This is a genomic window from Nostoc sp. (assembly GCF_036917235.1).
GTDB lineage: Bacteria > Cyanobacteriota > Cyanobacteriia > Cyanobacteriales > Nostocaceae > Nostoc.
The window spans coordinates 1-57,671 of sequence record NZ_JBALDU010000016.1 but is presented as its reverse complement, the minus strand read 5'-3'; the positions used below and the strand labels follow the sequence as shown (position 1 = coordinate 57,671).

General features: G+C 40.5%; 40 protein-coding genes (1 of these 40 running past the window's edge). 25 read left to right on the top strand and 15 right to left on the bottom strand.

The features are described from left to right. A protein-coding gene (locus V7K44_RS05475; RefSeq protein ID WP_334929400.1) for a hypothetical protein crosses the window boundary here: on the bottom strand, nt 1–677 show its 5' end (the start). The gene continues 1,333 nt to the left of window position 1, outside the view; 677 of the gene's 2,010 nt are visible here — the first part of the coding sequence; the start codon lies at nt 675–677; the stop codon falls past the left edge of the window. 679 nt (nt 678–1,356) lie between these two features. Between V7K44_RS05475 and V7K44_RS05470 the strand changes: the two genes are divergently transcribed. The 7 genes from V7K44_RS05470 to V7K44_RS05440 all read left to right on the top strand — a co-directional run bounded on the left by V7K44_RS05470 (nt 1,357) and on the right by V7K44_RS05440 (nt 9,365). Next, nucleotides 1,357–2,751 carry an NADH:flavin oxidoreductase gene (locus V7K44_RS05470; RefSeq protein ID WP_334929398.1) on the top strand — a complete coding sequence of 465 codons (1,395 nt, stop codon included), beginning with the start codon at nt 1,357–1,359 and terminating at the stop codon, nt 2,749–2,751. A gap of 66 nt (nt 2,752–2,817) precedes the next feature. Continuing rightward, nucleotides 2,818–4,284, top strand: coding sequence for a c-type cytochrome (locus V7K44_RS05465; RefSeq protein ID WP_334929396.1), 1,467 nt, complete (start codon nt 2,818–2,820; stop codon nt 4,282–4,284). A gap of 12 nt (nt 4,285–4,296) precedes the next feature. Then, nucleotides 4,297–4,707 (top strand): hypothetical protein, encoded by a 411-nt coding sequence (locus V7K44_RS05460; protein ID WP_334929394.1) that lies wholly within the window; start codon nt 4,297–4,299, stop codon nt 4,705–4,707. Nucleotides 4,708–4,795: 88 nt separating this feature from the next. Further along, the gene (locus V7K44_RS05455) at nt 4,796–6,229 is read left to right on the top strand and encodes a cytochrome c (protein ID WP_334929392.1); all 1,434 of its coding nucleotides are present in this window, start codon (nt 4,796–4,798) and stop codon (nt 6,227–6,229) included. A gap of 92 nt (nt 6,230–6,321) precedes the next feature. Then, nucleotides 6,322–7,962, top strand: a complete 1,641-nt coding sequence (locus V7K44_RS05450; RefSeq protein WP_334929390.1) for a lipoxygenase family protein — start codon at nt 6,322–6,324, stop codon at nt 7,960–7,962. A 29-nt stretch (nt 7,963–7,991) separates the two neighbouring features. Continuing rightward, nucleotides 7,992–8,300, top strand: a complete 309-nt coding sequence (locus V7K44_RS05445) for a putative quinol monooxygenase (protein WP_094352971.1) — start codon at nt 7,992–7,994, stop codon at nt 8,298–8,300. A gap of 12 nt (nt 8,301–8,312) precedes the next feature. After that, nucleotides 8,313–9,365, top strand: coding sequence for a saccharopine dehydrogenase family protein (locus tag V7K44_RS05440; protein WP_334929387.1), 1,053 nt, complete (start codon nt 8,313–8,315; stop codon nt 9,363–9,365). A 234-nt stretch (nt 9,366–9,599) separates the two neighbouring features. On the opposite strand, the gene V7K44_RS05435 is transcribed toward V7K44_RS05440, so the two are convergent. Continuing rightward, nucleotides 9,600–13,850, bottom strand: a complete 4,251-nt coding sequence (locus tag V7K44_RS05435; RefSeq protein WP_334929385.1) for a S8 family serine peptidase — start codon at nt 13,848–13,850, stop codon at nt 9,600–9,602. A 358-nt stretch (nt 13,851–14,208) separates the two neighbouring features. On the opposite strand from V7K44_RS05435, the gene V7K44_RS05430 reads away from it, so the two are divergent. The 4 genes from V7K44_RS05430 (at nt 14,209) to V7K44_RS05415 (ending at nt 18,985) form a co-directional block, all read left to right on the top strand. Beyond that, on the top strand, nt 14,209–15,660 hold the full coding sequence (locus V7K44_RS05430; protein ID WP_334929383.1) for a M50 family metallopeptidase: 1,452 nt from the start codon (nt 14,209–14,211) through the stop codon (nt 15,658–15,660). Nucleotides 15,661–15,711: 51 nt separating this feature from the next. After that, a complete protein-coding gene (locus V7K44_RS05425; protein ID WP_334929380.1) occupies nt 15,712–17,133 on the top strand; it encodes an HlyD family secretion protein in 1,422 nt (473 codons plus the stop codon). A 95-nt stretch (nt 17,134–17,228) separates the two neighbouring features. Continuing rightward, nucleotides 17,229–17,384, top strand: a complete 156-nt coding sequence (locus tag V7K44_RS33105) for a DUF389 domain-containing protein (RefSeq protein ID WP_442940662.1) — start codon at nt 17,229–17,231, stop codon at nt 17,382–17,384. 47 nt (nt 17,385–17,431) lie between these two features. Continuing rightward, nucleotides 17,432–18,985: a cation:proton antiporter gene (locus V7K44_RS05415; protein WP_334929429.1), complete on the top strand. Its 1,554-nt coding sequence runs from the start codon at nt 17,432–17,434 to the stop codon at nt 18,983–18,985. 327 nt (nt 18,986–19,312) lie between these two features. On the opposite strand, the gene V7K44_RS05410 is transcribed toward V7K44_RS05415, so the two are convergent. The 7 genes from V7K44_RS05410 to ruvC form a co-directional block, all read right to left on the bottom strand. Further along, the gene (locus V7K44_RS05410) at nt 19,313–20,947 is read right to left on the bottom strand and encodes an alpha-D-glucose phosphate-specific phosphoglucomutase (RefSeq protein WP_334929378.1); all 1,635 of its coding nucleotides are present in this window, start codon (nt 20,945–20,947) and stop codon (nt 19,313–19,315) included. Between the two features lie 203 nt (nt 20,948–21,150). Further along, entirely contained in the window at nt 21,151–21,705 is a 555-nt protein-coding gene (locus V7K44_RS05405; protein WP_334929376.1) for a DUF3124 domain-containing protein, read from the bottom strand. A gap of 68 nt (nt 21,706–21,773) precedes the next feature. Beyond that, nucleotides 21,774–22,451 carry a potassium channel family protein gene (locus tag V7K44_RS05400; protein WP_334929374.1) on the bottom strand — a complete coding sequence of 226 codons (678 nt, stop codon included), beginning with the start codon at nt 22,449–22,451 and terminating at the stop codon, nt 21,774–21,776. Nucleotides 22,452–22,698: 247 nt separating this feature from the next. After that, a complete protein-coding gene (locus tag V7K44_RS05395) occupies nt 22,699–22,827 on the bottom strand; it encodes a hypothetical protein (RefSeq protein ID WP_334929372.1) in 129 nt (42 codons plus the stop codon). Beyond that, complete coding sequence (locus V7K44_RS05390; protein ID WP_334929370.1) at nt 22,824–25,829, bottom strand: MFS transporter; 3,006 nt, start codon at nt 25,827–25,829, stop codon at nt 22,824–22,826. Before V7K44_RS05390 ends, V7K44_RS05395 begins: the two co-directional genes overlap by 4 nt. A 409-nt stretch (nt 25,830–26,238) precedes the next feature. Further along, nucleotides 26,239–26,772, bottom strand: a complete 534-nt coding sequence (gene infC / locus V7K44_RS05385) for a translation initiation factor IF-3 (RefSeq protein ID WP_104908867.1) — start codon at nt 26,770–26,772, stop codon at nt 26,239–26,241. A 531-nt stretch (nt 26,773–27,303) separates the two neighbouring features. Then, nucleotides 27,304–27,795 carry a crossover junction endodeoxyribonuclease RuvC gene (gene ruvC / locus V7K44_RS05380; RefSeq protein WP_292735399.1) on the bottom strand — a complete coding sequence of 164 codons (492 nt, stop codon included), beginning with the start codon at nt 27,793–27,795 and terminating at the stop codon, nt 27,304–27,306. 175 nt (nt 27,796–27,970) lie between these two features. On the opposite strand from ruvC, the gene V7K44_RS05375 reads away from it, so the two are divergent. From V7K44_RS05375 to V7K44_RS05365, 3 genes are all read left to right on the top strand, one after another. Further along, a complete protein-coding gene (locus V7K44_RS05375) occupies nt 27,971–29,359 on the top strand; it encodes a gluconeogenesis factor YvcK family protein (RefSeq protein WP_334929368.1) in 1,389 nt (462 codons plus the stop codon). Nucleotides 29,360–29,491: 132 nt separating this feature from the next. Continuing rightward, nucleotides 29,492–29,947, top strand: a complete 456-nt coding sequence (gene tsaE / locus V7K44_RS05370) for a tRNA (adenosine(37)-N6)-threonylcarbamoyltransferase complex ATPase subunit type 1 TsaE (protein WP_334929366.1) — start codon at nt 29,492–29,494, stop codon at nt 29,945–29,947. 1,033 nt (nt 29,948–30,980) lie between these two features. Next, nucleotides 30,981–31,619 (top strand): PadR family transcriptional regulator, encoded by a 639-nt coding sequence (locus tag V7K44_RS05365; RefSeq protein WP_334929364.1) that lies wholly within the window; start codon nt 30,981–30,983, stop codon nt 31,617–31,619. A 476-nt stretch (nt 31,620–32,095) separates the two neighbouring features. Here the strand turns inward: V7K44_RS05365 and V7K44_RS05360 are convergent, their stop codons facing one another. After that, nucleotides 32,096–32,815 (bottom strand): SDR family oxidoreductase, encoded by a 720-nt coding sequence (locus V7K44_RS05360; protein WP_334929362.1) that lies wholly within the window; start codon nt 32,813–32,815, stop codon nt 32,096–32,098. Nucleotides 32,816–33,023: 208 nt separating this feature from the next. Here V7K44_RS05360 and V7K44_RS05355 point away from each other — a divergent pair, with 208 nt between their 5' ends. Continuing rightward, a complete protein-coding gene (locus tag V7K44_RS05355; RefSeq protein WP_334929360.1) occupies nt 33,024–33,938 on the top strand; it encodes an AraC family transcriptional regulator in 915 nt (304 codons plus the stop codon). 147 nt (nt 33,939–34,085) lie between these two features. On the opposite strand, the gene V7K44_RS05350 is transcribed toward V7K44_RS05355, so the two are convergent. After that, nucleotides 34,086–34,772 carry an HAD family hydrolase gene (locus tag V7K44_RS05350; RefSeq protein ID WP_334929358.1) on the bottom strand — a complete coding sequence of 229 codons (687 nt, stop codon included), beginning with the start codon at nt 34,770–34,772 and terminating at the stop codon, nt 34,086–34,088. Nucleotides 34,773–35,008: 236 nt separating this feature from the next. On the opposite strand from V7K44_RS05350, the gene V7K44_RS05345 reads away from it, so the two are divergent. Continuing rightward, nucleotides 35,009–35,782, top strand: coding sequence for a glucosamine-6-phosphate deaminase (locus V7K44_RS05345; RefSeq protein ID WP_334929356.1), 774 nt, complete (start codon nt 35,009–35,011; stop codon nt 35,780–35,782). Between the two features lie 313 nt (nt 35,783–36,095). On the opposite strand, the gene V7K44_RS05340 is transcribed toward V7K44_RS05345, so the two are convergent. Next, on the bottom strand, nt 36,096–36,587 hold the full coding sequence (locus V7K44_RS05340) for an orange carotenoid protein N-terminal domain-containing protein (RefSeq protein WP_334929354.1): 492 nt from the start codon (nt 36,585–36,587) through the stop codon (nt 36,096–36,098). Nucleotides 36,588–37,722: 1,135 nt separating this feature from the next. On the opposite strand from V7K44_RS05340, the gene V7K44_RS05335 reads away from it, so the two are divergent. Then, the gene (locus tag V7K44_RS05335; protein ID WP_334929352.1) at nt 37,723–38,100 is read left to right on the top strand and encodes a hypothetical protein; all 378 of its coding nucleotides are present in this window, start codon (nt 37,723–37,725) and stop codon (nt 38,098–38,100) included. A gap of 119 nt (nt 38,101–38,219) precedes the next feature. Here V7K44_RS05335 and V7K44_RS05330 read toward each other — a convergent pair whose 3' ends face one another. Beyond that, nucleotides 38,220–39,668, bottom strand: a complete 1,449-nt coding sequence (locus tag V7K44_RS05330) for an AAA-like domain-containing protein (protein ID WP_334929350.1) — start codon at nt 39,666–39,668, stop codon at nt 38,220–38,222. Between the two features lie 758 nt (nt 39,669–40,426). Then, nucleotides 40,427–40,810: a hypothetical protein gene (locus V7K44_RS05325; RefSeq protein ID WP_334929348.1), complete on the bottom strand. Its 384-nt coding sequence runs from the start codon at nt 40,808–40,810 to the stop codon at nt 40,427–40,429. 989 nt (nt 40,811–41,799) lie between these two features. Here V7K44_RS05325 and V7K44_RS05320 point away from each other — a divergent pair. Beyond that, nucleotides 41,800–44,550, top strand: coding sequence for a zinc-dependent metalloprotease (locus V7K44_RS05320; RefSeq protein ID WP_334929346.1), 2,751 nt, complete (start codon nt 41,800–41,802; stop codon nt 44,548–44,550). Between the two features lie 89 nt (nt 44,551–44,639). Here the strand turns inward: V7K44_RS05320 and V7K44_RS05315 are convergent, their stop codons facing one another. After that, entirely contained in the window at nt 44,640–44,969 is a 330-nt protein-coding gene (locus V7K44_RS05315; protein ID WP_334929344.1) for a hypothetical protein, read from the bottom strand. 151 nt (nt 44,970–45,120) lie between these two features. On the opposite strand from V7K44_RS05315, the gene V7K44_RS05310 reads away from it, so the two are divergent. The 7 genes from V7K44_RS05310 (at nt 45,121) to V7K44_RS05280 (ending at nt 57,473) form a co-directional block, all read left to right on the top strand. Beyond that, nucleotides 45,121–45,906: a hypothetical protein gene (locus V7K44_RS05310; RefSeq protein WP_334929341.1), complete on the top strand. Its 786-nt coding sequence runs from the start codon at nt 45,121–45,123 to the stop codon at nt 45,904–45,906. 5 nt (nt 45,907–45,911) lie between these two features. Beyond that, nucleotides 45,912–46,862: a DUF1822 family protein gene (locus V7K44_RS05305; RefSeq protein WP_334929339.1), complete on the top strand. Its 951-nt coding sequence runs from the start codon at nt 45,912–45,914 to the stop codon at nt 46,860–46,862. 20 nt (nt 46,863–46,882) lie between these two features. Then, on the top strand, nt 46,883–49,231 hold the full coding sequence (locus V7K44_RS05300) for a CHASE2 domain-containing protein (protein ID WP_334929337.1): 2,349 nt from the start codon (nt 46,883–46,885) through the stop codon (nt 49,229–49,231). A gap of 13 nt (nt 49,232–49,244) precedes the next feature. Further along, nucleotides 49,245–50,054 carry a DUF928 domain-containing protein gene (locus V7K44_RS05295; RefSeq protein WP_334929335.1) on the top strand — a complete coding sequence of 270 codons (810 nt, stop codon included), beginning with the start codon at nt 49,245–49,247 and terminating at the stop codon, nt 50,052–50,054. Between the two features lie 59 nt (nt 50,055–50,113). Continuing rightward, the gene (locus tag V7K44_RS05290) at nt 50,114–52,816 is read left to right on the top strand and encodes a two-partner secretion domain-containing protein (RefSeq protein ID WP_334929333.1); all 2,703 of its coding nucleotides are present in this window, start codon (nt 50,114–50,116) and stop codon (nt 52,814–52,816) included. A 34-nt stretch (nt 52,817–52,850) separates the two neighbouring features. Continuing rightward, complete coding sequence (locus V7K44_RS05285; RefSeq protein WP_334929331.1) at nt 52,851–54,587, top strand: ShlB/FhaC/HecB family hemolysin secretion/activation protein; 1,737 nt, start codon at nt 52,851–52,853, stop codon at nt 54,585–54,587. Nucleotides 54,588–54,815: 228 nt separating this feature from the next. Beyond that, nucleotides 54,816–57,473, top strand: coding sequence for a CHAT domain-containing protein (locus V7K44_RS05280; protein WP_334929329.1), 2,658 nt, complete (start codon nt 54,816–54,818; stop codon nt 57,471–57,473). Nucleotides 57,474–57,671 lie beyond the last annotated feature (198 nt).

Here is a 57,671-nt window from a genome sequence, read left to right as displayed (position 1 = left end):
ATGTACTGATTACCCAATGCTGGTACCAGGTTTTCCCATCTTGGATGTTCCTTGTCTTTGGGTGGATTGAGGGGATCTAATGCTACGTGACAGATGGCGCAGGACTGCCCGATCACGTAGGGAGGCTCAACTTGTGAGTTTTTGGCATATTCAACAGGGTTCCATTTAGCCGAGTCGAAGTTCGGGTTGGGGAACTTACGCAACCCAATCACGCCAGTTGAGAGCGGATCTTTACATTTATCTAGCAGCAATCCGTATTCATCCGGTGCTGTCGCCTTTTCACATCCAGGATCGTTAATTGCGCCATAACGTTGCAATCGCTCGTCATGCATACGCGAGTCAATCAGCTTTAACAAGTCAACACCGCCACGCGTTCGCTTCGCTAAATCGCGATAGTACTTAGAATTACCGCCAGTCCATAAGTACCAAGTGCAACGACCCCGTTTCTCGGCATCTGTCAAATTCTCCTTTGTGTACTCTGGGAGATAACCGATACCCTCGCAGTTATCAGGGTATTCAGATACACCCGTATCCAAATACTCGGTACTTATGGATGTAGGTATTTCACTATACTCATCAGCTAGAGCTGTAGGCGTTCCATAAAAGCCGCAGACTATAAACACAGTCACGAATAGGAGGAGCAGACAGCCCTTAAAAATTAGACTTGTCTTTTTCATAAAACTCTCTGGTTGTAACACCTAAACCTTTCCCACTGCACCTCATGTTTGCAGAGGTACACTAATGCTTCATCACTAATTTCCCATTTTCCAGATTTAGTCTTGGGATATTTTGATGATTTAGAATGTACCTTACTGAGGTTCGTTATATATGAAGTTACTACACAACTTTGTAAAACGTCATCAATAAACTTTTATACATTTCTAAATCATAAATTTAAAAATTTGTAAATTTACAATGGTCTTCAATAACCAATTTGCTATGGTTATATCGATTCTCTACGTACTTGGTTAAGGTTGTAACAAATTGTTAGCAGCTACTTTTAGCTACTTTTAAGGTTGCCTTAACCTTTTAAGAGAAATAAAAGACGGAAATCTTTCACTTTTTTTAAGAATTGCTCTGTAAATCCCGTAGCTTTACAAATTGCAAAAGTCTTTATATAACTGTAAAAACCAATAAGGATAAATATCCATGCTGAAACTGGTTAAGTAAATTTAAGTAACAAAAACTTAATACTTAGCGATCGCATCCGAAAACCTCCACTGTAGATTTGTAGACATAAAAAATTGCTCTCCTAGAGACACTAGAAATAATAGTGCTCTGGCGAGACTGTTAGTGCTACGAAGAATTTTGACGCCTAATTTTATTGCCGAAATAATATAAAAGACAGAGGAACACATGGAAAACGATATTATCTTTGAACCATTGAGATTCCGTAATCTCACAGTAAAAAACCGAATATTTCGCTCTAGTATTTCTGGCAGATGGGATAACTATGATGGTTCAGGTACTCAAGCCCGAATCAACTGGGAAGAAAAGTTTGCTCGTGGTGGTGTAGGGGCTATTATTACTTCCTTTGTCCCAGTCGCCATCCGGGGACGAATTATGCCCAATTACGCCACCATTAACTGCGATGAGCGCATTCCTTTTTGGCGAAAAGTAGGAGAAAGAGTCCACGAATATGACTGTAAATTTATTTTGCAATTAAGTCATTCGGGGCGACAGCAAGATATTGGTGGCGTAGAAAACTTAGGAAAAAAAGCGTTAAGTTCCACCAGCAAAACTGAGCCATTCCACGGTTTTTTGTGTCAAGCAATGACACTAGCAGAAATTAAAGAAACAATCCAATACTTTGCCGATGGTGCTAGACGTGCTCGTGAAGCAGGTTTGGATGGAGTGGAATTGCACAGTGCTAATGGATATCTTTTTAATCAATTTCTCAGTTCTGGAATTAACGACCGTCAAGATGAATACGGTGGTTCATTAGAGAATCGAGCGCGGTTTTTGTTAGATGTAATTAGAGCAATCCGCAAAGAAGTAGGCAACGACTTTCATCTGCAATTCAAAATTAGTGCCGTTGACTATAACAACGCCGTCACCTTTTGGGAAAAACCAGGTAATACCATAGAAGATTCTATCCAAGTTTGTAAATGGGCAGAAGAAGCTGGGGCTGATGCCGTCCATGTGTCAACTGGTAGCTTATTTCCTCACCCACTCAATCCCATTGGTGATTTCAATTTTGATGTCATTACTAAAACCTATGATGCCATGTTGTCAAGCGGTGTCGAAACCACACGCAACTACATTTTATTTCGCAAAGCATTTTTGCATCCACTTTTCAATTTTTTATGGAATCGTGTGAAAAAGCAATTGCCTCCTCAAGCATTTAGTGGTGATGATGTAAAAGACCCGAACATCAGACAGCTACTAATAGAGAACCAAGGCAGAAACTTACTAGATTCCAGAGAAATTAAAAAGCACGTTAATATTCCTGTATTATGTACAGGTGGTTTACAGCAAGCTTCTTATATTCGTCAGGCAATTAGTGAGCATTATTGTGATGGCGTGACAATGGCTCGTACCCTAATTGCTAATAATGACCTAGTTAAATCTTTTCAAGCAGGTAAAGACTTGGCAGATAAACCCTGTACCTATTGCAATAAATGTCTGCTGAATGTAATTGAAAATCCCTTGGGTTGTTACGAGCAGGATCGCTTCAATAGTTATGAAGAGATGATGGAAGAAGTAATGTCAGTCTTTCATGAAACTCAGTTTGCAAATTTATCTAGATAAAAAAGCGATGCGGATCGCATCGACAATTTCGCTTACAAATAATCTCGACAAAATGGGGAGTGTTTCATGACTGAACAAACAAACCCGACCCTACTTCCAACCTCAATCAAGGGAATATTCCAGCGGATTTGGGTTGTAATTGTAGGTATTGTAGCAGTAGCAGTATTTTTCCTTTGGCCTGTTTTATCTAACTCCCCAGTGGATTATGCTGATATTGAAAACCACTTTAAATATGGTTCAATCGGTAGCGAACCCGTCAATGGCATCCCTTACTGGATTTGGAAAGTTTTACCAGAATTATTCTCAGATAAATTACCTGGAAAAGGTTACACTTCTCTAGGATTTATCAAAGAACCTGAGAAAGATTTACCTATAGGTTTTTCGCAACGGCGAGTCTTTATCGATAGAGTTAGCTTGAATTGTGCTGTATGTCATACAGGAACGCTGCGAAATACCCCTAATAGCGAACATCAAGTCATCACGGCAATGCCTGCTAATGTAGTTAATTTGCAGGGATATATCAAATTCTTATCAGCAGTTGGCGTAGATGAGCGCTTTACTGCTAACCGAATGTTGCCAGAAATTGAAAAAATCAGTGGTGGTCTTAATCCCATTGAAAAATTACTTTATCGCTTCATTGCAATTCCTCAAACCAGAGATGCACTAATTAATCAGGCATCTCGACTTAAGTTTGTTGAAAAACAACCAGATTGGGGGCCAGGAAGAGTAGATACTTTTAATCCTTATAAAGCAATTCAATTCCATTTCCCAATGGATAAATTGCGTGAGGATGAATTGATTGGTACTTCTGATTTTCCCTCAGTTTGGAATCAAAAACCCCGTGAGGGATTGCAGTTACATTGGGATGGTAATAATACTTCCGTTGATGAACGAAATAAGAGTGCAGCTTTAGGTGCTGGAGTCACACCCACAACGATTGATTTGCCTCGAATTCAGAGAGTTGCCGATTGGCTTTGGGAACTACCACCACCAAAATATCCCTACGAAGTTAACGAAACTATAGCAGCGAAGGGAGAACAGCTTTTTCAAAATAATTGTGCTAGTTGTCACGCTTTTGGTGGTGCATATACAGGCAAAGTTGTGCCAATTCAAGAAATTGGTACAGACCCTCATCGTCTTGACTCATATACCTACAAAACGATGTCTAACCAAAATACTCTGTATACAGGCTATCCGTGGCGCTTTAAGAATTTCCGTAAGACTAATGGCTATGCAAATATGCCCCTTGATGGTGTTTGGTTACGTGGCCCTTATCTGCACAATGGCTCAGTCCCCAGCTTACGGGATTTACTAGAAACACCAAAAAATAGACCTAAAGAATTCTATCGTGGCTACGATGTGATTGACAGAGCAAAAGTTGGCTTTGTATCTGATGTCGGTGTAGAAAACGGTAAGCAATACTTTAAGTTCAATACCACAAAACCTGGGAATAGTAACAGTGGTCATTTATATGGAACCGATCTTCCTACAGAAGATAAAAATGCCCTAGTTGAGTACATGAAAAAACTTTAAAAGGAGAAAAAAATGAATAATTACGCTAAATGGTTTAGTCGCGTTACTTGGGTTGGTATTATTGTTAATATGCTTTTTGTCATTCCTTCTTGCTTCTTTCCAGAATTAATGCTGACGTTCCTTAAAATGCATATACCAGAGCCAATTATCTGGGTTCGTGCCACGGGAATGCTGTTATTTATTATTAGTACATTTTATGTTCCTGGGGCACTTGACCCGTACCGATATCAGGCAACTGCCTGGATATCAATATTTCCTTCAAGAGCTTTCGGATCAACATTTTTCATTTGTGCAGTACTTTTCTTTGGGCAAGATAAAGGATTTTTATCCATTGCCTTTGTAGACCTGTTTTTTGGATTAGCGGAACTAATTCTTCTGACCTTAGCAATGCGTAGCAAAATGCAATCGCTGCAATTCCAGTGAAGCAATTATCCTAATTTTATCCCTAGTTTAGTGTAGGTATATTCCTGCACTACAAACAGATTCTTCTGCAAAGGAGCAAAAGAGTGCCATGACAATACTCAAAGACAAAATAAGTAGGGTAATCACAAGCATTGTTTTAATTGTGATCCTTTTAGGTGGTGTAGTTGGGTATGTGGGATGGTACAACCTTTTTCGAGAGGTTCCCACATATTATGAATCGCCTGAAGAACACTTTAAATATGGTTCTATTGGCACAGAAGAAGCGCAAGGTGTTCCCTATTGGATTTGGCTGGTACTACCACGAATATTCCCTGATAAATTACCAAGCCCAGGTGGTTATACTTCCTTGGGAATCACATGGGAAGAGGGTAAAGAAATGCCAGTTGGGTTTACGAAAAAAACCATTGGCTTCCCTCGCGTCGGTATAACTTGCGCTGTTTGCCATACTGCTACCTATAGAAAAACAGAGAAAGATAAACCCACAATTGTGGCCGCTGCTCCTGCTAATAAGTTTGATTCGCAAGGCTATTTACGATTTTTGAGTGCAACTGCTGGTGATGCCAGATTTACAGCAGATTATATCCTTGACGAAATCAAATATAATTACAACCTTTCCTGGTTAGAAAACTTACTTTATCGCTATGTGCTAATTCCTCAAACTAAGAAAGCGCTGCTGCAACAAAAAGAAGACTATAGTTGGACAGATTCTCGCCCTAACTGGGGGCCTGGTCGAATTGATCCTTTTAATCCGGTTAAATTCAATACTTTAAAGTTGCCCAAAGATAACACTATTGGCAACTCTGATATGATGCCTCTTTGGAATCAAAAGATGCACAAAGGCTTTGCACTCCATTGGGATGGGTTAGAAACTTCACTAACAGAAACTGTTCAAACTGGAGCAATTGGCGATGGTGCTACCAAAAAATCACTTCCTGTAGCCGATTTACAACGATTAGAAGATTTTATTCAAGAACTACCACCTCCTAAATATCCATTTGCTATTGATGAGCAAGTGGCTACAAAAGGAAGTCAAATTTTTGCTAATACTTGTGCATCTTGTCACGCTTTTGGTGGGGAAAGAACGGGTACTGTTATCCCCGTGGAAGAAGTGGGAACTGACCGCCATCGGTTAGATATGTGGACGCAAGAAGGAGCGGATACTTACAATCATTTTGGTGATGGCTACCCTTGGGACTTTAAAAACTTACGTAAAACCAATGGGTATGTATCTGTTTCCCTAGATGGGTTATGGTTAAGAGCGCCATATTTACATAATGGTTCAGTCCCATCTCTACAAGATTTGTTCGAGAAACCAGAGAATCGTCCTCAAGTTTTCTATCGGGGATATGATGTTTACGACCCGAAAAAAGTTGGTTTTATTACTGAGGGAGATGAAGCCAAAGCTATAGGTTTTAAATACGATACCACGGTAACTGCTAATTCAAATCAGGGACATATTTATGGCACTGATTTATCTGATGACAATAAAAAAGCTTTGATTGAATATCTGAAAACTCTGTAATGAAATTTGTTTGCTGAATCCTGATGTGATTTAGTAACTTTCTGACGTTAATCATTTACTACAGACGCTAAAAAACCGAATTGGAGATAATCGTGAAACCATATTTACCACAAAAAGATTCTGATGTTAATGTCCGAATCAATTGGCTAGATAGAAATCGAGAAGAGTACAAATTTAATTACGATTATTTAGCTCCTCTACCAGTCATTGATAAAGTTCCTCATAAGGAAATATTCTCGGCGGAATATACTGCTAAACGTTTGGCAAGTATGGCAACTCTTGCACCAAATATGCTAGCTGCCAAAGCCAGAAATTTCTTAGATCCATTAGATGAATTGGAAGAATATGAAGAACTTTTGTCACTCCTACCCAAACCCGATGTCATAAAAAATTACAAAACAGACTCTTGTTTTGCAGAACAACGACTCTCTGGAGCAAACCCATTAGCTATCCAAAAAATTGATGTATTACCTGATAATTTTGCTGTCACAGATGCACATTTTCAGAAGGTTGCAGGTACAGGATTTACTTTGGAAAAGGCACTTAAGGAAGGCAAGCTGTATTTCTTAGATTATCCTCTGTTATCTGATATTAAAGGTGGTGTCTATGAGAATGTTAAAAAGTACCTTCCCAAGCCACAAGCTCTATTTTATTGGCAAAGTAATGATAGTTATAATGGTGGTTCTCTAGTACCTGTTGCCATTCAGATTAATCATGACTCTGGTGGAAAAAGCGTGATTTATACACCAGATGATCCTCATTTAGATTGGTTTTTGGCAAAAACCTGCGTTCAAATTGCTGATGGCAACCATCAAGAATTGGGTAGTCATTTTGCCTATACCCATGCAGTTATGGCTCCGTTTGCAATTGTAACTGCGCGGCAACTAGCAGAAAATCATCCCATCGCTTTACTGTTAAAACCCCACTTCCGTTTCATGCTATTTGATAACGATTTGGGACGCACTCAGTTTTTACAACCTGGAGGCCCGGTTGATGAGTTTATGGCAGGTTCCTTGGCGGAGTCTCTTGGATTTGTAGCAAAAGTTTATGGAGAATGGAGTGTAGAAAAATTTACCTTCCCTCGGTTAATAAAAAGTCGCCGAACGGATGACCCAGAAATTTTACCGCACTTTCCTTTCCGGGACGATGGCATATTAATTTGGAATGCTGTCGAAAAGTTTGTGGCTGAATACTTGCAACTCTATTACAAAACCTCACAGGATATCAGTGACGACTATGAGTTGCAAAATTGGGCTAGAGAATTAGTAGCCCAAGATGGTGGTAGAGTCAAGGGAATGCCAGCCAAGATTGAGACTCTAGAACAACTGATTGAAATCATCAGTGTGGTAGTATTCACTTGCGCTCCTCTACACTCTGCTTTGAATTTTTCTCAGTACGAATATATGGCTTTTGTACCCAATATGCCCTATGCAGCCTACCACCCAATTCCAGAAACTAAGGGCGTGGACTTGGAAACTATCATGAAGATACTTCCTCCCTTTAAACAAGCTGCCGATCAGGTGATGTGGACTGAGATTTTAACATCTTACCACTATGACAAATTGGGTTTTTATGATGAGGAGTTTGCCGATCCATTGGCGCAAGAAATTGTGGTGCAATTTCAACAGAATTTGCATGAAATAGAACGGCAAATAGACATTAGAAATCAAACTCGTCCCATACCTTACAACTACTTCAAGCCTTCGCAAATTATTAATAGCATTAATACTTGAATTAGTTTTAGTAAAAAAGAGGAATCACAATGTCAAATCAGCAAGTAACCGTCACCGCTCGACTAAAAGTCAAGCCAGGTTTGGAAGATAATTTCAAGCAGGAATTTCAACCTGTAATAGCTCTCACTCTTACAGAAGAAGGTTGTATTAATTACGATTTGCACCAATCTGTTGACGACCCATCTTTGTTTCTATTACATGAAAACTGGGTCAGCCAGGAAATTTTAGCTCAACACCTAGAGCAGCCCTATATTAAAGCTTTAGGGGAAAAATCAGGACAATTTTTAGTTGAACCACCTGAAGTCAGGTTATGGCAGCAGATTGCGAACAACTCCTAGCTGGTGATAATAATGACATCAAGGGTGTTATTGTATGGTGCAACTGGCTATGCTGGAAAACTCATTGCTGAATCTGCTAAAAATAACGGACTGGAATTAATTTTAGCTGGACGCAATCAAAGTTCACTAGCAGCAGTAGCCAAGGAATTAAGTTTGGACTTTCGGGTTTTTGGCTTAGATGATCGGCAAGCGATCGCTCGCTCTCTTGAGGATATAATTGCTGTCATCAATTGCTCTGGGCCTTTCTCTAAAACCTCAAAGCCACTTGTCGATGCTTGCCTCCAAACTAAAACTCACTATTTAGACATAGCTGGCGAAATACCTGAATTTCAGACGCTACAGGCACGAGATACTGAGGCTAAAAGTGCAGGGATAATGCTTCTCCCTGGTGTGGGATTTGGGGTTGTCCCTACTGATTGTGTAGCTGCTTACCTCAAACAGAAGTTAGCAGCTGCAACACGACTGATTTTAATCTATGAAACAATGGGCGGTGTATCTCAGGGAACTGCAAATACAGTACTGCCAACTTTACATCATATCGGGGTAGTCCGAGAAGCAGGTAAGCTCATGCCATCTCGCCCAGCATCGAAAAGGCGTAAAGTTGATTTTGGTTATGGCCCGGTGACAGCAGTAACAAACCCTTGGCGTGCTGATATTATCACTGCGTTCCTAACTACGGGTATTCCCAATATTGAGGTTTATACCGTATTTCCTAATCCTGTGCGCTTCTTGATGGAGTCGAGCCAGTATTTGGGATGGTTATTTAACTCGTCTTTATTCCAAAGTGCTTTAGCAAGTCTAATTAAAACTCTACCCACTGGGCCAACGGCAGCAGAACGCGCCAAGGGGGAAGTTAGAGTAATTGGTATTGCTGAGGATGAAACTGGTCAACAAGTAACTGCAAAGCTCTTAGGGCCGGAAGCATACGATTTTACGGCGTTAGCGGCTGTAGCAGTGAGCAAACGGGTGATTCAAGGCAAAGTTAAGGTAGGATTCCAGACTCCTGCATCTGTATATGGCGCAGATTTTGTTCTTGAAATTCCGGGAGTTACCGGGTTCGAGTAAGAATATAGCAGAAAGCTGGGTTTTTTAGCCTTGATAGCGAAAAAACCCAGCTTTTTTTGTATCTATACTTAGGGCTTGCTGACTTTGTGCATTTATTTTAAGCCGTTTTGTTTACAAGGTTAAAAGAGATGTGATCGCGTGATATCAAACTTGGTTGGAGAGGAGTTGCGATGCTTTACTATTTAAGGTAACAAAAAGCTGATTTTTCCTCTCCTGAGTTATACTAACTGTTTGTTAAGCTATGCCAAGTCGTGCAGTCACAAACTTTACTAGAGCATTTATTGCTGCAATCCAAAGCACTTCATCTCCTGGGATTAGAGCGCCAAACATAATCGCAGCAGCAGCTAATACAATACCTACCACAGCTAATGCAATAGCTGCTCCATTAACAAAAATGCCAATATTTTTGGCAATACCACCGATCCAATCCTCAACATCTGGGTTTTTCTCAAGGAAAATACGATAAGCCTCTTCTTGGTTCTCACCAGATGCAACAATTATTTTTATAAATTCAGCAACTTTTTCTTGTGCTGAAGATCTTTCTATTTTCCTGTGATACCTTCCGTCAAAACTATGTTTCACAGTAATTTGCAGGCTTAAATCATCATTAAACGGATACTTAATAATGGTTTGCTCAACACCTAAATCAATCTTACCTTGATAGTATCCGGGATTTATGGAGAAATCTGCGGCAATTGAGTCATTACCAATTTGAAAACTTACCCTACCATCTTTATCAATCTTAACCCCGAACTGGTTAGCAATATTAGTAAAAAAGTTTTGAATTTTTAAAATATCTTGATTCCCTAAAACAATAGGAGCGTTGTCATTGTATATAACATGCGCTCTACCTTGCATATTATATTCTCCCTCCACTAAATATAGTCCATTCAGAAGGTAGATAGAGGTCAACAAAGGTCGAGACGGAATAGATATAGGAAAATCAAGATCATTCCCTATTGGTAGATCAATTTTATTGTCTTTATCATTATCACCACCAGAAGTTCCAGAATTCTTGCCCAACGCACTCAAAGGATCTACCTTAGTTTTCCCATCTGGTAAAGTTACATGAACATGAGTATGCCGACCTGTAGCCTTACCGGTACTACCTTCATTACCAATATAATCTCCAGCTTTAATTTGTTGTCCTACTTTTAAAGTAGGATTGAAGCCAGCAAAATGGACGTAGTAAAAATATCTCTGTAGCTCTGGATTCCATATTTGGACATAGTTACCACCGTACTGATCCTTACCAATATATTTAACAACTCCACTTGTTAAAGCATAAACTTTGTAAGGATATTGACCCTGATTAACAGAATCAATTGCATTATGAGCAGAACTAGGGTACGAAGTAATTACACCATTACCACCATACAAACGTTTTAAGTAGTCAGCATAACTAGTAATTGGTTGATTATTATTAGTACCGGAACCGCTGCTACCAGGGGTTTCATTTCCAGGTAATCCTTCTGGATATCCGTAAATGTAGGCACTAGGAACCCAGTAATTTGTTCCCTTAACCCTAAACCAACGATTATCAGGAGTTCCTACCTTATAATCCTTAACTGTATCCCCATACGTCCAAGCATCGAATTCTAGCCATTTCCCATAGGGTTCAGCCTTACCACTTTTATCATTGAGGTGAGGACTGTTACGCAGAGCTACACCAATCCCTGGCATTACCCAACCCCTAAAATTCTTCAGCTTGATATTATTATCTGGTTTGGGAGTAGGTACAGGTTGAGATGGTGTACCACTGCCATTACGATAAGCCGTCGCTCTGCTACCATTCCAAATAATGTAGCCGTTAGCGAAATACTGAATGACAACTCCGTTACCTTGCCCAATTTCTGCACTCTTTGGCGCACCTAGCCAACCATTTAACCCACTTGTATTTAAGTAAGTCTGACGAATACCTCCGTAAATGGGGTATGTTCCATACTGACTGCTAACAATCGAGCCGCGTTCAAATAACTGATAGGTTACGCCATTGGAATAATTAATTACTCCTGAAATAGGGTTGCCAAGTGTGCCTCGGTAATTGGTGTAAACAGGGTAAAAATTGCCATCAACTCTGTAACCATTAATGGTAGTAGAAGTTGTTGGTGGTGCAGGCTGATAATTAACTGTATTGTTGAGATTGACAGTAGGAGCCGAAACCTGTCTAGGAACATAGATTGTTTGCCCCGCATAAATCCGATTGGGATTAGCAATACCATTTCTCTGGGCTATGAAATTGTAATACGGTGCAGTGCCATTACCCATTGTCCTGAGTGCAATTCCACTCAGGGTATCGCCAGCTCGAATTTTATAAGCATCCCAATCGTAATATTTACCGTTAAACTCAACAGAAACCGCTCGTTCGCTAGGTGTAACTTTACCTTCACCACCCCAAGTAGTCGGTGTTAAAAAAGCTGCCGGGTTGTAAACTTCTGGTGTCGTTTTCCCTGCTACGCTCACTGCAACTGCGATATTTAACAAGCCTGCACCAGTTTCCGCATCCCATCCTGGTGTCTTCAAATCCGTTGCTGTAGATTTGATAATTTCTATCACCTGACGGTAACTTAACTGTGGGTTCGCCGCCCAAACTTGAGATGCTGCACCTGTGACTTTCGCTGCTGCTACCGATGTTCCCGCCATCGCCCCCACACCATCGCCTGTACTGGAAACTATCGGTTTTTCGTTAGTACCGCCAGCAGCCAAAATATCTAATCCGTCGCCATAACTAGAATAGTCCGCTCTGTCCAAGCCATCAGCAGCACCAACAGTAATAATATTGTCAAACTCCTGAGACGCTTGACCTAAAGCAGACATTACCCCGCCATCATTGCCAGATGCAACCACAATTAGCACCCCATTTTGACGGGCATACTCAATTGCAGTTCTTTCTGCTGGTGTAAATTCATAACGAGTAGTAACGCTACCATCTGGGTTGACTTGCGTCAAATCCAAACTCAAATTTACCACTGCATTTGGCTGTCCAGAAACCTTAGCAGCATCGACAAATTCAACTAGCGAATCTGCCCACTTTCCAGAACCAATTGCCCGTCCTACCCAAACAGGCGCATCATCATTAATACCGTCAATCCCAACGTCATTATTCTGAGTAGCAGCAATAACTCCTAAAACATGAGTACCATGTTCGTTACCTTCACCAGATGCAAGTAAAGGGTTAGCATCGCCATTAACTCGGTCTTGTCCTAAAATAATCCGACTGTAGTCAATATCAGGATTATCACCACTAAAACCTGTATCAATAATGCCTACTAGCGGCTGGTCAGCTTTCGGAAATTCAAACTGGCTAATTACCGAACTATCTACTATCTCTATTTCCTCTGTAGCGTCAGGTATCTCTACTACAGTTACATCAGTTAGATCAAAATCTGCAATCTCATTTCCTGTAAAATCATCAACTGGCTCTGGATTAATGTCTAAATTTCCATCACTGGGATAATCAATAATGTCCAAGTCATTGGCATCAGGCATAACGTAAGCTTCGGCATAATCTACCAGCGCCTTACCTATTTCCGTATCTCGCCAATCACGCCCTGAATTAATAACATCATCCAGCAGTTCCGCTTTACCCGTAGCCCCCCGCACTTGGAAGACAATATCATTGTAGTCTTTATCGCTACGAACATCTAACCGCAAATCTTCCAGTGCAAAAGTGTTACCATCGCCCGTTACATCTGCTATCTGCCCAACATGGAAAGCATCATTGGGGTTGGCGGTAGCAAGGGAGAACAAGGGACGCACAGCACCATCAACACCAGGGTTATTAAATACTTGCTCAACCCTACCATTGGGAACAAGCATAAAACCAAACTCATCCCCTGGACGCATTGAGAAAGTCTTTACCCCTTGATATTCCCCAGAGTTGAAATTAGCCTCCCAATTTAGATTTGCGCTAAACCGCGCCCCTTCGGTAGAGTCAAAAATTACCACATGACCCAACTCAGAACTACTTAATGCCCGTTGTGCAGCTTCTTGAATAAACTCTTGGGAACCTGGTTCAAAACCATCGATACCATCCAAGCTAAAGATGGCAAGTTCTCCTTTATATCCACCACCATCAAACAGGAAATCTATTTCAACTTCTCCTGTTTCTCCCACAGTAAAGACACCTGAATCAAAGGTTGGCTCAGGATTGGCTACAGCAATCACTATATCTGAGTTTTCAGCAGTGAAAAATTCTACTGGTTCTAAGTCTGCATCTGAAAATTCAATATCGGTAATACTGTGATTAAGATCAATATCCAGTGCTTCGACATGATGTACAGGAGTATCAAAAGTATCTTCAACTTGATTAATATTCAGCAATAGAGGGTCGGGAATATCATCTCCTCCATCAAATACCCCAGAAGGGGTCAATATTGGCTCCAAGATAAATGCTTTTATCTGAGGAGTATTCTGCTTTTTGTTATTTCGTTTAGAACCATTATCGGCAGAATCTTTTTTGAATAAAAAATTGGAACGCTTCATTCCTACTCCCTAATTTAATTGTAGATTTGCTGATAACTAAAAACACTTACTTAAATAAGAATTTAAATCATTTTTTTCCTTTATTAGCTCAGTATATTTACATACTTTTATAAAAAACTTCAACCAAAAAAATGCTATTTTGGGCATTAAAAAATGAATTATTTGTGAATAAAAGCTTGAAAAGCTGACTGTTTATGATTTTTATTTTTATAGAAGAAACACTGATGTTATTTGTATTACAAAAAACATAAGTTAGTAGCTTAACCAGATGATGCAAGTAAAAGCACAGTTGTAATTTTTACTTAAACATTTACTTAAACAATTTACTTTTTGCTATTAATGCATCTCCAAATTGCTTATGAATTCTGATGCTAGTTTTGATAATTTACACAATCAAAGTTGTCCCGACTTGCGAATATATTGGCAAATAGAAAAGATTCGTAATTATGAACAATTTATTTTGAAGTCAAAAGATAATTCTTTGCAATTTCGTTTTAATGCAACTGAAGGCTATGCCTTGCAGCATTTCAATGGACAATGGACAATTGAACAAGTTCAAAAACGCTGTACACAAAAGTTTGGTGAAGTTATTTATGCTGATTTTTTAGAGGAACTATTACACAAACTAGTTACTTTAGGGATTTTGGTGGATACTATTGATGAAAATAGCGACAATATAGCAACTATACCAACTAATTCATCAAATTATCCTCATCTCAAAGCCTACATACAGTGGATTGCTCACCCAGAAGGCTACTGGATTCTTCGTAATCCAGAGGATGTTACATATTTAGAATTAGATAATCGTTGTAAAATTGCAATTGAATTGCTAGGAAAACTTCCACTATCTGCTATTTGTCAAAAATGCGAAATTAGTCCAGAACAATTGCGTTATCTTCTGCAATTACTGACAGCTACTGCTATGCTGGAAGGGACAAAACCACCAAAGCCGCCACGTAAAAAGTTTACACCACTGCAATTAATATCTTTTAAAGTGCGGTTATTTAATCCTGATACTTGGTTAAATAAACCTGCTTCTTTATTGCATTGGATTTGGACAATGCCTGTTTTTGTCTGTTTATGTTTATTTATAGCGTGTTCAACAGTTGTAGGTTTAGACATACAAAGGCAACTTATTGCAACTGGAAGCGCACTAATGTCTCATCAAGGTGCTGCATTAATGCTTCCTTTTGGTCTATTAGTAATGATGGTAGTCACTATTCACGAATTAGGTCATGCATTGACCCTCAAACATTACGGCGGTATTGTTCCAGAAGTAGGACTGCTGTTTATGTTTTTCATACCTGCTGCTTATACCAATACTACTGATGCTTACTGTTTAGTCAAACGCCGACAAAGGGTATTTGTAGTAGCGGCTGGTGTTCTTACACAGTTAGTAATAGGTGCATTAGCACTTTGGTTATGGTGCTTTTCAGTGGAGAGTAGCTGGTTGCATCATACAAGTTATCTGTTATTAATAGCATCCTTATTTACTGTAGCAGTTAATTTAAATCCACTGTCAAAATTTGATGGCTATTATTTAGCAGTTGCATTGAGTGGGATTAATAATTTGCGTTCCCGTTCCTTTGGATTTTACGCCAATTTACTCAAAGGTAATTGGGATGAAGAAAAGCCCAGCGATCGATTTATTTTAGCTGCTTATGCGCCATTTAGTTTGCTGTATACCCTGCTAGTTTTTGGTAGTTTGTTATCATTTTTAATCCATTGGATTGTCTACTATATCCCAATTACAGCAATAATTATGCTGTTGTTATGGGCAATTTATTACATATTTCCACGCCCAGCTTAAGCAATATTTAATTCTCATTTCCCAACTTACATACATTGACATCTACTTATTATGAAAACTGAATATCCTAATTCTTCTGATTCCAACCAGATAATTAATTCTAAAGCTTCACAACATCGTTTGCGATTTCAAGTTTTACCACCGAATAAGAACTTGCCCAAAAATGATCTTGTTCCTGCACAGCCAGTAGAAGAAAAGCCAGTTTCTAGCACAAATCAATCAGAATCAAAACATTTTTCTTATACTAAATGGCTAATTTTTGGTAGTCTGATCGTAACAGCAGGTGCTATCAGTCAAATCTCAGTTTATCCAGAAATAAAAGCAGAAGCATGGCTAGAATCTTCCCCTGATGCACGTCAAGTAGTTCAGATGGAAATACCGGGTAAGATTATAAAAATTCTGGTTAAACCCAACCAATATATCCCAAAAAATGACAAAATTGCTCTGGTATCCAGTGAAGAACTAGATGAAGATATTCAGGAATGGAATTTACGATTGCAAGAAAGAGTTTCTGCTCTAGAATCTTCTAAAAACCAAATATCAACAACTGAAGCTCAACTAAACCAGGCTCAGATACTAGAAGAAAGTGCACATTTTCGAGTTGAGCAATTGCAACAGGAAATTAAATCGATAGAAATAGGCGTCCCTACACCACAAAATCAATCAAGATTAAGCCAAATTAACAGTTTAAAAGAAAATATTAAAAGCTTTGAAACATCAATCAATAATTATGAAAAACTTGCTAGACAAGGAGTATATCCATCTGAAAGAGTTAATGAAATAAAACGTCAAAAATTAATGATTGAGGCAGGGATTTCTGAAATTCAGGCGCAATTTGAAGCAACGAAAAAGCAATTTCAAGATGAAGTTAAATTAAAGCAAGATGAACTTAACTCAAAGCAAGATGAATTAAAACGCTTGATTACTTCGCGTCAGGTGACAGAAGCTCAAATGAAAGCAGCTTTGGCAACAGTAAATAGCCAAATACCGATGATTGAAAAATTACAAAATGAAGTAAAGACTCGCCAAAATCGACAGTTTCAAAATAAGGTACTACGTGCCCCCATGAGTGGAACAGTGATTACTCCCAATTTGTACCAATTGGTGGGTAAGACGATGCCAAAAGGAGAACAAATACTGGAAATTGCCGATCCTACTCAATTGGTGGCAATTATTGAGGTGCGACAGGAAGATGGAGATTTGGTAAAACCTGGTGCATCGGTGACTTTTAACCCTCCAGAACCAGGTTTAGCACCTTTTACTACTAAGATTAAAGAAATTTCTCCAGTGATGAGAAGGGATGAACAGATGCAAAAGTCGGTGCTGCGGGTAATTGCTGTGATTGATAGTTCTTCTGAGACACTTAAGCCCAATGCTAAAATGTATGCAAAAATTTCGTCACCTCATCCAGTATCCCTTTACGAAAATGTACGCCGGGAGTTTTTGAATTTATTTAAAGTGCGATCGCTTTAATGGGGATAAATCAAGGTGTAAGGTATATAGTGAAACCAGCTAAATATCCGCGGTAGTGTCGCCACGCCTAAAGATACCGAAAGTACCAGCATAAACTGGTTGAGATTGTTTGTAATGACTTTCTTGGCGATCGCTTCGCTGTTGCCCTCATCCCTCTCATTTGTGTAATTGGCTTAGGCTTGGCACAAGGAAATTGGTCACTCAGTTTCGGGGCAACCCACACCCTGAACTTGCTAATTTGGCATGAATGAAGAGAGAATCTATCAGTCAAGTCAAACTAACTCTCCAAAACGCAATAGTGGATGTTACCGAATTAGTTAAAGTTTCAATTATTCTCTTGGTTGTGGCTACAGGAGTAGCTTTGCTATCCCGACGGTTGGGAATTCCTTATGTTACGGGTTTAGTATTAGCAGGTTTGCCCATCACTGAGTTATTGTCTCGTCGGATTGGTTTAAGTCCAACCCTTGTTTTGGATCTTTTCCTGCCAATTCTCATCTTTGAAGCTGGTATTAATACAGATGTTAGCCGCCTACGCAGCACCTTTAAACCAATTGCCCTACTAGCTGGGCCAGGGTCTTTGGTTTCCAGTGCGATTATTGCCGTCCTGTTGAAATTTGGGCTGGGACTGAGTTGGATACCTGCGTTATTTGTCGGAGTAATTCTGGCAAACACTGATACTGTTTCCATGATTGCTGTATTTAAGGATATACCAGTACCCTCGCGGCTTTCCACCATCGTTGAAGGAGAAACCCTATTCAATGATGCCGCTGCCCTAGTTTCCTTCAACTTGATTGTGCAAGTATATTCAACAGGCTCACTCACATTTATAGAGGGAATCCAACAACTGCTATTTATCTCTCTAGGAGGCTGCGTTGTGGGGTTAGTTTTGGGCTACTTGAGTATACCTGTATTCGCCCGTTTAGATGATGCTCTTAGCAGTCTTTTGCTGACAGTCGCAGTTGCATTAGGAACTTTTCAGGTTGGGCAATTTCTCGGTGTATCAGGCCCTGTGGCCGTAGTTGTCGCTGGATTAATTTTCGGGAATTTTGGGCTTTCTCGCAATACTTCTGCTTCTAGCCGCATTACCTTGTTGAGTTTCTGGGAATATGCCAGTTTTACTGTCAACACCTTTATATTTCTGTTGATTGGTGTAGAAATAAATTTGGTAACGCTCTGGAAAACTTTACCTGCAATTCTACTTGCAGTTTTGGCTTATCAAATCGGGCGAGTTCTTACGGTGTATCCACTGCTAGCAGTAGTTCGTTGGATTGACCGCCCAATTCCGCTGCGCTGGCAACATTTACTGTTTTTAGGCAACATCAAAGGTTCACTCTCAATGGCTCTGGCGTTGAGCTTACCCACTACATTACCAGGGCGAGAAGTCCTGATCGCTATAGTCTTCGGCTGTGTGCTGGTTTCGTTATTGGGACAGGGTTTAAGTTTGCCTTGGGTGGTAAAACGCTTAAAGTTATCTAAATTTTCTGAAGTTCAACAACAGGTTGAAGAGTTGCAAGCCCAGTTGATGACGGGTAAGGCGGCACAAGATGAATTAGATAGCCTGTTAAAATCAGGGGTATTACCAAAAGCCGTTTATGAAGAGATGCGTTCAGCTTATCAGGTACGAATTGCCGGTGCAGAAAAGACACTGCGGGAATTATATAATCGTCGCCCTGATGAGGTAGAAGCTGGAAGTGGCAAGAGCAGTAAACTTGAAGCTATTCGCCGACGTTTACTGCTGGCAGAAAAAGGAGCGCTCAATGAGGCAATGCGGAAGCGAATTCTTTCAGAAGAAATTGTGCGCGGACGGATACAAACTCTCGATGAACAATTACTGAAATTAGAAGATGATTAAGAATATGGGGATTGGGCATGGGTCATAGTCTGGGCTTTATCAATGAACCTTTGAGCTTCGTTATTCTGAAGGGGTGACAAAGAAACAAAGAAGCTGAAGCAGAGAAAATAGAGGATTGTGACCGTTTTCAGGTAAAAAAGATCGGTCAGAGTAAGAACTTTAGTCGTTACTTTATAAGCACTAAAATTCTTACTACAAACCTCAAAACTAGCTTATACCAATTAAATTAATGATTGCAACACATCCTTGGGTAAAGACGCGATTCATCGCGTCTCTACAGAGGGTCTATTTGTCGGATTCTTTTTTCAAGTTGATATTAACAAAGTGCTAGGTGATTACAGTTGGTTGTTCCCGTCCTGTCAGTTCGCGAATCTGGACTATCTCCTGAGCAATAGTGATTAAAGAAGCAAGTGCTTGCTGTGGCTCAAGGTCATGTTTGGCGGGATCTGGCTCGTAGCTTTCTAGATAAACTCTTAGGGTTGCACCTTGAGTGCCCGTGCCAGAAAGTCGCACGACAATGCGGGAGCCATCGGTAAAACCAATGCGAACACCTTGTTGATGGCTAATGCTACCATCAACAGGGTCGGTATAACTAAAGTCATCACTGTATTCAACTTGATAGTTACCGAATTGCTTGCCTTTAAGATTTGGCAATAAGGAACGCAGTCTTTCTATTAAAGTGTTGGCTGGACCTGTCTCTATCTCTTCATAGTCATGGCGAGAGTAATAATTGCGTCCATAGGTTTGCCAGTGTTCCCGGACAATCTGCTCAACAGATTGTTGCCGGACTGCTAGGATATTCAGCCAAAACAGGACAGCCCATAGCCCATCTTTTTCACGGATATGGTTAGAGCCGGTACCAAAACTTTCTTCACCGCACAGAGTTGCTTTCCCCGCGTCTAAGAGATTGCCGAAAAACTTCCAGCCTGTGGGTGTTTCATAAGATTCAATCCCAATCTGAGCAGCAACTCGATCTACTGCTTGGCTAGTAGGCATCGATCGCGCTACCCCGGCTAAACCTGCACTATAACCAGGGACTAGCTTGGCGTTTGCGGCTAACACTGCGAGGCTATCGCTAGGAGTGACAAAGAACTTACGCCCTAAGATCATATTGCGATCGCCATCTCCATCAAAAGCTGCCCCAAAGTCGGGCGCATTCTCTCCGTACAAAATATCCACTAAATCATGGGCATAAACCAGATTTGGGTCAGGGTGGCCGCCGCCAAAGTCTTCTAGGGGTGTACCATTTTGCACAGTTCCCACTGGTGCGCCTAAACGTTGCTCGAAAATAGCATGGGCATAAGGGCCAGCCACCGCATGTAAGGCATCGATGCTGAACCGAAAATTTCCTTTTGTCAACAGTTGGTGAATCCGTTCAAAATCAAACAGCGACTCCATTAACTCTTGATAATCATGTACGGAGTCAATCACCTCAACTACCGTCTCTCCTAAATGTGACTCACCCAAAGTTTCTAAATCTACATCTGATGCTTCCAGAATTTGGTAGCTATCAATCACTTTACTGCGATCGTACATAGCCTCTGTCACCTTTTCCGGCGCTGGGCCACCGTTGTTAATGTTATATTTCACGCCAAAGTCACCATTTGGCCCGCCCGGATTATGGCTAGCAGACAAGATGATGCCACCAATAGCCTCGTACTTGCGAATAATCGCGGAAGTTGCAGGAGTAGACAAAATCCCCCGTTGGCCAACTTTAATCCGCCCAATTCCATTGGCCGCAGCCATTTTCAAAATGATTTGAATGGCTTGGCGATTGTAATAACGGCCATCACCACCCAGGACTATGGTTTGTCCCTGCAAGTCCCCTACAGAATCGAAGATGGATTGGATAAAATTTTCCAGATAGTGGGGCTGCTGAAAAACCTTAACTGCTTTCCGTAGCCCAGAAGTACCAGGCTTTTGGTCGCTGAAGGGAGTAGTAGAGACTTTATGGATGTTCATAGATTTAACAAGGCATTTTTCTTTTACAGCTTTACATAAGTTCGTTACAAAAAAAAATTGCTTACGTATTATCTACCTATCGGCTATCAACTCCCCTATTCTGCGATTCCCGATAGTGCCGCATCACACAAGTCCCCTTTACCATACTGAGTGCTGAGTGCTGACTTCTGAATTCTGTTCGATAAATTAGCTTTTGAAAATTTCTATTTTAAAGGCGATCGCTTATAGTTATTTTGACTTTTAATTACCCTACCAGGACTGATAAAAGAAATTCCTTGTTGAAAGTCAGTGCCAATCATGACTGCCTCTACTATCGGTTCGGATATTTCTGTTTGGGCTACCCACTCGACAATAAAGTTTGCGCCTAAACCTCCACTGGTGTCATTTCTATTGATAAAAAAATCTGTCGAAGCTAGCGCATCAAGTTGAATAGGGCGCTCCAAATACTGCTTAATTAGTTTCCCTTCTGAGTTGTAGTAGCGCACAGAAGTAATAATAATCGGATTGGTCAAATCTGTATTCCGAATACTAAGCGTAGCTGCTAACTCAAAAATCTCTTGGCGATTGTGATGATAGATATGAGAGTAGACTGGAACATAAAGAGTTTGACCGCTTGCTATCTTAAAATTCTTATCCAGCGTCACTGTTTTTTGCAATGGGGTTGCTGGAATGGCATTGAGTTGTGACTTTGGTGTTGATTCACAAGATGCAAGAATAATAACAGCGATCGCTAAATAAATATATCTATACAGCTTCATCAAAACTCACCAATTTTTTATATGTGTAGCTAACCCTACCTAATAAACAGTTTAGGTAGGAACTGCGCTCAACATCTTTGTTCAATAAAATCAATGACTTGATGTAAGCATCTTGGTTTAGTCACAATCAGCACAGTTGAATGAGGTTTCAGTATTGTACTGCCGTTAGGAATCATCAAATCTTCGTGGGGATGAGATTGATAGCCAATAATTAGCGAACCAGTAGGGAATTGGGGATCTTGAGCAATTTCGGCGACGCTACGACCGGCAACATAGCAATTGTTGGGGATGGAAAGTTTCAGAACCTCAATCTGTCCCTGCTCAAAATGCATCATTGATTCTACTTGTGGATACTCAATGGCGTTCACCATTGTTGAAACTGATAGTTCAACAGTACTGATAATATGGTTAGCTCCAGCTATCCGCAGCGGTTCGGCAAAATCGGGGTGGCGCATCCGACTCAAAATATGGGTGACGCCGTAGTGTTTAGCAAGAGTTACCATTGCTAAGTTTAAGGCATCACTTCTCAAAACTGCTGCTAAGGAACCGGCTTTGCGAATTCCCGCTTCTAACAATACTTCTGTACTCACAGCACTGCCTTCAAAAGCCATTGCTCCTACTTGTTCGCGGGCGTAGCGGCAAGCGATAGGGTCAATGTCAATTACGGCAACAGTATGTCCTAGTTCTACCAGTTTTTGCGCTAAACTTAGCCCCACTAAACCTGCTCCACCAATGAGTACGTACATGATTCCTGATATTCTTTGAATTTTTACTTCAGTTTACAGGTTAACAAATAGTCATTTGTCACTTGTACTGAGCGTTCGCGTAGCGTCTCTACGAGAAGCCGTTGGCGCAGCCTCTCGTAGAGAAGTATTTGTCATTTGTCATTAGTTATCGAACAGAATTCAGGAGTCAGGAGTCAGCAGTCAGAATTTAGAATGAATTCTGTACGACTGGCGGATAGCCATGCGGAAAGCGAGTCATCGTTCGCTTTTAGCGTCTGTCTTCGACACGCTGCGCGAACGTAGAGAGCGTCTTGATTCTGACTTCTGAATTCTGACTTCTGAATTCTTCTTCAATGGACATTAATTCTACTTCTACAGCGATTGGAGGTTTTTTCAATTGTAATTTTTGAATTGGTATTTTTCGAGTAACTCTTTAACTTGAGCGGACACTAAAGGATGTGGATCTTTTTGTAACTGGGGGAGGATTTGCAGGAGAACACGATATGAAACCATATTTAAATATGCGATCGCAGCTTCTCTGACAAAGCCGGTGGGATGACGCAAACTCACTAGTATCTCAGAACTAGTCAGTCGGATGCGTGTCACTTGAGCATAATGAAAACAGCAAGCTAGACACCAGTCAGAAAGGAAATTACCCAACATCAGCAATCTGTGGAGGCGATCGCTAACTATCATATTCTCATATTCTACGATCTTGGCTTCGACAAGATATTGTAATTTTTCTGCCTGTGGTCGGTTGTCTAAAATATTCAGCAATAAAGACTTTGAAGACAAAGTTACGGTATGCTCTAAGATTTCTAACCCCCGCGCTAAGTTTACCACTGAGAGCGATCGTAGATTGAAGGATGCTGCTTGCATCTTTTCTGGCGAGTAAAGCAGTTTCAGTAATAGTAGCAGCCGCTCTTTGACATCCAATTCCAATTCTAAAAGAGCACGTTGCAGTAATTCAGAGACAATCACAATCCTCTGATTGGATTGATGATTTTCTTTTTGGCCTAGTGTTTGGAAATCAATGTATGCGGCGTAAATTTCACCTAAAAATTTTAATTCCTGCTTAATTAAATTTTCTACCCGACTTTCATAAAACCGATCTACTAAACCTTTAAGTCCTGGTTGTTTGTGGATTTTTAGTAAGCTACGGAGAATATGATCCCTATTAGTACCCCAAGATATTTCCAAATTTTCCCATAAAGTCTCCAATGCTTGCTGGGTACCGACTTGAGCAATGGTACGCCAAGCATACATCCGCACTACTTCTGGTTTGTAAATATTGGTAGCCAAGCGCAACAGCATTTCTAGAGCTTCATTTTCTAGTCGCACTAGCGCTGACATGGCTGTGCTGCGGGTTGATTTGTAATAAAGTGCTGCAATCAGTGCTGAATAGTACTCTTCTAAATGGGTGGCTGAAATCATTTCTAATACAGCACAGCGCACCCGTAACGACTCATCTTGTAATAAATTCGGGATATGAATCCGCAATGCCTGCAAATAAACTGCTTCTCTCAGCGCTCTAACTCCATTCACCCGTTCCCGTTCTTGCTTATGAGTCAGCATCCGGCGCATGGTTTGGGTAGCTACTACCTTTTGCATGGGCGTTCCCTGGCGTAAGACTAAAGCGGCGGCGGTGGCGCGGATGAGTGAGTTTTGCCGGGGGTTCAGGTATTCTTCTAGGAGGCTTAAATTGGGATTTGGTTCCGCCAGCCAAACGTAACGCAACGCTAAAGCAAAAACTTCGGGGTTAGTTTCTTGAGATTCTTCTAACAAAGGACGGATGGCGGCTAAATAAACCGGATTTACACCTCCCATCAGCATCACTTCTAAACTTTGGCGCTGCAAATCTGGGGTTAACTTCACTAGTAGCGGGGCTAAAACTTCCGCAGCGCCTTGGGAATCAATTTGGGCTAAAAGTTCAATACAAGAGCGTTTATCAGCCTCACTGCCTTTTTCTGCCAAAGCTTTGACTACACCCTGTTTGAAAAATCGTAACCCCACATTGCTTGCACTCAAGTGACCCCGCGCCACACTCAAGACTAACAGTTCCACATAGCGCGATCGCAATTCCCAAACTACTGTTAAACAAGTACCAGTTATCAGCATGGTTTCTGCTACCAACACCCATTTTTGTAGTGGTTCGGGTACAAATCGCCCACAAAACAAGATAGTTGCAAAAATTAGCGCTCCTGTCAAACCTGTAGCGATCGCTTCGGCGGTTCCACCAGATAAAGTCTGCATCCGGCTGCGAATTGCCTCTGGAATCGGTTGGTACAGAATGGGGCCGCTACTCATCACAAAGGTGTAGCGCAGAAGTTCATCAAAGAATTTGACAATTATCAAACCCCAGAAAAAGCTTTGGGATTGCATGGCTGGAATTAAATGCAGTAATACCAGCACTCCTGGGAGTGAAAAGCCGACGGTAATTGGTAAAAGCGTCGCAGTGAAAAATACCCCCATCCGTTCGATGAGTCGGCTGGAAAAAAACCACTGCAACAACAACTCACACAGTCCCAACATTCCACCAAAAAGACCCAAAAAGCTCGCAAGTTCTCGGTCGCTCAAATTGGATTGGAGTTCGCGCAGATACTGAAAATCTATTAACAATCCAATAACTTGCAACAGTCCCACAAAAGCAAACAACTGCCAGACGTACCGCTTCAGCGGACTTTTAATGAAACGCTCTCGTGAAGCTTGTTGTTCAGGAACTAGTCTTTGTGGGGTTTCAGGGAAAGCTGCTCGATAGTGATGAGTTAAATAGAATAGAATCGCCGATCCTAATAAAATCACAATACAGGCGATGAGGATGATCTTATTCAGCGTGGTGTATTGCACTAGCCAAGGCAAACTAAAGCCACTGATTACATCTGCTACCAAAAGACCACTACTCACCAGTGGGTAAGTCCGTTTAATCTCCCGAATATTAAATATTTGGTTAGCGACAATGGAAGTATTCAGGTCATTGACCACATAAAGTGCATCTACCCACAGCCGCAGCAGAAATGCCGAAATCACTGCCAGGTAGGAAAAATGATATCCCCAACGTAATACAACTAATAAAACTAATGGCATCAACATGCAAGGTGCGATCGCCACAATTACCCGACGTAAGGGAAAAATCTTTTGCAGCCAAGAGTATAAAAAAACCAGTCCGGCACTCATTACCGCACTAGCAATATACATCCACGGCAGTAAATGAGTCCCATATTCATCCAAAAACAGCGCCACCGTACTGTCTTCTGCCCACCGCAATCCTACACATACAATTGTGTAAAAAAGAAACATTATCTGGGTTCGTTCGCTCTCCTCTGGTCGGAGATTCACCCACTGTAGTAGTCGTGGTAAAGCAACTTTATTTGCAGCCAACCAGTGATTTTTCAGTTCCATGCAGTTTTATTTTCTGGTAGTATCACCGCGTAATGGGGAGGCAGGGGAGCAGGGGGCAGGGGGGAAAGAAATATACCTCCTTGTCCCCCATTCCCTGGAAATAGCAAAAGTCCTGAGCAACTGAGTATTATGTTTCCCACTCAGCCTTCAGGACTATCGATTTTATAGAAATTTAAACGCTTTCGTAGGATTGCACAGCTAACTGTGCAATCCTACGAAAGCGTATGTAGCGTTTACTAATCGAGGTACATCATAGTCCCCTCTCGAAGAGCGGGGAGGGGGTTGGGGGTGGGGTTCTTGTACCTTACTCAACTGAGAACCGCTATATTGCATCCAAATAAAAGATCAAAAAATCCCCTGACTTCTAGCCAGAGGATTTTCAAACTTAGTCTATTAAACAGTTAGAGAATTATTTTTTAGGCGAAATGAGCATCATCATGTTTCGTCCTTCTTTTTTAGGCGCTTGTTGAAGCTCACCAAAAGGCTCCAAATCCGTTGCCATTCGCTTGAGCAAATCTTCTGCTAAGTCGCTGTGTTGAATTTCTCGACCCCGGAACATCACAGTCGCTTTGACTTTATCGCCATCTTTCAAAAAGCGCTCTGCTTGCTTAACACGCACGTTGTAGTCGTGTTCTTCTATTTTGTAGCGCATCTTAACTTCTTTGACATCAGCCGTGTGCTGCTTTTTCCGGGCTTCCCGCGCCTTTTTTTCCTGCTCAAACTTGTATTTCCCGTAGTCCATAATCCGACAAACCGGCGGGTCAGCTTTATCGCTGATTAGCACCAAATCTAGCTCTTTTTCTTCTGCAAGTTGTAGTGCTTCCTGTGGGGGCATAATTCCCAGTTGGGCACCGTCAGTGTCAATGACTCGAATTTTCGGGAAGCGAATTCGTTCGTTAATTTGGGGCAGATCGCGAGTTCTTTTCTTCTCAATCACAGCCATTATGATTAGTGGGAGCTCTTAAATGAAGGATTTGGTGTGGTCTAAATTGGTATGCCTCAGAGGCCAAATACAGAAGTAACTCAGGACTGAAAACATAGTCTTCAGTTCTAGGGTAACTAATCCATAAAATAGTTGCCTCGTTGTATTTGTCATTTTACTCAGTCTGAGAGAATTTCTCTGCAATAGTTAATCTAAATTAGACAACCTAGACTCATATTAAATATTATTACAATTATTTAGCAAGACTTTTTGCGATCGCGTAACCGCCCACCGTAGGCGATCGCATTGAGCAACATCATCAGTACTAGTAGTCCGCCAAGACTACTTTGCTGAGTTAAATAACGAACCGCAGAGGCACAGAGAACACAGAGAGAAGGAGAGAAAGATTCTAAAACTTGGTTTACTCAGCAAAGTTACTGTGGTGGACTACTAGCTCTTGAGCGTTTTTTGAAAGAGAGTCCAGTATTGGTGATGGTTCGTGGGCTTTTAGAGAAAGCATTATGTCCCCAAACCCAAATCTTTGATGAAAACCTACAGCTGATAAGAAGCCGTCAAAGCCACTGCCAAAGCATCCGCAGCATCATCTGGCTTAGGAATCTCATCTAAATCCAACTCCCGCGCCACCGCTTCTTGCACTTCTGACTTATCAGCATTGCCATAGCCTGTTAAAGCTTGTTTAATTTGAGCCGGAGTAAACTCTACATAAGGAAGACGACGCTGCCCCAACACTAAAATGACTATACCCCGCGCCTGTGCAACCAGGATAGTACTTGACATCCGATAGAAGAATAGTTTCTCGATCGCCACTAAATCTGGTTGAAATTCCTCCATCACGGTGTGTAAATCATCAAACAAGGTACATAGGCGCTGTCCCATTTCTACATCTGCTGACGTTTTAATGACTCCAAAATCCAGCATATTTACTGTAGTCTCTGGTACTTTGTTGAGATTTTGTGTACAGCTAATTACCCCAAATCCTAAAATTGCCAGTCCTGGATCTAATCCTAAAATTCGTTTTTCCATTAAATTCACTTTTACCAAGCCAGGGTTATTGTTTAACTAGAAATACTGGCAATGTTCACGACTTGCTCTTAGTCTAATAGGATTGATAAATATAATAGTTTCACGCCTGGTCTTTTAAACCAAGCGGTGTAAATTTTCTGTTAATTATTGTTTGTAGCACTGCTCCAAATCAGGTATGTCAATTGGTTTTCTCAGACAAGCCCTCAACGCCCTGCAAAAGCAGTCGCGCTCTCGTACTTCCTATCGGGTTAACCAGTGGTTCAAATGGTTATCTCCTGGACTATCGGTAAAACGTTGGTTGTTAATTAGTGTTGGAGGTGTACTGCTGGCAAGTTTGGGGTTAGCCATTTGGATTAAGCTAACCCCAATTTTTTGGATGATTGAGTTGGTTAGAGGTTTCTTGGGAGTGATCGCCAACCTTTTACCGAACTATATCAGTGGGCCTTTGGTGCTGCTTGGCGGCTTGCTGTTAGTGCTTTGGGGGCAAACTCGCACCGTAGGCTCAATTACTAAGGTATTAAGAGCAGAAGGCGGAGAGGAACTCATTGATGTCTTGCTGGCCCATCGTCGATTGTACCGAGGCCCAAAAATCGTGGTAATTGGTGGTGGTACAGGACTTTCTACGTTGTTGAGAGGACTGAAAACCTACAGCGCTAATATTACTGCAATTGTCACTGTCGCCGATGATGGTGGATCTTCTGGGCGTTTGCGTCAAGAGTTTGGAGTGCTACCACCAGGAGATATTCGCAATTGTTTGGCTGCACTAGCAGATGAAGAAAAGTTATTAACAGAATTGTTTCAATACCGTTTTCGGGCTGGAGATGGGTTAACTGGTCACAGTTTTGGCAATTTGTTTTTAACGGCAATGAGTGATATTACTGGAGATTTAGAACAAGCAGTTGCAGCTAGTTCTAAAGTTCTAGCGGTGCGAGGACAAGTACTACCAGCAACTCTCAGTGATGTTCGCCTCTGGGCAGAATTAGCCGATGGTCGTCGTATTGAGGGGGAGTCTAGTATTCCCAAAGCTGGCGGTAAAATTGTCAAAATTGGCTGCATTCCAGCTAATCCTCCGGCGGTGCCAGCAGCTATTAAGGCAATTAAAGAAGCTGATTACATCATTATTGGTCCAGGTAGCCTTTATACAAGCCTAATTCCTAATTTATTAGTACCAGAAATTGCCGATGCGATCGCTCAATCAGATGCCCCCCGTATTTATATCTGCAATATCATGACTCAACCCGGAGAAACTGAAGGCTACACTGTTGCCGATCACATCAGAGCAATTGATGCTGCTTGTGGACAAAGACGACTATTCGATGCTGTATTAATACACAAAAAATCTCCTTCGGAACAATCACTTATCCGCTACGCCCAACAAAACTCCCATCCCGTTTTCCTCGATAGAGAAGCCGTAACTCAATTAGGGCGACGGATTGTTCCAGCTAATGTTTTGTATGAAGATGAAACAGGTTTTGTACGTCACAATCCGCAAAAACTAGCACAAGTGTTATTGCGGTGGTACGGTAGAAGTCAGTCCCTTCGGGGAATTCAAAATTCAAAATGACGCTCTCTACGAGACGCTAAAAGCAAACGCGGACTCGCTAACGCTGCGCTAACAAAATTCAAAATTAAGGAAGATAAAAATTTGTCATTTGTCATTTGTTTAGACTAATCAGTAATACCCAATACCTCAATCATGAAAATTTTTCTTGCAGATACAGAAGCGACGCTGCGCTTAGGTATTACTCTTGGCGAATCCCTGACACCTGGCAGTGTAATTTTACTAGAAGGTGATTTAGGCGCTGGTAAAACTACTTTAGTTCAAGGCATTGGTAAAGGTTTAGGAATTGCTGAACCCATTGTCAGTCCTACTTTCACGCTGATTAAAGAGTACACGGAAGGGCGCTTTCCCCTTTACCATCTGGATTTATATCGCTTGGAACCGCAAGAAGTCGCAACCCTAAATTTAGAAAGTTACTGGGAAGGTGTTGAAGTGATACCAGGAATTGTGGCAGTTGAATGGGCGGAACGATTGCCCTACAAACCAGATAGTTATCTGAGCGTGAGTTTGACTTATGGACATGAAGGCACTCGTCAAGTCGAACTCACACCATTCAATTGTGCCATTAGCAAAGTCATTGCCGCAATTTAAGCTCATCTCCCGCTTAAAGTACGAGGGATTTCAGTTTTTTGACCGCAACACTCAAAAATTCCTGCAAATAATCGAGAGAGAACTTTACACTCGTCTTATCTACCACTACCACGTTCGCCACCGTCAGTTCCTAACATTGTTATTTCAACCAAAACAAAAATATTTAATCAGCTTTTCTTCAATAGAAAACTGGTAGTCAGCTTTGCTGACACCTGCCCCTATAAATTTAGGAAAGTTCGCAACACACTAGCTTTCTTTAAAAGGGAGACTATTTTTTCCTTCACTCCCTTAAATCCAGGCGGGGTTATCTTATCCAAATAGTATTGAACCTAAAGTGATTCTTAACTAAACGGGATATACAAATCAAGCAAGTGTAAATAAACTGTTGTTGGGATCAATGAGAGTTTTGAGAGAACTAGTTAGCTTTGATTGAACCCAATTAGTTCCCTACGATGGTTCAAAAAAGTAATCTAGATTATTTAGCAGCGAATGCTAGTAAAAACAGTTAAGCAATCATCCTTTTATGTATAATTTTAACTTTTCTTACACTTAGTATTCCCAAGTTAAGTTCACAATCTATACAAAAAAATAAACTATTTTATAAATTTACAAAATTAATTTTAATAATTTTAACTAGCAATAAATTCTTATATTCACATCTGTAATTAGCACCGATATCAATAAAATATTTAACCAAAATATCTCGTATTTATACATATTTTATTTAGAAAGACAAGATTTATTCAGTAAGTTTGCACGAAAAAACTAAACCATGTTAAACACAAGGTTTTATCTGTGGAGTGAACTTTTGGTTACACCTATTACTTCAGAGTTAAGCAAAAATGCTTAATCTACGATTATGCGCCGTAGATTAAGCATCTTTGCAATGGGTAGAGTCTTTTGTCGAACAAGCGCAGACTCTTAGCTATTCGAAGTTTGTTTCGTTACAAATCTTCATCAAAATTGCATTCCGATATATCGCGATATATTCCGATATATCGTATATTAGAGAAAGTTGATTTGAGATTCACTTATGTTTAGACATTTTCGGTCACGTTTTGGCGCACCTGCATGGGCAGGATTTAGCGAAGAGGATTCATTGCTTGTCAGGTCTTGGTTTGGACATGGCAACCATCATGACAAGCATCATGGTAGACATCATGACAAACGCTTTGATAATGAAATGTTTGGTCGTGGTTGGGGAGATGAATACCGGACTCGCCGGGGTGACATCAAGTTCATTCTGCTGGAATTGTTATCTGAGCATCCTAGTCATGGTTACGACCTGATTAAAGAGATGGAAACTCGCTATGGTGGTTTCCGTCGCCTCAGTCCTGGCTCAGTGTATCCAACACTGCAATTGTTGGAAGAAGGTGGTTATCTCAAGAGCGCACAGGAAGGGGGCAAGCGGATTTATACGATTACGGATGAGGGTAAACAATTATTGGCAGAACGTGCCCAACAAGAACCTTCAGACACTCCTTGGGATACCTTCAAGAGTTTTGTTACAGGTAAGCCCCAAGAGTTTATTGAGTTGCGGAATGCCGCCACAGAGTTAGCTGCTGCGGTGGTGCAGGTTGCTCGTAGTGGCAATATGGAGCGGATAAATCGGGTGCGAGAGCTTTTAGAGCAAGTTAAACGGGAAATTTACGCGATTCTGGCTGAAAAATAAGTAGAGGCTCGTAGTAAGGACTTTACTCCTTATTTTCTAAGCACCAAACTGCTTACTACAAACCCTCTAGTAGGAATGGCACTAAGAAAACGTGAAACTTGGGGGTAGGGTGTAGTGTTAATAAACATCATTCAAGCTCACGAGGTGAAACAGAGATTACTTATTCTTCATTCCCTACACCCCACACCCGATACCCTACACCCTAAAGCCTTTGTTGGTCATAAGTAATGAGTAATGAGTAAGGAGTAAGGAGTAATGAGTAAGGAGTAAGGAGTAAGAAGTGGCGAAGTTATTGTCTTTTTTCTAACTCACTACTTATTACTTATTACTTATTACTTATTACTTAATAGATAATGGATTTACCCTTAACAAGCGTGCCATTCCCTTTAGAACCAAGTTAGCGATGTTGAATTTTATTTTGGGTAGTCATGTTTTACTGCTAGCTTATGTTGAAAATTCTTTGCATCTTTGCGTAACTATACGCTGGCTGTAGGACGCACGATAATCTCATTCACATCAACGTCATCCGGTTGTTCGATTGCAAAGGCGATCGCTCCAGCCGGAAGCGCAATCTTGCGGAATTCCTGCATACCTTTGCCAGCTTCGGGGTCAGTAATGCTATCGGCCAGTTCTGACTCCGTTACACCCGGCGAAATAACTGTAACGCGAATGTCAGTATTTTCCTGACGCAGCCCCTCGGAAATTGCCAACACAGCGAACTTAGTGGCTGAGTAAACCGCGCAGGTTGGCCACACCGCGTGTCCGCCGATGGAGGACAGGTTGACGAACTGGCCAAATCCCTGGCGTTTCATCAGTGGTAGCCCAGCGGCGATGCCATTGAGTACGCCACGGATGTTTACGTCAATCATCCAGTCCCATTCATCAACCTTCAGTGCTTCTAGCTTCGAGAGCGGCATAACGCCTGCATTGTTGACGATGACATCAATGTGGCCAAATTTGCTCAGAGCAAATTCTACAAAGGCTTGGAAGTCGGCGCGATTAGTAACATCAAGGGTCTGATACTCCGCCGAGCCTCCCTCAGAGCGGATTGTAGCCACGAGCTTTTCTAGCCGCTCCGTGCGTCGTGCGCCCAGGATGACGTGGATGCCCTTACGAGCGAGTAGACGTGCTGTCGCCTCACCGATACCGCTACTTGCGCCTGTAATTAGTACGACTTTCTGTTGGTTGGTAGTCATAAAACCGGATCTCCAAGTTGTTGTATTCTCTAGCACACTCTTAATCTAAGAGAGTCAAAGCTTGATGCGGTAATCTGAACCTGCGAAATTCTTGCCTAATCCTGCATTTTTCTTCATTGTCGATCGTAAAAATATAAGCTGACCTAAGCGGCTAAATAGATTGCGGCTGCCCTGAATGTTAGTTTCATAAAGGATTTCAAACGACATTATGGAACAGACTGTTAGAAAGCAGCAGTCCGAACTAGCCGCTCTGATTGCACAGAACAGTAATGGAGATGGTGTCCATCCCACAGCGATCGAGCGGTTGTTCCTGATCCGCTCCTTACAACCTACTGCGCCTCTCCATGCCCTGCATGAGCCTGCTCTGTGCATCGTCGCTCAGGGCAAGAAACAGGTAATGTTAGCAGACAATCTGTATGTTTATGGTCAAGACCAATATTTGGTGGTATCCATCGATCTGCCTGTTGTCGGTCAAGTGATTGAAGCAACGCCAAGCGTTCCGTATCTGTGTGTTCGACTCGATTTAGATATGGGAGAACTCAGCACACTGATGATGGAGGCAAAACTAGAGGCTCCAGCGAACGAACCACCGGAACCAGGCTTGTCTATTAATCCTGTTAGCCCGCAACTGCTTGATGCCGCAATCCGACTTGTACGATTGTTGGAAACGCCTCAAGATATTGCCATCCTTGCACCTTTGATTGTCCGAGAAATTCTCTACCGTTTATTATCTGGCGAACACAGTGCTAGATTGCGACAGATTGCTTTAGTCGATAAACAACTCCAAGCAATTAGCAGAGCGATCAACTGGCTTAAATGGAACTACGAAAAACCATTTCGGATCGATACGATCGCTCGTGAAGCGTGCATGAGTCCCTCGTCTCTTCATCATCACTTCAAGTCAGTCACCACCATGAGTCCTTTGCAATATCAAAAACAGCTTAGGCTTCAACAAGCCCGTCGTCTGATGCTGGGGCAAGGTATGGATGCGGCAACAGCTAGTCATTATGTGGGTTATGAAAGCCCCTCACAGTTCAGCCGTGAATACAGTCGCTTGTTCGGCGCACCACCGTTGCGTGATATAGCTCGGTTAAAAAGTGGAGTTTTTGGGGATGGGGGATGAGGGTGAGGGGCAGGGGAGCAGGGGAGCGGAGGAGCAGGGGAGCAGGGGAGCAGGGGAGCAGGGGAGCAGGGGAGCGGAGGAGCAGAGAGAAGTAATAGTAAGTTTTTCCCCTCTGCCCCTCTGCTCCTCCGCCTCTTCCCCATGTCCTCAAAAATTAGAAGCGATCGCACTTAAATCTGGCTCGATGAGTGAGTTTAGGAATGTCCACAATTGCAAATCAGTAAAGTCTGGAATTGCCATAAATGCACCGACTGACTGCAAAATTTGCGGATCGTGGGTGGAGGCGATGCCAATGGTGCGGATATCTGCGCCCACTGCTGAACGAATACCGGAGGGAGAGTCTTCTAAAGCGATCGCTTCTTCTGCTGTAATCCCCAATTTATTCAGGGCAACTTGGTAGGGTGCAGGGTCAGGTTTACCTGCAATACAATCATCCGCTAAAACAATTGTATGAAAAGCTTCTTTTATCCCCAAAACTTCTAACATAAATTCTGCATTTAATCTAGGTGCATTAGTTACTAATGCACGTTTTAACTTATGTGTCTCTGTCCATGCTAGTAGTTCAGAAAATCCACTTAGCGGTTTGAGATGTGGGGCGAGTTTGCGGAACAGCGCCTCTTTTTCGTCTGCAAATTGTTGCCCTTCTGCTGCTGATAATTGTGGCAGAATATCCTTAACAATTTCTGGATTTAGCCTTCCACTAATTCGGGATTTATAAAATGCTTCGTCTATTTCTATGCTGTAATTTAACAGCATTTCCTGCCAAGCTCGGTAGTGTATAGGGTCAGTGTTGACAATAGTGCCGTCTAGGTCAAAGAGAATTGCAGCCAGCATGATTTTTGGGTAGAATGTAAATAATTGTTAACTTAATTTAAATAGTTTACATTGTTTTTTGTCTTTAGTGATTGTTCCTGCGTTAATACGGCGATTGGGGACTGGAGAAAAAAATTTCAAGAGTCAGAAATTAATCTGCTAAATCCTAAAATCTATACTGGATAGGGCATATAAGGGCAGACAGATAAAACCTCTGGGTAAACTGCCGTATAATTGATAACCTTCTTCGTAAGCAAATGGTAGCCGCCACAAACTTTTTTCGCGTTGACGATTTACTAGTGCAGATTTACAACTCTGAAGTTGAAATGGCTGAGGATGTTGCCGAAATCGTGCAAAAATATTTACAGCAAGTTCTTAATCTTCAGGATACAGCTGCTGTATTGTTAGCTACAGGTAACTCCCAACTCAAATTTCTTGATGCTTTGATTGCATTGGGTGGTGTAGATTGGTCACGAATTATTCTGTTCCATCTAGATGAATATTTGGGAATTAATGCTGACCATTCTGCTAGTTTTCGGCGTTATATGCGAGAACGTGTAGAAAAAAGGGTTAATCCTAAGAAATTTCACTATATAGAAGGTGATACATTACAACCAGTAGCAGAGTGCGATCGCTATACTAAATTATTGCAAGCACAACCGATTGACTTATGCTGTCTTGGTGTTGGCGAAAATGGACATTTAGCTTTTAACGATCCAGCTGTAGCAAATTTTCAAGATCCTTACAGCGTGAAACTAGTAAAGCTGGATACTGTGAACCGTCAGCAACAAGTAAGTACAGGCCACTTTCCGAATTTAGAAAATGTTCCACAGTATGCTTTTACTGTCACCATCCCAACAATTTGTTCAGCTAAGAAAATTATCTGTCTTGCCCCAGAAACACGTAAAGCGAATGTGGTAAAAGGTATGCTGCAAAGTTATATCGGTACAGGCTGTCCGGCTTCTATTCTCCGTCAACAAACCCAAGCGACGTTGTTTTTAGATGTTAATTCTGCTAGCAGACTAGAATAAACTTAAACTTATTAACACCTCAATCTTCCAAGCTAATTATTGCAGCGATCGCTGGAATTGTATGAGGTAGTTTCAGTATACAGTAATGCTATAACTATCAAGCGAGATTTTATATCCAAATTTGCAGATACTGAGTTCTAAAAACTTGATGTTTATAGAAGTCATAAACATCTCAAAGTAATGAAATAAAAGTTTCTAAATACGCCAGTCATCAAAATTTGGTATTAAGCAACTGGCGAATCTAGCAAGCTTTGAAAGAAGGGTATAAATAACTTAATAGATACCCTCAAGCATCCTAAAAAATTCCAAAGTGCTAAATTTCGGCACCTGATTTTGCTTCAGCACCCATTGGCGAAACATAATCACGGAAAAGAGTCATCTGCTGCTCAAACTCTAATCCTTGAATTTTGCCAAACAAAGTTTTAGCTTCGGAAGGAAGTTGATAATCATCAGGTACAGGAATGATAGTGCCATCTTCCATGCCTTGAGATAATCTATACCAAAACAGGAGTTTTGTCGTATCACCCAAAGAGCCATACTCACGAGAAATTTGGGTATCCGCTTTATTAATCAAGTCACGCTGAACTTGTAATTGTTGTTCGTGAGATAATTCCTTAACTTGATTAAATAAACCTTCAGCTATTTCTGGAGAAACAGTACTAGCTCCAGGAGCGGCTGGAGTAATTGAACCCCCCATTTCTTTATAGATAAACCAAAACAAAGCAAGTTGTTGATCTACATTTAAATTTTGCCAAGCTTGAACGTGTTCGCGAATAGTTGGATCGTTAGTTTGTGTGTATGTCATGATTAAGTCCGATTGCAATTATTTATTCTTAACTAATGTTATCAAATGTACATTTGGAATTTTACCCTACTGAAGACAGATGTCTTAAAATCATAAAGAAGATCGTTCCAAGCCAAAATAATGCCTGACAAGTGCCAAATGAAAGAGTTAGCAATTAGAAGTCTGTTGCCAAATTGAATGATTGTTAAAAGGTATTTCCCTGGATAGATGTTACCTTGATTGTAATAGTGAATAAAAAAGCGCTACTTGTTAATCTTTGAAAGGGCTAAATTTAGAAATTACGTATTGACAGAAGCAACCAAATATTGGTTAAATTTTGTTAGAAGGCTCTGCTCTGCATTGTAATTCTCTTGTTGGATGGGTTACTTTACTGCCTCCAGTCCAACCAGGAGGCCGCAGCATCTAATAAGCTATTTCCATGTTCTGCATGAGAACGAGATAAACAAGAGAACAATGGGAAATCAAGCTTTTTTCGACTTGTGTATACACTAGACCTCTTGCAAAAGTCTCTAATACCCCACCCCCAGCCTCTCCCCGCCTGCGGGGAGGGGAGAATTTGACGTAAGTCAAAGGCGGGGTGGGGTTCTTTTTTTGATTTATGCAAGAGGTTTACTGTCTTCTTTGCACTGCGTTGCGCGAATGCAGTGACAGCGAGTTTGCGAAAATTATTAGTAATTACAAATGACCGAGACAATTTTAGATTTTGGATTAAAATCAAACATCGTGAATCTAAAAAAAGTTTCAAGCCCCCGACTTCTCTACGAGACGCTGCGCGAACAGACGCGAGTGAGAATCAAACAATTTCATTATTCAAGCCCCTGCATTCATGCATGGGTTAATCCAAAAGATGCTCCTACGTCGCTAACGCTATGCTATCGTAAATCCAAAATCTAAAATCGAGTGACGAATCGTTAATCTCTATTTTTGCAGATTGCGATCGCTCTTCAGAATTCAGTTTTTAATTATCTTCTTAACTGTCTTAACTGTCTTAACTGTCATTGCATTTTTTTGAAGATAGCGAGAAAATACAAACGTGACATTCAGAAGCACAGGAAAGAACCCACCTATAAAAATATTTATTTGCTCATAATGCAATTATATCAATCAATTCTATTCTTTTGGAGGAGAAAAAATCATGAATTCATTTAACCAAAGGCAAATTGATATATTAACACAAGGTCAAGGTATTTATCTGTCTGGTAATCCCATTCAAACCGAAAATTTTTATATTAAAAAGACCTTACGCAATGGTGGAAGAATCCGTTTTAAAATTCGTTATTCTGCTGAACTACAGGGTTTCTGTCTGCTAGAAATTTTTCTAAGGAGAACACAAAATGGAACACTAACTGCTGGCATGACTATCCCTAATAGTGGTTCGACAGCTAGTTTTCAAGAACAAGAGCAAGAATTTGGTATTTGGGAGCCAGAAGATTATTACTTCTTTTTCAAAATGTCTTCCAATAATGGAAAATTTTATATCGAGGATTATCAGCTTTATTGGTCAAACAATTAATTATTTTTCGTTGGAAACCTTGTTTCTAATCCTTAGAGGATCGCCAAATAGGGGATTAAAGGGAGCCGTTACGTTGAGCGTCAGAAAAAGAGTCTGTGATACTTGATGATAGTTTTTTCTCAAGCACGTTTTTGCAATGATTTATATTCAAATTCAGCAACACCTAGTTGTTTTTTAAAGTAAGCACGGTAGAGTTCACAACGCGGTAGGATGCGATCGCTTTCATAAGCGATCAAACCCAAGCTTTCGAGCTTATGAGCGTCAATGGGATTGAGAGAAATACTTTGCTTTGCCGCTACAACGTCAACATACGCCTTTACTAAACTAGGATTTTCTTGTAAGATTGCCCAGTGTCGCCATAGATGATAGCGATAGATGCCGCCGTTAGCGATCGCATCTTGTATCAGTTCTTCTAAGGTCATTCCTTGACAGCATAGATAATATAGAGCAATCCGAATCAGTGCTGGATGTCCCCCCACGAGAGACATCAGTTGATCGACTTCGTTATTAGAAGTCCAATCTAAACCATGTCGTTGGGCTAAGTATTTTACTTGTTGGTCAGTAAATTCTGGCAGACGGATCGGTAGTCCAATATTAAATGGAGAACGGTTGATATCCAGTGATACATATACTTCTGTGGAGTAAACTACCACTAACCTTAGTTTCTGCAAGTTTTTATCTTGTCGTGCTTCTTCATACCAAGAGCGCAACAAACCAAAGAACTCTGGAGCAATTTCTGGATATTCAAAAAAGCGGTCAACCTCATTTAACACTAAAACTACTGGATTTTTGCACTGCTTGAGCAAATAAGATTGTAAATATAAACTGCAACTCAACTTACAACCTATTTCCTCATCCCAGTTGTCATCTAGCTTGGGGTCAATATCTAATTCTGTTGCAATTTGCCAACAAAGAGAACGCAACAGTTTATTTAAGTTTGTCAGACAGCTTGAATCGATTTGGTTGCAATTCACCTTCACCGAGTGATAACTTTGCATTTTAGCAAAGGCTAACAGCCGCAGCACAAGAGAACTTTTTCCCATTTCTCTTGGTGCTCGAATCCGAATCACACAGCCTGGTTGAATTACTTCTCGATAAACTAGTTCCTCGATTGGGGGACGATCGACATAGAAGGGGGAATCTACAGGTACGGGACCATCTGGGTATGACCAAAGATTTTCGAGTTGGTCATGGTGTTGAGTCGCAAGATAATCTAAGGATAAAGACGGAAATAATTTTCTTTCTCCTGTGTCTAAACTCATGGAGAGAGTTTGAGAAACTTCAGTATGAGCCGGCTCACTCAGGATTCCATAGTCTTCCCTGCACAATTCTAGGTTAAAGGCGCTAAAGCACAATTTCAAAGTTTTTTGATCCACGCCTGTATTCAACGACCATAATCGGTTCAGAGTTTTGGTAGATACCTTCATGCGATCGCCTAAATCTTCTAAAGTGAAGCGATGTCCATTGTTTTCTACCTTTTCTATAGCCAGAATCGCCCCTTGTAAACGCTTCAGCCCAGCGATCGTTAGAACAAGTCCCCGCCTTCGCGTGCTCTTAGATTGCTTCATATCACTAATTATCAATCTGCTTTCTTTATTTACTGTCTTAGCTATTTCCTCATTGTTTCACGTTTTAAAACAGTTATTCAACAGTTACTCACCTGTTCTCAAAATACTATAAAACTTGTAAAAAAATATACATCTTTTATTTAGGATAGTTAGATAAATGGGTATAAACAAACATAACTATATTGATTGTCATTTTTTCTCCCCTCCAGAAAGACGCTGATGCTTCTGCATCAAGTATCTTTGACTACTTGTAAATAATAAATGACAAGCTTTAATAGTTGACTTTATTTTTACCAATTTACTTAGTATTACTGAAAAATATTTTTTATCTGGTATTAATATGAATTTTGCAGTGCAGACCCATCCAACAAGGAGTAAGTAATCTACACGAAGAGCTGTGATGCTGGCGCCTGTCGTAGGATGCCCGTAGGGCTGTAGGGAAAATACCGCACTGGCTTCACTTAATTTCTTACCAAAGTTTGGTCTTTAGGCTTTTTCGAGTTTAATAGCGATCAAACGAATACAAAATTATAGCACGCAGTAGGGGCAGTACAGCTAGCTGCACCACCCCTACTAAAAACCTATATTTAATGCGATTGACAAAACGCTACAATCTATTATCAGCAAGGATGAGGGTGTTACCCAAATATTAGAAGAGTTCGTTGGTTAGACACCAGCTTTCCTAATATTACTCATTTATTGGCGAAAAGTTATTAGTACTTACTGCTAGGTAAAGATTGTAACGCATTAGCATCGAACTAGTTAAGGATCTTTTCGCCAGTACGTGCTGCACTATCCCCTACATCACCAGCAGTTTTTTGAGCACCTTCTACATACCCAGAGCCAAATTCTTTAAAGGCTTCTCCTGACTGTTGTCCAATCTTTTGAAGTCGTTCGCCAGGAGAACCTTCCGTTTCACGAGCATCTTTAAACCACTGCCCTACTGTTTTCGGTCTTTGAGCATCATTCTGCTCTACCTGTTCACGAACTCTCTCTTTTAAGCCTTTGTCATTTTGCCCATCACTAACATTCGTCGTCAGCACTAGAAAACCTACTATGACAACAGCCAAAAAACCTTTTATTTGAAGTCCTTTAAGCAAGGAACTGATCTGACTAATCGTCCTAGAAATCAAATTTATCATGTCAATTAGCTTGTTTTTTGGAGTACAAATAAAGATTAACTATAAAAAAATAATTATCCTTCTAACAAAAGGCATATCTCAGTTATGAAAAATTTGGGATGAGACTATACCAATCATCCGCAAGCAAATCAACTAAATCAAACCATTTATAGAAGTTAAAAATAATGTAAAGATGTAGCAATGCTACGTCTCTACAAGGGTTCTGGATAATACATATTTAATTTCACCAGATATGTATTAACTGCAATATTTAGTAAACTACGATTTTTTTCATATATTGCTTGATTTTGACATCACCTAAGCGGTATAAATTGGTGTACTCGCTTTTATTTCTACACAAAATAAGAGCAAAGCACTCAAAATTGGTTTGTGGTTGGCTAGAACAAAAGGTCGATAATTAGGCAAAAAAGCTGATTTTGTGTGGGAATAACACTTTGAAGACCATTGAGAACAATTGAAGATGTAAAAAAACGGTCGAGATTAGCATAAATTTCCAAAATTCATCCTAAAAAAGCATTTAAATGCCTAATAACACCTTTCTTATAAGTCTTACTCTTTATTTATAAATCATGCTTGAGATTCCTTCGGCTGCCAAATGTAGCACTAAATACATTTTTAATGCTACATTTGGCTTTTAATACAGATAGAAGTAAAAAAAACATATATCTTTGGTTGTAGAAATTATCAACTTTAAAAGATAGATGCTTAATGGATAATTCCTAAATAGTTACTAATAACAATCAACAGTCACATGACTTTTAGGCTAGTACACTGTGGCGGAAGTTTGCCTACCTTTAGCAAGTTGCTTGAACAATTTGTCTAATTAATTGAGATGGTAGCTGGATTTTTGCTGCGCTGTAATAGAGGCATTGTTTATCTGACTGAGTAGATTTATATCGTAATCCCTAGATATTTGAAGGGTTTACAGACGAAAAACTACTCGACATTTTTCCTCAACACGAAAACTGCTTCAGGTGGAAAGCCAAAGGATGAAATACTGGATAACGAAATTAGTAATCTGTATAGTAGTACTGTATAGCTTGTTTCTATCAAATGATTATGCAGAAGCAACCCAACTTTCAAATAATTCTAATATTGATGTACAGCAATTAAATACACTGCCAGTAGTTGAAAACGTAGCAAGTGCTGACAATAATTTTGCTGAGATTAAAAAAGAAGATTTTTGCCGATTTAATGGGATTGTTAATCGGGTAGATAAACTAGAAGGACTCTTCACACTTTATTGCAGCGAGGATTCTGGAAAAGTTTTTTTAGAACTTAAGCCAAAGCAGCTAAATAAAGACTATCTAGCCATAGTGACATTGGAATCAGGCGTTGGAGAAAGTGGGATTTATAGTGGATTACCTCTCTCTGATTTTATTTTTTATTTTCGACGAGTAAATAATAGATTGCATTTTGTTGTGCGGAATGTAAAATTCCGTACAAATAGTATACCAGAACAGCGATCGCTTGCTCGTTCATTTAGCGATTCAGTTCTTTATTCACTCGAAATAGCCACTATCGAACCAAAGAATAAAAATATTCTTATCGACCTAAATGGACTACTAATGCAGGATTTTCCTGGATTAACTCCTTTATTAAAATACTCTTTACAGGCTGATTACCGCTTAGATGCACGCAAGTCATATTTTGGTGATGTTAACAGCTTCCCAGAAAATGTAGAGATTGATTCTATTTACGGTTTTTCATCACTAGAAGGCTCAGATTTAATCGCTGTACCCGATAGTAGGGCACTCACTCTGAAGGTACACTACAGTTTTTCTCAACTGAGAGAAAACAATGGTTATATTCCCAGACTTGCCGATGATAGAGTTGGATATTTTACTACTACCTTCCAAGATTTATCTAACAATAATGCTCACGAATCTTATGTACGTTACATTAATCGCTGGCATCTAGAACCATCCGATCCTAACGCTCCCTTATCTCCACCCAAAAAACCAATTGTGTATTGGATTGAAAATGCTGTACCACTAGAATACCGCGATGCGATTCATGAAGGCGTTTTGATGTGGAATAAGGCATTTGAAAAAGCCGGATTTCAAAATGCCATTGAAGTGCAGCAAATGCCAGATGATGCTAATTGGAAACCAGCAGATGTACATTACAACACTATTCGCTGGTTCAATTCTTTAGATGCAGGTTTTGCCAAAGGACCGATGCGCGTCAACCCATTCACCGGGGAAATATTGGATGCAGATATCATTGTGGATGCCAATATGGTGCGTTTAGTTCAGCAAGAATATCACGCACTGATGGAGGCAAATTCATCACTGAACACAAATTCATGTCAAGAAAATACAAAAGGACATGAAGACGCAGGGAAATTCCTGGATAAATTTGCGTCCTCTTCCTCTGCTCGCTTTTTCTCCTCAGAGTCCTGCTATGGTATGGAATCTTCAAATCAAGCAGCTATGGGGGCGCTGGCGTTGTCAATGTTGCCAGACACTACACCTAGTAGTGAAACGATTAAGGAGTATGTGCATCAATATTTGCGTTCTCTCATCGCTCACGAAGTCGGGCACACTCTGGGTTTGCGCCATAATTTTCATGGCAGCACCATGTTAGCGCCTCAAGAATTAAATAATACTGAAATCACTCACACCAAAGGTTTAGTGGGTTCGGTGATGGACTATGTACCTGTGAACATAGCACCACAGGGAGTACAGCAAGGTGACTATTTTCCAGGAGTTATTGGGCCTTATGACGAATGGGCAATTGAGTATGGTTATAAAAAATGCCCATCAACAACGCTTGAGGTAACTATTCCAGAATCAGAAAAAAGTTTTTTAGACCAGATTGCCCTAGAGTCGCCTCAACCAGAATTATCTTACGCAAGCGATGAAGATATCTGGGACATCAATCCTTTAGCAAATGTCTGGGATATGAGTAGTGATGTGCTACTTTATTCGCAGTGGCAAATGGATAATGCTCGTTTTATGTGGCAGCGTCTTGATAAGGGCTATCTATCGAAAGGAGAAAGCTATAGTAACCTGCGCCTTAAGTTTAATAAAGTACTTAAATATTATTTTCGGAACGCTACTTTGCTTTCTAAATACATTGGTGGACAATCGTTTCGGCGTCTCCATGCCAGTAATAATACTGCTTGGGCATTTGTACCAGTTTCACTTTTAAAACAACGCCAAGCATTGACAAAGTTACAAGAATATGTGTTTGCAGATGATGCTTTCAGCTTTTCACCACAGTTGCTCAATCAACTGGCACCATCGCGTTGGGAACACTGGGGCAATTCTGCGCCTAATAACCGCCTTGATTATCCAATTCACGATCGCATTTCGAGTTTTCAAAGTGCGATATTGCGATCGCTATTAGCCAGCGATCGCCTGAATCGCTTACAAGATATAGAATTAAAAACTCTGCCTGGAGAAGCGCTTTCCATGCCAGAACTGTTCGACACACTGCAAACAGGCATCTGGACAGAAGTTTTCGCCCCAGGAGAACCAAAGCCAATTTCTAGCATCCGCCGTTCATTGCAACGGGAACATCTGAATATTTTGTTACAGATGATGTTGGGTACTACTAGTACACCTGAAGATGGTCGGACATTGGCTTGGTATGAATTGCGCCAACTCCAAAAAGCCATTAATGTCAAACTCAAACAACTTGGCGAAAGTCTTGATATTTACACCTTAGCTCACTTAGAAGCTTCTGGCGATCGCATCACTAAAGCATTAAACGCACAATTACTTTCTAAATAGATATGGGCGTTCTTTGACCATGTTGGTGTAAATTCCTGATTTACGCTCTTTCATTTCTCTAGCAAAAGAAAAAGAATTGTGCCTCAAATTTATCCATGTAGCGATCGCAAGCGCTTTTTATAGTTTTTATCAATTACGTCAATTTGTGTTTGATTGAGTCGAGGCAAATCTTGAATGAATTGAGGCTTAGTCCTGACATTAGCTTCGTTAAAATTGGGTACGCGGGGCGCTTGAGCATCTGGGAAGAGGTTCTTATGGCGTGGTGCTGACGTATATGGCGCGTGAATCTTGAAGGGAGCCAGATAAACGAAAAACGGTTTGCCGTCTTTGGCAGAACGTTGGATGAAATCAATGGCAAAGCCAGTATAAACGTCTGTACCGTAGTCTTCCGGCTTGTTACCGTACTCGTCATGCAGCAAGTTGGAAAATATGAGTTATTACCGTTGTCATAATTTCTGCATTACTCATATATCTGCACTTACTATTTCAAAGTTTTCATAATTTTTTGATGACTGACTGATATATAAGTAAGGGTAAATAAAGCGATACTGATAACTGTGCTGCTGTCTCGTGTCTACTGTACTTTTTTTGGTCAAAGCTTTTATGGACGATCGGGATGAACGCCTGCGCCAATTGATTGCAACAGTGTGCCAAAACCCAGATGGCAGCCGAGAATGGCGAAAAGCTATGAGTCGGCTTCTGATTTTTATTCAGGGACTACCAGAATTTAGAAAATACTCAAGCTTGGACTGTCCTGATTATTTTTTAGATGCCCTGAACCAAACTTTGGAGTGGTTCAGCCAAAATGTTAGAAACTTTCGACCACGTACATCCTCAGTTGGAGATGATTTAATAAGATGGATCAAAAGCTACCTTTATTGGCGCATCAAAGATTTAAGTTCACCATCTCCCCCTTCGAGAAAAAAATCTCATTTGTCCTTAGATGAAAGCATTTTAGATCCGGATGGAGAAATAACAACTTGGTTGGAACGAGTGTCAGAACAAGGACAAGTATCAGGAACACCATCTAATCCATATATTTTGAGCGGACTAGAAATTTATCTTGAAAATTTACAGCAGCAGTCACAACAACTTCTAGTAGGCAACTTGGCACTTTACATTGAGCAAGATCCAGACCAGCAACTACGAAATTGTTATCCTCGTAAACATCCCGAATGCAACTGTCAAGTACTAAGCCAAAGGTTGCTGTTCATCTTTAAAAACCCACCAGATACACTTGCTGATATTGCTCGCGAGAGCCAAATCAATTACCAGACTCTGGTATCTCATTGGAAATTAAAAGCAATACCGCTCCTACAAGATGTTGCAATTAAACTTGGATATCAATCTAATTAACAATCATGAGTAGCACAGAAACGCTTTGTTTAAAAATTCCACTTGGACAACAAGCCCATGCCATCGCCCGCAAGTTTGCTCTTGAACAAACTACACCTCAAAAAGGTAAACAAATCTATTTGAATACACTAGCAGTTTATGCTGTTTACAGTTACTTAAAATGGTTACACATTGATACAGCTTTAGACAAAGGTGATAGTTGGCATCCTCTAAAACGAGCTTTATTTGATGTTGCTGATTTAGTTATTCCTAACATTGGTAAGTTAGAGTGTCGTCCAGTTAAACCTGGAGAATCAGCAATTTACTTACCCCCCGAAGTAATGAAAAATAGGATTGGTTATGTGGCTGTCCAATTTAGCGAACGCCTAAATGAAGTGCAGTTGTTGGGATTTGTGAGAACAACTACTATTTCAGAGCAAATATCACTAGCAAGCCTTAAACCCCTTAATTTACTTTTTGACTGTATTCCTAATACTGTCGCTCACCCTGCACTTAGAGCAAGCCAGACACAGGTGAACTTAAGTCAATGGTTCGAGAACCTATTTGAAAACAGTTGGATGAGTTTAGAAGAAATTTTTGGCAATATAAATGAGAAAAAATTTGCTCTCAGAAATGTTTCATCGTTAGGTAAAGATAGCGTAGCGAGAGCAAAAATCATAGATTTAGGACTACAACTGGGAAATCAATCACTAGTGCTGCTTGTAGCGCTCGCACTATTCTCTCAACAGAAAGTAGAAATACTAGTACAAATACATCCTTTATCTGAAAAACTCTATTTGCCATATAACCTGAGAATTAATTTATTCTCAGACACAGGAAAAATTATTCAAGAAGTTGTATCACGAAGTAATGATAACTTTATTCAATTAAAACGGTTTCGAGGGGATTTTGGAGAAAGCTTTCATATCCAAGTGTCTCATGGTAATTTCACAATCAAGGAAACTTTTGTCATCTGACACTTTTTTGTATGAGTGTAATGAGTAAGTTAGTTGTCTTAAATTTAGGTAAGGGCGACCTCCATAAAGGTTTTCCTGATGTCACGGTTCAACTTGGGTTGACAAATGACCCACGTGCTATGGAATTTCGCGGGAGTTTACCAGCAGCACCAGAAATTTTTCAACTTTATCGAAATTGGCAAATACTATACTCAGCTCTCTACCGTTACTATGGTTGGTCTGTACGTCTCGAAATCGAAGATACTGACATAACAAATTTTTCGGAATTAGAATTTAACGATTTATGTCAGCAATTATCATCTAGAATCAATATTTGGCTCAATTGTGAGCAGTTTCGCAAAATCGACCAAAAATTACGCACGCAATTAAATCCAAATGAAGAAATTTGCTTTACAATTGCAACTTCTGATAACTTATTACGAAGACTTCCTTGGCATTTGTGGAGCTTTTTTGAAGATTATCCAAATGCTGAAGTTGCACTTAGTCTCTTAGAATCACGAAGACCAAATAAAATATATACTCAGGAAAAAAAAGTCAAAATTTTAGCGATTTTTGGCAATCATCAAGGAATTGATATTAGTCAAGATAAGTATTTGTTAGAGAGTTTAGCAAACCAAGCTCAAATAAATTTCTTAATTGAGCCACAACGAAAAGAGTTAATTAACGAACTTTGGGGCAAAGGTTGGAATATTCTATTTTTTGCTGGACATAGTTCTAGTCAAGAAAAAGGAGTTCTACAAATTAATCAAACTACAACAATTACTCTAGATAAATTAAAATATGGACTCAAAAAAGCAATTGAGAACGGATTGCACTTGGCAATTTTCAATTCTTGCGATGGCTTAGGTTTAGCAGAAGCGTTAGAGGATTTACACATTCCCCAAGTGATTGTCATGCGCGAACCAGTCCCGGACTTGGTAGCACAAGAATTTTTAAAACATTTTTTAACAGAATTTTCTAGCGGACAATCACTATACTCTGCACTGCGTGAGGCGCGAAAAAGGCTGGAAGGAATAGAAGATAAATATCCTTGTGCAACTTGGTTGCCTGTAATTTGCCAAAATCCCTTGTCAGCGCCAATGATTTGGCAGGTGCAGCGAAAGATGATCGCGACTAAGAGTGTTTTAGTAATATTGCTGGCAAGTTTGTTGATAACAAGTTTAATCATGGGAGTGCGGTATGGGGGTTATCTGCAAACATCGGAACTAAAGGCTTTTGACCATTTTATGCAGTTGCGATCGCATCTTGTCACCGAAAAACCTGACGAGCGGATTTTAATTATCACAATCGATGAAGCAGATATTCAGTACCAACTCAATAAAGGAATGCAAATGCGATGGTCATTATCCGATCAAGCCCTTGCTGAACTATTAGAAAAATTAAATAAATATCAACCACGAACTATCGGTTTAGATATTTATCGTGATGGAATTGTAGATGCCAAATATTCAAAGTTAGCTACTCGTTTTCAAAAGGATAGTCGTCTATTTTTTGTGTGCAAAGTTGCTACTACTGATGATGATGGTGATAGTGATGGTATTCCGCCACCTTTAATAGTTTCAAAGGAACGCTTAAGTTTTAGTGATTTTGTTGCAGATGATGAAGATATTACTCGTCGCCAGCTTTTACAGTTGACTCCTCCCCCAACATCTCTATGTACTACAGAATATGCTTTTAATCTCCAACTAGCACTTCATTATTTAGATAAAGCAGGTAAAACTTCAAGTATTACAAAATCAGGTTATTTACAAATTGGTGATATTGTGTTTGAGCAATTAAATGAACACACTAGCGGTTATCAAAAAGTAGATGCATCTGGTTATCAAATATTGTTGAATTATCGTTCTCTTGACTCTGTGGAAAAAATTGCCGAGCAAGTTAGTTTGAGAGATATATTAGATGAAAAAATCCCATTAGAATCAGTTCAATTACTCAAAGACCGCATTGTGATGATTGGTCTTTCTGCCCCCACTAATACAAATGATTATTGGAAAACACCTTTCAGTACTAATGCAAAACCGAAGCAAAAGCAAACACCAGGGGTATTTGTACAGGCGCAAATGCTAAGTCAAATTCTCAGCGCAGTTTTAGATAGCAGACCTTTATTGTGGTGGTGGTCTGGATGGGTAGAGGCACTTTGGATATGGGGATGGTCATTATTAGGAGGTATTACAGCATGGTATTATTCAAAACCGCTGCACCTGGGACTAGCGGTGATAGTCACACTTTTAACAGTATTTGGGTTATGTTTTGGTATTTTTGCACTAGCTGGATGGGTGCCATTTATTCCCTCAGTATTAGCGTTGCTAGCTACTCAAGTAATGGTAATCTCATGGTTTAGACATTTGCATCTTCATAAGAAAAAATAATTAAATTGCGATCGTGATTAAAAAAAAATTACTTGACCAACCAATTCAACGCGCTTGCGTAATTTATTTGGTATTTATTGGTTTGATGAGTTACTCGCAATCAGTGCAGGCACAACAGACAAATTCGATTCCAAACACTGTTAAAAATTCGCCCTCCCAATCCTCTCAGCAACCGAAATTGCCTAAAAATGGCGCACCCACAGGTCGGCGCAGAGCAGGGGCTGGGCGTACTGATTGTCCTAGCAATCTCACACGTCTTACTGCTTTAGTACCTGGTGATGGAGGGGAATCAGTCTTGGCATCAACAGTTGCAGAAAATCCAACTTTTTGGTTTTATGTTCCCCAACTACCACAAACCACACGTTCTGGAGAATTTGTGTTACAAGTGCTAGATGGAAAAGATGTACAGAATGTCTATCGAACACCTCTGACTCTATCTGGAAAACCGGGGATCGTTAGCATTACTTTGCCAGCACAACCGCAATATTTTTTAAAAGTAGATAAAAAATATCATTGGTACTTTCATATTTATTGCGGTGATGTAGAAAAAACATCTGACAATTTTTATGTAGATGGGTTTGTGCAAAGGCAAGTTATGACAGAGGCTCTTGATAGTCAGTTGAAGTCAGCAAAACCAAAAGAGTACATTGTCTATAGTGCTAATAATATTTGGTACGATGCCCTAACTAATTTAGGTCAACAACGTCGCACCAATCCGCAGAATGCAACTCTTAATCAAGATTGGGTGGACTTATTAAATGCAGTTGGCTTGCAAGATATTGCTAAAGAGCCAATTGTACAGGATTATAACTTGGAAAAATAAGACTAGTCACATGATGCAGTACTGATTTACGTAATTGCGAATTGTTTAATGGGGGTGCTATGTCAGGGATAACTCAAGATTGGCGGTGTTGGTGTAGTAGTTTGATGATGGGAAGCGTGTTAATTTATTGTTTGCAAGATCAGGTCTCTGCTCAAATTACTTCAGATAACACCTTACCTAAGAACTCCAGCGTTGCCAGGGATGGAAACACGTTTAATATCACTGGAGGAACCCAAGCAGGAAGTAATTTGTTTCACAGTTTCTCTGAGTTTTCCGTTGCGAATGGTAGCACTGCTTCTTTTAATAATGTTGTAGACATTCAAAATATCATTACTAGAGTCACAGGTGGCTCATTCTCTAATATTGATGGCTTAATCCGAGCTAACGGCACAGCTAACCTATTTTTGCTCAATCCCAATGGCATTATCTTTGGAGCGAATGCACGATTAGATATTGGTGGTTCATTTTTAGCAAGTACAGCGAGTAGCCTGAAATTTGCTGATAGTTTTGAATTTAGTACCACTTCTCCAAAAACAACACCACTACTAACTGTAAGTGTTCCTATTGGCTTGCAATATGGGAAGAATCCGTCAAGCATCCTCAATCAATCCAGGGTCTACGATAGAACTAATGGGTACTTTGGTTTACAGGTAAAGCCAGGTAAAACCTTAGCACTAATAGGGGGCAATGTGAGTTTGGATGGTGGGGGACTGACTGCTAAAGGTGGTCGAGTCGAGCTTGGAGGTGTGACAAGTTCGGGAAGGGTAGATTTAAGTGTTAATGGTAACGATCTGCGTTTAAATTTCCCTAATGAGGTAGAACGAGCAGATGTGTTTCTTACAAATGCTGGCATTAATGCTAATTCACTTAATCAATTCATTCTTTATAGTGACCATTTTATATCTGTTCCTGTAATTCCCGCAGGAAGTATTGTCATCAATGCTAGAAATATAGATGTTTTGGAACAAAGTTATTTGGTTACTTCATCTACTGGTAATAGATCAGCACAGGCAGGAGAAATCGTGCTTAACAGTACTGGGACAATCTCTGTAACTGGTACAGCAGAAAGGTATGCCATTTTTCAAGCTGATGGAACTCGTGGTGTCATAAAAATTAAAGGTAAGTCAATTTTGACTGATTATTCTGTGTTGTCTACCGTCGATTTTGGAGGGAATGCAGGAACTATATCTTTACAAGCTGATGAGTCACTTTCTCTTACAAACAGCTCTGTCCTTAGTAACATTGGATATGGTCAGATGGCAGGTGAAATTAATTTGAAGGGCAAGTCGATTTCTATCATTGGTCTCTCTCAAATCAATGCTTTTGGAACCTACGGAATTTCAGGAAATATCAATATTAATGCCTCTGATTCTGTCATCATTTCTAACAGCCGATTCAATACATTTGCTGTAGACAAAGGGAGAGGAGGTAATATCAATATCAAGGCTGGCTCTCTTTTGTTGACTAACGGAACACAATTGAATGCTGGTACTTCCGGTAACGCACCTGCTGGTAATATCATAATCAATGCAGATTCTGTTACCATTTCTGGAGTTAACTCGTTTGGAAATAGTAGCGGATTATTTACTACTACAGAGGGAGTGTCAACGTTTGATGGATCAAGTGGTAAGGGGGGTGATATCAGAATTAATGCTGGTACGCTACGTGTGTTAGACGGAGCAGTTATAAGTACAAAAACTACGAGTGATAATAATGGTGGAAACATCGTTATTAACACTACTAACCTTGAGATTAATAATGGTGGACAATTCCTTAGCACTGCCAATAGCACTGGACAAGCAGGTAATATTACTATAAACGCCACTGGCGATGTAGTCATCTCTGGCAGCGATCCAACATACGCTGAACGATCTACCCGAACCTATGAGATTTTCCCAGGCAGTAGTATATTCAAGCCTATTATTATTGATAACGATGGTCCTAACAGTGGTTTATTTGCTCGTGTTCAAGGAGACAAAGCAGCTAATGCAGGCAACATAGAAGTAACTGCTCGCAACCTCCGTCTTGATAACCAGGGAACCATAACAACTGAAACCACATTGGGTGATGGTGGGGATATTACCCTAAATGTCAAAGACATTCTACTGCTTCGCAACAACAGCAGCATAACTGCTACCGCAGGCACAGCACAAGCTGGGGGTAATGGTGGCAATATCAAAATCACTGCCCCTAATGGCTTCATCCTTGCTGTGCCTAGCGAAGATAGTGACATCACTGCCAATGCTTATACAGGCAGTGGTGGCAGAGTGGATATTCAAGCCACTGGCATTTATGGTATCGAGTTCCGTGAAAGTCCAACTGTGTTGAGTGACATCACTGCTAGTTCAGATTTTGGTACACAAGGCACTGTAGAACTCAACACCCCAGATGTTGACCCCAACAGTGGTTTAGTGCAATTGCCAACAATACCAGTTGACACTCAGGTGGCTCAAGGTTGCTACAGTCCAGATTATGCTCAAAACCGATTTGTGATTGCCGGACGCGGCGGTTTACCACCCAATCCCAAAGACATTCTCACTCCTGATGCGCCTCAAATCGATTGGGTGTCTGTTAAACCCACTAACAACAATCGTTCCATACCACCTGTTACTAGTAAACCAACTACCTCCACTCCCAAACGCATTGTTGAAGCCACAGGTGCGACGCTAAACGCCAAAGGACAAATAGTTCTGAGTGCTAGTTCATCTAACGCTACTCCTCACACTTTCACACAGAACCCTATTCAATGTCATGATCGCTAAAGTTATTCATACTTTTGCAGCGTCCTGCTTATTTATGTTGTTCAACAGCCTAACAACTACACCCAGCAGGGCGCAGACAGTCAATCGCATACAACTACCCCAAAATAATTCTCCCTCGCTTCCCCAACTTCCGCCACCGCAGGATGTCCAACCACCCTCACCCAAAACACCAACACCACCAACACTACCGCAACTTCCACCTCCATCTGAATTACTTCAACCCGAACAACCACAACCATTACCAGATGAACCACTCCTGGAGAGATCGCAAATCTTCACTGTTAAACAATTTGAAGTCATTGGCAGTACAGTATTCAGTCGAAAAAAGTTGACTGAAGTACTTGCTCCCTTTACAAACAAGCCGATAACATTTGCACAATTGTTAGAAGCTCGTTCCAAAATTACCGAACTTTATATTCAAGAGGGATACGTTACGTCTGGGGCTTATATTCCTGAACAAACTTTTGCTAACAACGGTGTTGTCCAAATCCAGGTAATAGAAGGAAAATTAGAAGATATCCAAATAACTGGGACTAAGCGACTCAACCCAAATTATATCCGCAGCCGTATAGCTTTGGGCGCATCCACTCCTTTGAATCAAAAACGCCTATTAGAGTCACTACAATTATTGCAACTCAATCCTTTAATTGAAAACCTCTCTGCTGAATTGTCTGCTGGCTCACGTACTGGTGCTAATTTACTGGCTATTAAAATAACAGAGGCTGATTCATCCAATATACAAGCAGTCCTGGATAATGGTCGTTCACCTAGTATTGGTAGTTTCCGACGCCAACTGCAAGCAAACGAAGCTAACTTACTTGGATTCGGAGATAGTATATCGTTAACATATAGCAATACCGACGGCAGTAACACTATAGATACCAGCTACAGCTTACCTCTCAATCCCCGCAATGGTAGTCTTACTTTCAGTTATGGTACTACATCAGCCGATGTCATTGAACGTCCCTTCAATAGATTAAATATTGAATCAGCTTCCCAATATTACGAACTCACATTCCGCCAGCCTTTAGTGCAAACTCCTAACCAAGAATTCGCTCTTGGGATAACCGCTTTTCGCAGAGAGAGTGATATTTCCTCCTCTTTACTAGAAGAGAATGAGGTTCCTCTTTCTGAACTTTCACCAGGGGCTGATAAAGAAGGACGCACCAGAGTATCTGCGTTGCGTTTTTTTCAGGAATGGACGAGTCGCAATAGCCAAGAAGTCATTGCCGCTCGCTCTGAATTTAGTCTGGGAATTGGTGCATTCAATGCCACAATTAATGATACTGAACCTGACAGCCGCTTTTTCGCTTGGCGAGGACAAGCGCAATGGGTACGCCTCTTAGCTCCCGATACTCTACTATTAATCCGTGGTAATGTGCAATTAGCTTCTACAGAGCTTTTAGCTTCAGAACAATTTGGTTTGGGTGGTATAAATAGTGTACGAGGATATCGTCAAGATTTACTGTTGACAGATAATGGCGCTCTTGCTTCTGTTGAGTTCCGGCTACCAATTGCCCGTGTACCACAATGGAATGGAGTTCTGCAAGTTACGACCTTTGGTGATGTTGGCACAGCTTGGAATAATTCTTCCAGTAGAGATGAAAATAATACTAACACTCTAGTTTCTGTTGGTTTGGGTTTACGTTGGTTACAGGGTAATAACTTTACTGCTGGTGTTGAGTGGGGTATCCCTTTAGTTTCTGTTGATACTCAAACTCAAAGCAATACATGGCAAGAAAAGGGTTTATATTTTTTTTGTACAATATAATCCGTTTTAATTTTACACAAAATTGCAGAGCAACAGAGAGTTATATCTGGTTTGTATTCTCACTAATTAGAAGGATTAAATATAGCAGGAGGCAGGAGCTGATCGCGCAGCGTGTCGTAGACAAGGTAGGAGGTAAAACTATTACTATTCCTAGTTTTCACGCTTTCAAATTGTCTTAAACTATGTGACTACGGCTATACTATTTAAGAAAGTAAGTTTAAAAATTATATGAAATTTTTTCAGCATTTTTTTCTAGCATTATTGACTGTATTACTCTGTGCATTTTTACCATATTTTTTTGATTCATTTAATTATTTAACAGCAGCATTTGCAAAATCTAAAGTTGGATTTGATTCTGTTTTAGCAACCACGCCTGCTGTCAACCCAACCCAGACTTCTAGCCTAGTAGAGCAAAGTCAAGCATTTTATGAAGCGGGACAGTTTGTAGAAGGGGTACAACTTCTCAAAAAAGCAGTAGCTGAATTCAAAGCTACTAATGATGTATTGGATGAAGCTATAGCTTTAAGCAATCTTTCTTTAGCCTATCAGCAATTAGGACAATGGCAAGAGGCAACTGAAGCTATTACACAAAGTATTAAACTATTACAAACTCTCAAAGATGTAAATTCTTCACAAATCTTAGCCCAAGCTTTAGATGTTCGAGGTGGACTGGAATTAGCACAGGGACAAACTGAAGCAGCCCTGAATACTTGGCAATCAGCAGCTAAAATTTATCAACGCTTAGATGATACATCTGCACTGATTAGCGATCGCATTAATCAAGCCCAAGCAATGCAAGCTTTGGGAAATTATCTCCAAGCAGATAAAACCTTAACCTCAGTCCGAGAAATTCTCCAAAAACAACCAGACTCTCCTATAAAAGCAACAGGGTTGTATAACTTAGGGAATGTCCGGCGAAGTTTGGGTTATTTAGACGATTCGCACAAAATTCTCAAAGAAAGTTATTCTGTGGCTATACGAGTAGAAGATGCGATCGCTCAAAGTAATGCTTTACTTAGTTTAGGTAATACAGCCCGCGCTCAAATCTACGCTCAACTTAGTTTGGGTAACTCAAGCAGCGCCAAAGATTACACGCAAACAGCAATTCAATACTATCAACAGGCAGCGCAGATTGCATCTGCAAAACCTACTGTACGTCTTTTGGCTCAACTAAATTTATTAAGACTACTGGTAGAGCAAAAGGAATTTAGCACAGCAAAGGCATTATTATCTCAAATTCAGTCTCAGATAGACAGTTTGCCTCCAAGTCGGACGGCTGTTAATTACCGAATTAACTTTGCCCAAAGTCTGAGCAAAATGACACAAAACTCAGTTGGGCCAAAAGATGTTGCTAAGATGTTAGCGCAAGCCGTCCAAGTAGCTAAGAGCTTAAAAGATGAACGAACTGAGTCTTATGCCCTTGGTACTCTTGGTGGTTTGTATGAACAAAGCGGACAGCTAGCCGATGCTAAAAGCCTTACACAACAAGCCTTGGTGAAAGCCGAATCTATTGATGCTCAAGACATTGCCTATCAATGGCATTGGCAGATAGGACGGATACTACAAAAGCAATCCAATATCCCAGCAGCAACAGCTGCTTATAATCGAGCTTATAATGCCCTCAAATCCCTTCGTAATGATTTAGTTGCGATTAATCCTGACGTACAATTTTCTTTCCGCGAAAGCGTAGAACCCGTATATCGACAGTACGTTGATTTACTGCTGCAACTTCCGGAAAATACTCTTCAAAAGCCAGATAATCTCGTTCAAGCTCGTCAGGTAATTGAATCTCTCCAGTTAGCAGAACTAGATAACTTCTTTCGTTCGCCCTGTTTGTTACCAAGAGTTGACCTTGATAAATTAGTTGAAAACCAAAAATCTACGGTTGTTATCTATCCAATTATTTTAGATAATCGACTGGAAATTATTACTAGGTTGCCAGGGCAAGATGCAATCTATCGTAAAACAACTAAAGTCCCTAAAGATGTATTAGAAAACGTTGTAGAACAACTACAGATAGATTTACCCATTGCTAGCCGGGAGCCTGATGTTAAGCAGCATTCGCAACAATTATATGACTGGTTAATTAAACCTATAGAATCAGATTTAGCAAATACAGGTATCACATCCCTAGTGTTTGTGCTGGATGGTTCTTTGCGAAATATTCCAATGGCGATTCTTTATGATAAAAAACAGCAGAAATATCTGATAGAAAAGTATGCTGTTTCTTTAATGCCTGGACTGCAACTCCTCGAGCCTAAGCCTTTACAAAACGTGCGGCTAAACGCTTTAATTGCTGGGGTTGAGCAAGAACGCTTGATTGAAGGTAAATCTTTTCCCGAACTCTCAAATGTCACACAGGAATTAAAACTAGTCCAATCTGAAGTGAAATCAACTAAAGAACTCTTAAATCAACAGTTCACTAAAGCTAATCTGCAAAAGCAAATTCAATCTACTTCCTTTTCAGTAGTGCATCTAGCTACTCATGGGCAATTTAGTTCAGACATTGAACAGACCTATATTCTTACCTGGGATAGCCTATTGAGAGTTAGAGACTTAGATAATTTACTTCGAGCTAGGGGCGAAAGCCGACGAGAAACAATTGAATTACTCGTCCTTAGTGCCTGTAGAACTGCCACAGGCGATAAACGAGCTGCTTTGGGATTAGCTGGAGTTGCAGTACGGGCGGGCGCACGCAGTACCCTAGCAACTTTGTGGACAGTAGATGATGAATCTACTAGCGAATTTATGGGTGAATTATACCGACAATTGGATGCTGGAGTAACTAAAGCACAAGCTCTGCAACGCGCCCAACTTGCGATTTTAGCTAAAGAAAATCGTCCATATTTTTGGGCACCTTATGTTCTTATAGGCAATTGGTTGTAATTGTAAGCCGTTATGTCAATGACGGACTTTGATAAAATTTTGTAAGAACTACAAAAATCTCTAATGCCAGAAGTTTTATATCTTGATGTCTTAATCCTCGTTTTAAGAGCTGATTCGTAAACAAAAGCTTAAGATGCCATTCGCTTGACCATCAGACGAATCAATGAGCCATAAATCATTGCTTCACTTAACTCGGTA

Excerpts from the sequence above, each read along its gene's own strand:
- V7K44_RS05390 (WP_334929370.1), bottom strand. The coding sequence starts at position 25,829 with ATGGAACTGAAAAATCACTGGTTGGCTGCAAATAAAGTTGCTTTACCA.
- V7K44_RS05355 (WP_334929360.1), top strand. The coding sequence starts at position 33,024 with ATGGAACAGACTGTTAGAAAGCAGCAGTCCGAACTAGCCGCTCTGATT.
- V7K44_RS05320 (WP_334929346.1), top strand. The coding sequence starts at position 41,800 with ATGAAATACTGGATAACGAAATTAGTAATCTGTATAGTAGTACTGTAT.
- V7K44_RS05405 (WP_334929376.1), bottom strand. The coding sequence starts at position 21,705 with ATGAAGCTGTATAGATATATTTATTTAGCGATCGCTGTTATTATTCTT.
- V7K44_RS05440 (WP_334929387.1), top strand. The coding sequence starts at position 8,313 with ATGACATCAAGGGTGTTATTGTATGGTGCAACTGGCTATGCTGGAAAA.
- infC (WP_104908867.1), bottom strand. The coding sequence starts at position 26,772 with ATGGCTGTGATTGAGAAGAAAAGAACTCGCGATCTGCCCCAAATTAAC.
- ruvC (WP_292735399.1), bottom strand. The coding sequence starts at position 27,795 with ATGGAAAAACGAATTTTAGGATTAGATCCAGGACTGGCAATTTTAGGA.
- V7K44_RS05305 (WP_334929339.1), top strand. The coding sequence starts at position 45,912 with ATGAGTAGCACAGAAACGCTTTGTTTAAAAATTCCACTTGGACAACAA.
- V7K44_RS05425 (WP_334929380.1), top strand. The coding sequence starts at position 15,712 with ATGAAAACTGAATATCCTAATTCTTCTGATTCCAACCAGATAATTAAT.
- V7K44_RS05460 (WP_334929394.1), top strand. The coding sequence starts at position 4,297 with ATGAATAATTACGCTAAATGGTTTAGTCGCGTTACTTGGGTTGGTATT.
- V7K44_RS05330 (WP_334929350.1), bottom strand. The coding sequence starts at position 39,668 with ATGAAGCAATCTAAGAGCACGCGAAGGCGGGGACTTGTTCTAACGATC.
- V7K44_RS05290 (WP_334929333.1), top strand. The coding sequence starts at position 50,114 with ATGTCAGGGATAACTCAAGATTGGCGGTGTTGGTGTAGTAGTTTGATG.
- V7K44_RS05280 (WP_334929329.1), top strand. The coding sequence starts at position 54,816 with ATGAAATTTTTTCAGCATTTTTTTCTAGCATTATTGACTGTATTACTC.
- tsaE (WP_334929366.1), top strand. The coding sequence starts at position 29,492 with ATGAAAATTTTTCTTGCAGATACAGAAGCGACGCTGCGCTTAGGTATT.
- V7K44_RS05335 (WP_334929352.1), top strand. The coding sequence starts at position 37,723 with ATGAATTCATTTAACCAAAGGCAAATTGATATATTAACACAAGGTCAA.
- V7K44_RS05465 (WP_334929396.1), top strand. The coding sequence starts at position 2,818 with ATGACTGAACAAACAAACCCGACCCTACTTCCAACCTCAATCAAGGGA.
- V7K44_RS05325 (WP_334929348.1), bottom strand. The coding sequence starts at position 40,810 with ATGATAAATTTGATTTCTAGGACGATTAGTCAGATCAGTTCCTTGCTT.
- V7K44_RS05445 (WP_094352971.1), top strand. The coding sequence starts at position 7,992 with ATGTCAAATCAGCAAGTAACCGTCACCGCTCGACTAAAAGTCAAGCCA.
- V7K44_RS05430 (WP_334929383.1), top strand. The coding sequence starts at position 14,209 with ATGAATTCTGATGCTAGTTTTGATAATTTACACAATCAAAGTTGTCCC.
- V7K44_RS05410 (WP_334929378.1), bottom strand. The coding sequence starts at position 20,947 with ATGAACATCCATAAAGTCTCTACTACTCCCTTCAGCGACCAAAAGCCT.
- V7K44_RS05340 (WP_334929354.1), bottom strand. The coding sequence starts at position 36,587 with ATGACATACACACAAACTAACGATCCAACTATTCGCGAACACGTTCAA.
- V7K44_RS05350 (WP_334929358.1), bottom strand. The coding sequence starts at position 34,772 with ATGCTGGCTGCAATTCTCTTTGACCTAGACGGCACTATTGTCAACACT.
- V7K44_RS05455 (WP_334929392.1), top strand. The coding sequence starts at position 4,796 with ATGACAATACTCAAAGACAAAATAAGTAGGGTAATCACAAGCATTGTT.
- V7K44_RS05360 (WP_334929362.1), bottom strand. The coding sequence starts at position 32,815 with ATGACTACCAACCAACAGAAAGTCGTACTAATTACAGGCGCAAGTAGC.
- V7K44_RS05435 (WP_334929385.1), bottom strand. The coding sequence starts at position 13,850 with ATGAAGCGTTCCAATTTTTTATTCAAAAAAGATTCTGCCGATAATGGT.
- V7K44_RS05470 (WP_334929398.1), top strand. The coding sequence starts at position 1,357 with ATGGAAAACGATATTATCTTTGAACCATTGAGATTCCGTAATCTCACA.
- V7K44_RS05285 (WP_334929331.1), top strand. The coding sequence starts at position 52,851 with ATGTTGTTCAACAGCCTAACAACTACACCCAGCAGGGCGCAGACAGTC.
- V7K44_RS05345 (WP_334929356.1), top strand. The coding sequence starts at position 35,009 with ATGGTAGCCGCCACAAACTTTTTTCGCGTTGACGATTTACTAGTGCAG.
- V7K44_RS05375 (WP_334929368.1), top strand. The coding sequence starts at position 27,971 with ATGTCAATTGGTTTTCTCAGACAAGCCCTCAACGCCCTGCAAAAGCAG.
- V7K44_RS05300 (WP_334929337.1), top strand. The coding sequence starts at position 46,883 with ATGAGTAAGTTAGTTGTCTTAAATTTAGGTAAGGGCGACCTCCATAAA.
- V7K44_RS05400 (WP_334929374.1), bottom strand. The coding sequence starts at position 22,451 with ATGTACGTACTCATTGGTGGAGCAGGTTTAGTGGGGCTAAGTTTAGCG.
- V7K44_RS05365 (WP_334929364.1), top strand. The coding sequence starts at position 30,981 with ATGTTTAGACATTTTCGGTCACGTTTTGGCGCACCTGCATGGGCAGGA.